This is a genomic window from Streptomyces spongiicola (assembly GCF_003122365.1).
GTDB lineage: Bacteria > Actinomycetota > Actinomycetes > Streptomycetales > Streptomycetaceae > Streptomyces > Streptomyces spongiicola.
Genome location: NZ_CP029254.1, coordinates 3,764,463 through 3,821,583 on the forward strand (window position 1 = coordinate 3,764,463; position 57,121 = coordinate 3,821,583).

General features: G+C 73.4%; 47 protein-coding genes, 1 pseudogene and 1 riboswitch. Of the genes and pseudogenes, 28 read left to right on the forward strand and 20 right to left on the reverse strand.

Annotated elements, in window-relative coordinates:
• Positions 1–99 precede the first annotated feature (99 nt).
• Positions 100–1,206, forward strand: a complete 1,107-nt coding sequence (locus tag DDQ41_RS16530; protein ID WP_109295183.1) for an AI-2E family transporter — start codon at positions 100–102, stop codon at positions 1,204–1,206.
• On the opposite strand, the gene DDQ41_RS16535 is transcribed toward DDQ41_RS16530, so the two are convergent.
• A complete protein-coding gene (locus DDQ41_RS16535; RefSeq protein WP_109295184.1) occupies positions 1,128–3,317 on the reverse strand; it encodes an ATP-binding SpoIIE family protein phosphatase in 2,190 nt (729 codons plus the stop codon). The two genes, DDQ41_RS16530 and DDQ41_RS16535, sit on opposite strands and share 79 nt — an antisense overlap.
• A gap of 458 nt (positions 3,318–3,775) precedes the next feature.
• Here DDQ41_RS16535 and aspS point away from each other — a divergent pair, with 458 nt between their 5' ends.
• Together aspS and DDQ41_RS16545 are read left to right on the forward strand one after the other, a co-directional pair.
• Positions 3,776–5,563 (forward strand): aspartate--tRNA ligase, encoded by a 1,788-nt coding sequence (gene aspS, locus DDQ41_RS16540; RefSeq protein ID WP_109295185.1) that lies wholly within the window; start codon positions 3,776–3,778, stop codon positions 5,561–5,563.
• Positions 5,564–5,890: 327 nt separating this feature from the next.
• Complete coding sequence (locus tag DDQ41_RS16545) at positions 5,891–6,688, forward strand: L,D-transpeptidase family protein (protein WP_109295186.1); 798 nt, start codon at positions 5,891–5,893, stop codon at positions 6,686–6,688.
• 479 nt (positions 6,689–7,167) lie between these two features.
• On the opposite strand, the gene metG is transcribed toward DDQ41_RS16545, so the two are convergent.
• Together metG and DDQ41_RS16555 are read right to left on the reverse strand one after the other, a co-directional pair.
• Positions 7,168–8,811 carry a methionine--tRNA ligase gene (metG, locus tag DDQ41_RS16550; RefSeq protein ID WP_109295187.1) on the reverse strand — a complete coding sequence of 548 codons (1,644 nt, stop codon included), beginning with the start codon at positions 8,809–8,811 and terminating at the stop codon, positions 7,168–7,170.
• Between the two features lie 253 nt (positions 8,812–9,064).
• Complete coding sequence (locus DDQ41_RS16555) at positions 9,065–11,065, reverse strand: VWA domain-containing protein (protein WP_109295188.1); 2,001 nt, start codon at positions 11,063–11,065, stop codon at positions 9,065–9,067.
• A gap of 336 nt (positions 11,066–11,401) precedes the next feature.
• Between DDQ41_RS16555 and DDQ41_RS16560 the strand changes: the two genes are divergently transcribed.
• Together DDQ41_RS16560 and DDQ41_RS16570 are read left to right on the forward strand one after the other, a co-directional pair.
• Entirely contained in the window at positions 11,402–13,462 is a 2,061-nt protein-coding gene (locus DDQ41_RS16560) for a PhoX family protein (protein WP_109295189.1), read from the forward strand.
• Between the two features lie 688 nt (positions 13,463–14,150).
• On the forward strand, positions 14,151–14,558 hold the full coding sequence (locus DDQ41_RS16570; RefSeq protein WP_109295190.1) for an RNA-binding S4 domain-containing protein: 408 nt from the start codon (positions 14,151–14,153) through the stop codon (positions 14,556–14,558).
• Positions 14,559–14,929: 371 nt separating this feature from the next.
• Here DDQ41_RS16570 and DDQ41_RS16575 read toward each other — a convergent pair whose 3' ends face one another.
• The 3 genes from DDQ41_RS16575 to DDQ41_RS16585 form a co-directional block, all read right to left on the reverse strand.
• Entirely contained in the window at positions 14,930–16,891 is a 1,962-nt protein-coding gene (locus DDQ41_RS16575) for an FUSC family protein (RefSeq protein ID WP_109295191.1), read from the reverse strand.
• Positions 16,892–17,106: 215 nt separating this feature from the next.
• Positions 17,107–17,565, reverse strand: coding sequence for a hypothetical protein (locus DDQ41_RS16580; protein ID WP_245991170.1), 459 nt, complete (start codon positions 17,563–17,565; stop codon positions 17,107–17,109).
• Positions 17,566–17,632: 67 nt separating this feature from the next.
• On the reverse strand, positions 17,633–18,319 hold the full coding sequence (locus DDQ41_RS16585; RefSeq protein WP_245991169.1) for a TetR/AcrR family transcriptional regulator C-terminal domain-containing protein: 687 nt from the start codon (positions 18,317–18,319) through the stop codon (positions 17,633–17,635).
• Positions 18,320–18,411: 92 nt separating this feature from the next.
• On the opposite strand from DDQ41_RS16585, the gene DDQ41_RS31340 reads away from it, so the two are divergent.
• A complete protein-coding gene (locus tag DDQ41_RS31340; protein ID WP_162602697.1) occupies positions 18,412–18,588 on the forward strand; it encodes a hypothetical protein in 177 nt (58 codons plus the stop codon).
• Between the two features lie 13 nt (positions 18,589–18,601).
• Positions 18,602–19,429 carry an MBL fold metallo-hydrolase gene (locus DDQ41_RS16590; RefSeq protein WP_109295193.1) on the forward strand — a complete coding sequence of 276 codons (828 nt, stop codon included), beginning with the start codon at positions 18,602–18,604 and terminating at the stop codon, positions 19,427–19,429.
• Between the two features lie 345 nt (positions 19,430–19,774).
• Here DDQ41_RS16590 and DDQ41_RS16595 read toward each other — a convergent pair whose 3' ends face one another.
• Complete coding sequence (locus tag DDQ41_RS16595; protein WP_109295194.1) at positions 19,775–20,197, reverse strand: DUF7144 family membrane protein; 423 nt, start codon at positions 20,195–20,197, stop codon at positions 19,775–19,777.
• A 235-nt stretch (positions 20,198–20,432) separates the two neighbouring features.
• On the opposite strand from DDQ41_RS16595, the gene DDQ41_RS16600 reads away from it, so the two are divergent.
• The 4 genes from DDQ41_RS16600 (at position 20,433) to cobM (ending at position 24,765) form a co-directional block, all read left to right on the forward strand.
• A complete protein-coding gene (locus DDQ41_RS16600; protein ID WP_109295195.1) occupies positions 20,433–20,810 on the forward strand; it encodes a hypothetical protein in 378 nt (125 codons plus the stop codon).
• 458 nt (positions 20,811–21,268) lie between these two features.
• Complete coding sequence (locus DDQ41_RS16605) at positions 21,269–22,345, forward strand: MerR family transcriptional regulator (RefSeq protein WP_109295196.1); 1,077 nt, start codon at positions 21,269–21,271, stop codon at positions 22,343–22,345.
• A gap of 411 nt (positions 22,346–22,756) precedes the next feature.
• The gene (cbiE, locus tag DDQ41_RS16610) at positions 22,757–24,019 is read left to right on the forward strand and encodes a precorrin-6y C5,15-methyltransferase (decarboxylating) subunit CbiE (protein WP_109295197.1); all 1,263 of its coding nucleotides are present in this window, start codon (positions 22,757–22,759) and stop codon (positions 24,017–24,019) included.
• Positions 24,016–24,765 (forward strand): precorrin-4 C(11)-methyltransferase, encoded by a 750-nt coding sequence (gene cobM, locus DDQ41_RS16615; protein ID WP_109295198.1) that lies wholly within the window; start codon positions 24,016–24,018, stop codon positions 24,763–24,765. The genes cbiE and cobM overlap by 4 nt, the downstream gene beginning before the upstream one ends.
• A gap of 346 nt (positions 24,766–25,111) precedes the next feature.
• Here the strand turns inward: cobM and DDQ41_RS16620 are convergent, their stop codons facing one another.
• The 4 genes from DDQ41_RS16620 to DDQ41_RS16635 all read right to left on the reverse strand — a co-directional run bounded on the left by DDQ41_RS16620 (position 25,112) and on the right by DDQ41_RS16635 (position 30,315).
• Positions 25,112–25,855, reverse strand: coding sequence for a cobalt-precorrin-6A reductase (locus tag DDQ41_RS16620; RefSeq protein WP_109295199.1), 744 nt, complete (start codon positions 25,853–25,855; stop codon positions 25,112–25,114).
• Between the two features lie 646 nt (positions 25,856–26,501).
• Positions 26,502–27,956, reverse strand: coding sequence for a precorrin-3B C(17)-methyltransferase (cobJ, locus tag DDQ41_RS16625; RefSeq protein ID WP_373995459.1), 1,455 nt, complete (start codon positions 27,954–27,956; stop codon positions 26,502–26,504).
• A gap of 59 nt (positions 27,957–28,015) precedes the next feature.
• A complete protein-coding gene (locus DDQ41_RS16630; RefSeq protein WP_109295201.1) occupies positions 28,016–28,657 on the reverse strand; it encodes a precorrin-8X methylmutase in 642 nt (213 codons plus the stop codon).
• Positions 28,654–30,315, reverse strand: a complete 1,662-nt coding sequence (locus DDQ41_RS16635; protein ID WP_394342145.1) for a hypothetical protein — start codon at positions 30,313–30,315, stop codon at positions 28,654–28,656. Before DDQ41_RS16635 ends, DDQ41_RS16630 begins: the two co-directional genes overlap by 4 nt.
• A gap of 92 nt (positions 30,316–30,407) precedes the next feature.
• A riboswitch (cobalamin riboswitch) is annotated at positions 30,408–30,486 on the forward strand.
• 55 nt (positions 30,487–30,541) lie between these two features.
• On the opposite strand from DDQ41_RS16635, the gene cobN reads away from it, so the two are divergent.
• The 3 genes from cobN to DDQ41_RS16655 all read left to right on the forward strand — a co-directional run bounded on the left by cobN (position 30,542) and on the right by DDQ41_RS16655 (position 36,445).
• On the forward strand, positions 30,542–34,150 hold the full coding sequence (gene cobN, locus DDQ41_RS16640) for a cobaltochelatase subunit CobN (protein WP_109295203.1): 3,609 nt from the start codon (positions 30,542–30,544) through the stop codon (positions 34,148–34,150).
• 546 nt (positions 34,151–34,696) lie between these two features.
• Complete coding sequence (locus DDQ41_RS16650) at positions 34,697–35,272, forward strand: DM13 domain-containing protein (protein WP_172607671.1); 576 nt, start codon at positions 34,697–34,699, stop codon at positions 35,270–35,272.
• 12 nt (positions 35,273–35,284) lie between these two features.
• Positions 35,285–36,445 carry a methyltransferase gene (locus DDQ41_RS16655; RefSeq protein ID WP_109295205.1) on the forward strand — a complete coding sequence of 387 codons (1,161 nt, stop codon included), beginning with the start codon at positions 35,285–35,287 and terminating at the stop codon, positions 36,443–36,445.
• 185 nt (positions 36,446–36,630) lie between these two features.
• On the opposite strand, the gene DDQ41_RS16660 is transcribed toward DDQ41_RS16655, so the two are convergent.
• Both DDQ41_RS16660 and DDQ41_RS16670 read right to left on the reverse strand, forming a co-directional pair.
• Positions 36,631–37,038, reverse strand: coding sequence for a rodlin (locus DDQ41_RS16660; RefSeq protein WP_109295206.1), 408 nt, complete (start codon positions 37,036–37,038; stop codon positions 36,631–36,633).
• Between the two features lie 590 nt (positions 37,039–37,628).
• Positions 37,629–38,039: a rodlin gene (locus DDQ41_RS16670; protein WP_172607670.1), complete on the reverse strand. Its 411-nt coding sequence runs from the start codon at positions 38,037–38,039 to the stop codon at positions 37,629–37,631.
• Between the two features lie 338 nt (positions 38,040–38,377).
• Here DDQ41_RS16670 and DDQ41_RS16675 point away from each other — a divergent pair, with 338 nt between their 5' ends.
• The 3 genes and pseudogenes from DDQ41_RS16675 (at position 38,378) to DDQ41_RS16685 (ending at position 40,170) form a co-directional block, all read left to right on the forward strand.
• Positions 38,378–38,788: a rodlin gene (locus DDQ41_RS16675; RefSeq protein ID WP_109295208.1), complete on the forward strand. Its 411-nt coding sequence runs from the start codon at positions 38,378–38,380 to the stop codon at positions 38,786–38,788.
• A 200-nt stretch (positions 38,789–38,988) separates the two neighbouring features.
• A pseudogene (locus DDQ41_RS16680) lies at positions 38,989–39,222 on the forward strand (chaplin).
• 111 nt (positions 39,223–39,333) lie between these two features.
• Positions 39,334–40,170 (forward strand): chaplin, encoded by an 837-nt coding sequence (locus DDQ41_RS16685; RefSeq protein WP_109295209.1) that lies wholly within the window; start codon positions 39,334–39,336, stop codon positions 40,168–40,170.
• 327 nt (positions 40,171–40,497) lie between these two features.
• Here DDQ41_RS16685 and DDQ41_RS16690 read toward each other — a convergent pair whose 3' ends face one another.
• On the reverse strand, positions 40,498–41,595 hold the full coding sequence (locus tag DDQ41_RS16690; protein ID WP_245991210.1) for a glycosyltransferase family 4 protein: 1,098 nt from the start codon (positions 41,593–41,595) through the stop codon (positions 40,498–40,500).
• Positions 41,596–42,026: 431 nt separating this feature from the next.
• Between DDQ41_RS16690 and DDQ41_RS16695 the strand changes: the two genes are divergently transcribed.
• The 5 genes from DDQ41_RS16695 to DDQ41_RS16715 all read left to right on the forward strand — a co-directional run bounded on the left by DDQ41_RS16695 (position 42,027) and on the right by DDQ41_RS16715 (position 45,336).
• Positions 42,027–42,266: a chaplin gene (locus tag DDQ41_RS16695; protein ID WP_109297772.1), complete on the forward strand. Its 240-nt coding sequence runs from the start codon at positions 42,027–42,029 to the stop codon at positions 42,264–42,266.
• Between the two features lie 169 nt (positions 42,267–42,435).
• A complete protein-coding gene (locus DDQ41_RS16700) occupies positions 42,436–42,675 on the forward strand; it encodes a chaplin (protein ID WP_109295211.1) in 240 nt (79 codons plus the stop codon).
• Positions 42,676–43,069: 394 nt separating this feature from the next.
• Complete coding sequence (locus DDQ41_RS16705; protein ID WP_109295212.1) at positions 43,070–43,357, forward strand: hypothetical protein; 288 nt, start codon at positions 43,070–43,072, stop codon at positions 43,355–43,357.
• 315 nt (positions 43,358–43,672) lie between these two features.
• On the forward strand, positions 43,673–44,176 hold the full coding sequence (locus DDQ41_RS16710) for a DUF5949 family protein (protein ID WP_394342146.1): 504 nt from the start codon (positions 43,673–43,675) through the stop codon (positions 44,174–44,176).
• Between the two features lie 518 nt (positions 44,177–44,694).
• Positions 44,695–45,336: a vitamin K epoxide reductase family protein gene (locus tag DDQ41_RS16715; RefSeq protein WP_109295214.1), complete on the forward strand. Its 642-nt coding sequence runs from the start codon at positions 44,695–44,697 to the stop codon at positions 45,334–45,336.
• A gap of 203 nt (positions 45,337–45,539) precedes the next feature.
• Here the strand turns inward: DDQ41_RS16715 and DDQ41_RS16720 are convergent, their stop codons facing one another.
• The 4 genes from DDQ41_RS16720 to DDQ41_RS16735 form a co-directional block, all read right to left on the reverse strand.
• Complete coding sequence (locus DDQ41_RS16720; RefSeq protein WP_109295215.1) at positions 45,540–46,823, reverse strand: phosphoribosyltransferase family protein; 1,284 nt, start codon at positions 46,821–46,823, stop codon at positions 45,540–45,542.
• Positions 46,824–46,901: 78 nt separating this feature from the next.
• Positions 46,902–48,023 carry a sulfite oxidase gene (locus DDQ41_RS16725; protein WP_109295216.1) on the reverse strand — a complete coding sequence of 374 codons (1,122 nt, stop codon included), beginning with the start codon at positions 48,021–48,023 and terminating at the stop codon, positions 46,902–46,904.
• A 124-nt stretch (positions 48,024–48,147) separates the two neighbouring features.
• On the reverse strand, positions 48,148–48,879 hold the full coding sequence (locus DDQ41_RS16730) for a hypothetical protein (RefSeq protein ID WP_262508480.1): 732 nt from the start codon (positions 48,877–48,879) through the stop codon (positions 48,148–48,150).
• A gap of 200 nt (positions 48,880–49,079) precedes the next feature.
• Entirely contained in the window at positions 49,080–49,373 is a 294-nt protein-coding gene (locus DDQ41_RS16735) for a hypothetical protein (RefSeq protein ID WP_262508481.1), read from the reverse strand.
• Positions 49,374–49,763: 390 nt separating this feature from the next.
• On the opposite strand from DDQ41_RS16735, the gene DDQ41_RS16740 reads away from it, so the two are divergent.
• The 6 genes from DDQ41_RS16740 (at position 49,764) to rfbD (ending at position 54,856) form a co-directional block, all read left to right on the forward strand.
• Positions 49,764–50,177, forward strand: a complete 414-nt coding sequence (locus DDQ41_RS16740; protein WP_109295218.1) for an STAS domain-containing protein — start codon at positions 49,764–49,766, stop codon at positions 50,175–50,177.
• A gap of 67 nt (positions 50,178–50,244) precedes the next feature.
• Positions 50,245–51,186 carry a glucose-1-phosphate thymidylyltransferase RfbA gene (gene rfbA / locus DDQ41_RS16745; protein ID WP_109295219.1) on the forward strand — a complete coding sequence of 314 codons (942 nt, stop codon included), beginning with the start codon at positions 50,245–50,247 and terminating at the stop codon, positions 51,184–51,186.
• Positions 51,187–51,238: 52 nt separating this feature from the next.
• Positions 51,239–51,880: a dTDP-4-dehydrorhamnose 3,5-epimerase gene (rfbC, locus tag DDQ41_RS16750; RefSeq protein ID WP_109295220.1), complete on the forward strand. Its 642-nt coding sequence runs from the start codon at positions 51,239–51,241 to the stop codon at positions 51,878–51,880.
• Between the two features lie 278 nt (positions 51,881–52,158).
• Positions 52,159–52,845 (forward strand): collagen-like domain-containing protein, encoded by a 687-nt coding sequence (locus DDQ41_RS32930; protein ID WP_109295221.1) that lies wholly within the window; start codon positions 52,159–52,161, stop codon positions 52,843–52,845.
• A 137-nt stretch (positions 52,846–52,982) separates the two neighbouring features.
• Positions 52,983–53,957 (forward strand): dTDP-glucose 4,6-dehydratase, encoded by a 975-nt coding sequence (rfbB, locus tag DDQ41_RS16760; RefSeq protein WP_109295222.1) that lies wholly within the window; start codon positions 52,983–52,985, stop codon positions 53,955–53,957.
• Positions 53,954–54,856: a dTDP-4-dehydrorhamnose reductase gene (gene rfbD / locus DDQ41_RS16765; protein WP_172607669.1), complete on the forward strand. Its 903-nt coding sequence runs from the start codon at positions 53,954–53,956 to the stop codon at positions 54,854–54,856. Before rfbB ends, rfbD begins: the two co-directional genes overlap by 4 nt.
• Positions 54,857–55,076: 220 nt before the next feature.
• Here rfbD and DDQ41_RS16770 read toward each other — a convergent pair whose 3' ends face one another.
• Complete coding sequence (locus tag DDQ41_RS16770) at positions 55,077–56,351, reverse strand: glycosyltransferase (RefSeq protein WP_109295223.1); 1,275 nt, start codon at positions 56,349–56,351, stop codon at positions 55,077–55,079.
• 7 nt (positions 56,352–56,358) lie between these two features.
• Positions 56,359–56,904 carry a tetratricopeptide repeat protein gene (locus tag DDQ41_RS16775; protein ID WP_162602698.1) on the reverse strand — a complete coding sequence of 182 codons (546 nt, stop codon included), beginning with the start codon at positions 56,902–56,904 and terminating at the stop codon, positions 56,359–56,361.
• Between the last annotated feature and the right edge of the window lie 217 nt (positions 56,905–57,121).

The window sequence follows — 57,121 nt, forward strand, 5'->3', positions numbered from 1 at the left end:
GCCCGTCGGCCCGTCCCGCCCGCGGCTTCCCCGGCGGCCCGCCACCCGTCCGGCCCCGGCGGACGGGACGGGCCGCGCCGGGCGTGGTCGGCTGGAACCGTGCCGCCGCCGCAGACCCTTCTCCCCCGGCCCGTGCAGCGCCTCGCCGCCTGGTGCGCCGTCGCGCTGCTCGTCGCGGGGGTCGGCGCCGTCGGCGTGTGGCTGATCACCGAGTTCAAGACCGCCGTCACCCCCCTGCTGCTCGCGCTGCTGGGTACCGCGCTGCTCGGTCCGCTGCACCGGCGCCTGATCAGGATGAAGGTGCAGCGCTCGCTCGCCGCGGGGATCACCTGTGCGGCGGTCGTGGCGGTCGTCGGCGGGGCGCTGTACATCGTGGTCAACGCGCTGATCGAGTCCGGGGACCAGATCATCGCCTCCCTCAAGCGGGCCGCGGCCGACCTGGCCAGGCACTTCGGAGCCGCCGGCACCTCGCTCGACGACCTGGCCACCAACTCCAGGGAACTGCTGAGCAGGTTCGGCGGGACCGCCGCGTCCGAGGTGATCTCCGGCATCAGCGTCGTGGGCGAGATGATCGCCATCGCCGTCCTGGCCCTGCTGCTGAGCTTCTTCTTCCTCCGCGACTCCGACCGCGCGGTCTCCACCCTGCGCTCCCTCGTCCCGCAGTCCACCGGGGACATGGCGGAGGCGATGGGGCGGCGGGCGTTCGAGGCGGTCGAGGGCTTCATGCGCGGCACCACGTTCATCGCCCTCATCGACGCCGTCTGCATCACCGTCGGCCTGCTGGTGCTGCGCGTGCCCGGGGCGGTCGGGCTGGGCGCGCTCGTCTTCGTCTTCGCGTACATCCCCTATCTGGGGGCGTTCATCTCCGGCTCGATGGCGGTGCTCGTCGCGCTCGCCGACCGGGGCTTCGTCATCGCGCTCTGGGCGCTCGGCGTCGTCCTCGCCGTGCAGGCCCTGGAGGGGCATGTGCTCCAGCCGGTGATCCAGAGCCGCACCGTCCAGATGCATCCGGCGGTCGTGATGCTGGCGATCACCGCGGGTGCGGGCATCGCCGGGATCCTCGGGATGCTGCTGGCCGTGCCGCTCACGGCCGCCGCGTTCGGCATCATCGGGGAACTGCGCAGCCGCTACGGGGCGGTCGGCGATCCCACGCAGGGACCCGGTGGCACCGGCTCCGGCGGGCCGTCCCCCGACCCCGGCTCGTAGAGCTCGAACCAGACCGACTTGCCCTCGCCCCGCGGGTCCACGCCCCAGACGTCGGCGAGCAGCTCCATCAGCAGCAGTCCCCGACCGGACGACGCCAGCTCGCCGGGCCGCCGCTGGTGCGGCAGCTCGTCGCTGGTGTCCGAGACCTCCACCCGCAGCCGCCTGCGCCCGGACCTCCCGGTCGCCTCCGCCACCAGCAGAGCGTCACCGTCGGTGTGCACCAGCACATTGGTGACCATCTCCGAGACCATCAGCACCGCTGAGTCGACCTGCTCCTCGTCGGCCCAGTCGTACAGCAGGTCGCGCATCTGCCGCCGCGCCGTCGAGATCCGCTCCGGCTCGGCCTGGCGGACGGTGAGCACCGTGCGGCGCGGGGCCCGGCGGGCGGGCCGGCCGTGCCGGGACAGCAGCACGACCGCGATGTCGTCCTCGCGCCGGTCCGAGAGCGGGCCGGTGGTGTGGTGGGAGGCCGGTCCGTGCACGGCCTGCACCAGCGCGTCCGCGAGCTTCTCCAGCGAACCCGCCTCGTCCCGGTGCTCCTCCAGCACGGCCCGGATCCGTTCCCACCCGCTGTCCAGGTCGTGGCCGCCGGTCTCCAGCAGTCCGTCCGTGCAGATCATGATGGTCTCGCCCGGCTCCAGCACGATCTGCGTCGTGGGGTAGTCGGAGTCCGGGTCGATCCCCAGCGGCAGACCGCCTGCGGTGGGTCGCAGGATCACCGTGCCGTCGGCCAGCCGGATCGCCGGATCGGGGTGCCCCGCCCGGGCGACCTCGATGGCGCCGGTCGCCGGGTCGCACTCCAGATAGAGGCAGGTCGCGAAGCGCGGGGCGCTGTGGCCGCCCACGGGGTCGCCGTCGTCGTACGCCTCGCTCTCGGTGTAGTCGTGCAGCCCCGCCAGGAAGCGGGAGGCCCGGGCCAGCACCGCGTCGGGACGGTGGCCCTCGGTGGCGTAGGCGCGCAGGGCGGTCCGCAACTGCCCCATCAGCCCGGCCGCCCGTACGTCATGGCCCTGGACGTCTCCGATGACCAGCGCGATCCTCCCGCCGCCCGGCTCTGCGGCGGGGGAGGCGCCGGGCAGCGGGATCAGGTCGTACCAGTCGCCGCCGACCTGGAGGCCGCCGCCGGTCGGAACGTACCGGGCCGCGACCGACATGCCCGGGATGCCCGGCCCCAGGGACGGCATCATCGAGCGCTGGAGCCCCCGCGACAGCTCCCGCTCGCTCTCGGCGACCCCGGCGCGGGTCAGCGCCTGCGCCAGCATCCGGGCCACGGTGGCGAGAACGGAGCGCTCGTCGGGCGTGAAGGCGACGGGATGGCTGAACGCGGCCATCCAGGTGCCCATCGTCCGGCCCGAGACGATCAGCGGCAGAAAGGCCCACGACTGTCTGCCGTAGCCCTCGATCAGCGGCCACATGGCGGGGTACCGGCGCCGGTACTCCAGCGGCGTCGGCACGTAGAGGGCCCGCCCCGTCCGGATGACCTCGGACACCGGGTACTCGGTCTCGATCGGCAGGTCCGCGAGGGGGCCCGCCACATGCTCGTCGTAGCCGTGGTAACCGACCACCGTGAGCCGGTCCGCCTCCACGCCGAAGACGGCCAGACCGTCGGGGGAGAAGCCCGGCATCGACAGCGAGGCCGCGACCCGCAGCACCTCGGCGGTGGACCGGGCCTCGGCCAGCGCCCGGCCCGCGTCCAGCAGGAACGCCTCGCGGGAGCGCCGCCAGTCGCCGATGACCGGGGTGTGGGCACTCGTGCCCGGCTGCGGCTCCGGGACCTCCTGGACGGTGCCGAACAGGCGGTAGCCGTCGCCCTCGGCCTCCGGCTTGGAGCGGCTGCGGATGGTGCGCAGCACCCGTCCCTCCGCGTCGACCACCCGCACCCGGGACTCGGCCAGCGTCCCCTCTGCCACGGCGAGCCCGATGGTGCCGCTGACCTCGTTCCAGTCGACGGGGTGCAGAAGGGAGCGCACGGCCGAGGCGGTGTATCCGCCGGCCCCGCCGGACAGCCCCAGCAGGCGGGCGGCCTCCGCGTCGAGGATCACGGTCCCGGACGCGTTGTCCCAGCGCCAAATGCCGGTCGCCGTCGCAGCCAGGACGTCCTCGGTGCGCATTGTCCCACTGTATTCGGGTTGCTCCGGTGCACACCCGCTGGGCCGGGCACCACTGGACGGGGGGCGGACAGGGAGCGGACAGGGAGCGGACGGGGACGGCGGGGGGATGGACAGGGGAGGGACAGGGAGCGGACGGGGACGGCGGGGGGATGGCGGGGGGATGGACAGGGGCCGGACGGGGGCGGACAGTGGACGGCCGGTGCCCGGCCGGGGCCGGCGGTGCCGGTACCGCCCGTGCCTGCGGTGTCGGCCAGGGGACGGCCAGAGGGCGGCCAGGGGACGGCCGGTGCCCGCGGTACCGGTGCAGGGCCGGTGCAGGGCCGGTGCCCGCGGCGCCCCTCCGCGGGCAGTCCCCGCGCCGCGCGGTACCGCGCGGTAGATCCGGACGGGCGGCCGTGGGCCGGGCGGTAACCTGGGTTGGTCCGCCCACACCCCCCATCGCGAAGACTGGATGAACGATGCACCGGTACAGGTCCCACACCTGCGGCGAGCTCCGCGCCTCTGACGTCGGCACCGACGTCCGGCTGAGCGGCTGGCTGCACAATCGCCGAGACCTGGGCGGCATCCTCTTCATCGACCTCCGCGACCACTACGGTCTGGTCCAGCTCGTCGCCCGCCCCGGCACCCCGGCCAACGAGGCACTGAGCCACCTCACCAAGGAGTCCGTCGTCCGCGTGGACGGCAAGGTCTCCGCCCGCGGCGCGGACAACGTCAACCCGGACCTGCCGACCGGTGAGATCGAGATCGAGGTCACCGGCGTCGAGGTGCTCGGCTCCTCGGCCCAGCCGCCCTTCACGATCAACACGGACGACGGGGTCAACGAGGAGCGGCGACTGGAGTACCGCTTCCTCGACCTGCGCCGCGAGCGCATGCACCGCAACATCATGCTGCGCACCGCCGTGATCGCCGCCATCCGGCAGAAGATGACCGCGCTCGGCTTCAACGAGATGGCCACCCCCATCCTCACCGCGGCCTCCCCCGAGGGGGCCCGCGACTTCCTGGTGCCGTCCCGGCTGAACCCCGGCAAGTTCTACGCGCTGCCGCAGGCCCCGCAGCAGTTCAAGCAGCTGCTGATGATCGCGGGCTTCGACCGCTACTTCCAGATCGCGCCCTGCTTCCGCGACGAGGACGCCCGGGCCGACCGCTCGCCCGGCGAGTTCTACCAGCTCGACGTCGAGATGAGCTTCGTCGAGCAGGAGGACGTCTTCCGGCCGGTCGAGAGGCTGATGACCGAGCTGTTCGAGGAGTTCGGCGGCGGCCGCCACGTCACCTCGCCGTTCCCGCGGATCCCGTTCCGCGAGGCGATGCTGAAGTACGGCTCCGACAAGCCCGACCTGCGGGCGCGGCTGGAGCTCGTCGACATCACCGACGTCTTCGAGGGCTCGGAGTTCAAGGCGTTCGCGGGCAGGCACGTCCGGGCCCTGCCGGTGCCGGCCGTCCAGGACCAGCCGCGGAGGTTCTTCGACCAGCTCGGCGAGTACGCGGTGGAGCAGGGCGCCAAGGGCCTGGCCTGGGTGCGCGTCGGCGACGACGGAGCGCTGTCCGGCCCGATCGCCAAGTTCCTCACGGGGGAGAACGTCGAGGCCCTCACCGAGCGCCTGGGCCTCAAGCCCGGTCACGCGGTGTTCTTCGGCGCCGGTGAGTTCGACGAGGTGTCCAAGATCATGGGTGCGGTGCGGGTCGAGGCAGCCCGCCGCTCCGGTCACTTCGAGGAGGACGTCTTCCGGTTCTGCTGGATCGTCGACTTCCCGATGTACGAGAAGGACCCCGAGACCGGGCGGATCGACTTCTCGCACAACCCCTTCTCCATGCCGCAGGGCGGTCTGGAGGCCCTGGGCACCCAGGACCCGCTGGACGTCCTCGGCTGGCAGTACGACATCGTCTGCAACGGTGTCGAGCTGTCCTCCGGCGCCATCCGGAACCACCGGCCCGACATCATGTTCAAGGCCTTCGAGATCGCGGGTTACGACCGCGAGACCGTCGAGCGGGAGTTCTCCGGCATGCTCCGCGCCTTCCAGTACGGTGCCCCGCCGCACGGCGGCATCGCACCCGGCGTCGACCGCATCGTGATGCTGCTGGCCGACGAGCCGAACATCCGCGAGACGATCGCGTTCCCGCTCAACCAGAACGCGCAGGACCTGCTGATGGGCGCCCCGGCGGAGGTCGAGGAGGCCCGGCTGAAGGAGCTGCACATCGGCCTCTACCAGGGGCCGGCGAAGCCGACGCCCTACAAGCCCACCAAGTAGGGCCGAACCCGCCGAGCCGGGCTGTCCGACAGCGGTCCGCGACGCGATGAGCCCGGAAGGGCCCGGAACCAACCTGATCCTGGCGATCCCGGCCGGTTCCGGGCCCTTCCGCGTTGTTTTCGTGCTCCTTCCGAGTCGTTCACGGCGCCGAGCCGGCGACCGGCGACACCGCGGCGGGAAGGCACGGGGGGAGCCGTCGACGGCCCGCCGTGACCCGGCCGGGCCCGTGCGCGCCGCCGCGGCCGCCCGGACCGCATGTGCCGTGTGGACCCGCCGGGACCGTCCGGCCGCCCGCACCGCACGAGGATCACGAGAGGACATCGCGGAGTGCTCAGCACCGTACTGACCAGAGCAGCGCTGCCCCTGCTGGCCGCCGGACTGCTGCTCGGGGGCTGCGCGAAGCCCTCGGCGCCGTCCCCGGCCGCCGGCCCCGTTCCCCCCGCGCCGGACGCCGCGGCGCCGCACGCCGGCCCGCCCGCCGGTTCGAACGCGGTGCCGCACGGCGGCCCGCCCGCGGCGGACCGGGCGAATCCAGCCGGGCTGCCCGGTCTCGGGCCCCGAACGGGTGAACTCGTCCCCGCCGGCACCGGCCAGGCCCTCCTGGTGAGGGGGAGGTCCGCCGACTCCAGCGAGTCCACGGCGACGCTCTACGAGCGCGACGCGGAGCAGCGCTGGAGGGCCGTCGCCGGGCCGTGGCCGGCACACAACGCCCTCAAGGGCTGGACCGACGAGCACTGGGCCGGGGACCACCGCACGCCGATCGGCGTCTTCGGTCTCACCGACGCGGGCGGCCGGTTGCCCGATCCGGGCACCAGACTGCCGTACCACCAGTCCGAGGAGTTCGTGGCCGTCGGCACCGGCTTCCGGGGCGAGAGCCTGCGGGGATCCTTCGACCACGTGGTGGCGATCAACTACAACAGGGAGTCGGGACTGACCCCGCTCGACGAGCGGCGGCCCATGGGCTGGGACCGGGGCGGCGGTGTCTGGATCCACGTCGACCATGACGGCCCCACCCAGGGGTGCGTCTCGCTCGGACTGGACCGGATGGCGGAGCTGCTGCGCAGACTGGATCCGGGCAAGCGGCCGGTGGTGGTGATGGGGGACGGCGAATCGCTGGCACGCTGACCGCCGCGGGGTCGCGGGGTCGCGGGGTCGCGGGGTCGCGGGGTCGCGGGGTCGCGGGGTCGTGAGGCCGTGAGGCCGTGACACGGGGTGGGGGTCGGACCGGACGGCCGGAGGCTCTGCGGTGCGACCGCGGGGCGCCCGGGACAGCACCCGGGCCAGCACCCGGGGCATGCAGAGCATGCGGTCTGTGGAGACGCGGGACACGCGGACATGCGTACGCGACTACTTGAGTACGCAGGTATGTGCGTATGTGCCGAGGGGCCCGGGGGTGCCGTGACCTGTCCGCTGCTTCGACAGCAGGCCGACGACGCGCCCGGACCCGCACCGCGCTCCGCCGTTCGGCGGTCCGACGCGCGGCGGAGAGCGGTGCGGGGGGACGGACCGAGCGGACCGAACGCTTCAGACGGGGTGTGCGGGCGGAACGGACCAGACGGGCTGTGCGGACCGAATGGACCAGACGGGCTGTGCGGGCGGAATGCTCAGCCCTTGCCGGGCTCCTCAAGGCGCGGGAAGAGCACGGCGCCCTTCGTCACCGTCGAGCCGGCCGGCAGCGCCCCCCATTCCGCCGCGTCCTGGACCCGCTGGTCCGCCAGGGCGCCGAGCGACGCCTCGGCGCCCAGGGAGTCCCACAGCTTCCGCGAGGTTTCCGGCATGACCGGGTTCAACAGCACGGCGACGGCCCTCAGCGACTCCGCGGCCGTGTACAGGATGGTCGCGAGACGGGCCCGGCCCCCCTCGGCTTCCGCCGGGTCGGCGGCCTGGTCGAACGCGGTCCTGGCGACCTTCCACGGCTCCTGCTCCGTGATGTAGCCGTTGACCTGCTTCACGAAGTCGAAGACCGCCAGGATCCCGCCCTGGAAGTCCAGTTCCTCCCCGATCCTGCGGTCCGCCTCGGCCACGGCCTTCGCCAGGCCGTCCCGGACCGCCTTCTCGGCCTCGCCGTTCGCGCCGGCCTCCGGCAGCGACCCGCCGAAGTACTTGCCCACCATCGCGGCGACCCGGGACGCCAGGTTGCCGTAGTCGTTGGCGAGTTCGCTGGTGTAGCGGGCGGAGAAGTCCTCCCACGAGAAGGAGCCGTCCTGGCCGAAAGCGATCGCGCGCAGGAAGTACCAGCGGTACGCGTCCACGCCGAAGTGCGAGGTGAGGTCCTGCGGCTTGATGCCGGTCAGGTTCGACTTCGACATCTTCTCGCCGCCGACCATCAGCCAGCCGTTGGCCGCGATCCTGCCGGGCACCGGGAGCCCCTGGGCCATCAGCATCGCGGGCCAGATGATCGCGTGGAAGCGGAGGATGTCCTTGCCGACGAGGTGGACGTCCGCGGGGAACGTGTCCTCGAACTTCGCCGGGTTCTCGTTGTAGCCGACCGCCGTCGCGTAGTTCAGCAGGGCGTCGACCCACACGTAGATGACGTGCTTCTCGTCCCACGGGATCGGGATGCCCCAGTCGAACGTCGACCGGGAGATCGACAGGTCCTGAAGACCCTGCTTCACGAAGTTCACGACCTCGTTGCGGGCGGACTCGGGCTGGATGAAGCCGGGGTTGGCCGCGTAGAACTCCAGCAGCTTCGGGCCGTACTCGCTGAGCTTGAAGAAGTAGTTCTCCTCCTTGAGGATCTCCACCGGCTTCTTGTGCACGGGGCACAGCTTCTCTCCGGCGTACGCCCCCTCGCCGTCCAGCAGCTCGCCGGGGAGCTTGTACTCCTCGCAGCCCACGCAGTACGGGCCCTCGTACCCGCCCTTGTAGATCTCGCCCTTGTCGAAGAGGTCCTGTACGAACTCCTGGACCCGGTCGGTGTGCCGGCGCTCGGTCGTGCGGATGAAGTCGTCGTTCGCGATCTCCAGATGCTCCCAGAGAGGCTTCCACGCCTCCTCCACGAGCTTGTCGCACCACTCCTGCGGGCTGACGCCGTTCGCCTCCGCGGTGCGCATGATCTTCTGACCGTGCTCGTCCGTGCCGGTGAGGTACCACACCTTCTCGCCGCGCTGGCGGTGCCAGCGGGTGAGCACGTCGCCTGCGACGGTCGTGTAGGCGTGGCCCAGGTGAGGAGCGTCGTTGACGTAGTAGATGGGGGTCGAGACGTAGTACGCCTTCGCCCCGTGCTTCTCGGATCCAGTGGCCGCCATGGTCGAAATCCTAACGGCCGCGTGAAGATCGACTCACCCGTGTAAGCCGCGCACACGGTGCCGGACCGCCGGCCGGGTCATCCCCTGCCCGAAGCCCTTCAGCCGCCGCCCGCCGGCCGCGAGCCGCCACAGCCAGCCTCGCGGCCTCCGGCCCACGGCCTCCGGTCGCCGGCCCGCGGTCGCCGTCGGGTCGCGGCGATCTTCGTCCCCGGCCGGTGCGGCGCTCTCGGCGCACCGGCCGGGGACGCCGTCCTCAGCCCCCGCGGCGGTCCAGCCACTTCGGGAAGGCGCCCAGCAGCCCCTCGTAGAGCTCCTCGTCGGTGAGCTCGCGGGGATCCGGGCCGGCGTGGAAGAACGCGGCGTTCTCCACGGAGGCGTCGGCGTCGAGCTTCCGCAGGAAGTCGAAGCCCTTGGCCTCGTGCTCACCGAAGGCCACGAACTGCCAGAAGAACGGCTTGTCGGCCACGTCCGCCAGCGCCTGCCTGGCCGGCTGCTTGGCGTCGGGCGGGCCGTCGGTCTGGAAGACGACGAGGGCGGGGCCGTCGGCGCCCGACTTCTCGTGGTGGGCGACGACCTCCTCTACGGCCCGGTGGTAGCTGGTCCGCCCCATGCGCCCGAGACCCGCGTGGAGTTCGTCGACGCGGCCCTCGTGCTCGGCGAGTGTCAGCTCGCCGCTGCCGTCGATGTCCGTCGAGAAGAACACGACATGCACGGACGCGTCCTCGTCGAGGTGCGCCGCGAGCGCCAGGGTCTGCTCGCCGAGCTGCTGTGCGCTGCCGTCCTTGTAATAGGGCCGCATCGACCCGGACCGGTCCAGCACGAGATACACCTTCGCCCGAGCCCCGGCGGCTCCCGCGGTGCTCAGCGCCGTGCCGGCCGCCTGATACGCGCCGACGAGCGCCGCCGCCCGCGCCTTGACATGAGCCAGGGGGAGGGCGGACTCGCCGCCGGTGTCGGTGGCGTGGGAGGCGATCGGCTCGGTGGCGGGCTGGGGCTCGGCGGCCGGGGTGTCGGTCTCGGAGGTGGCGGAGTCCGTGGCGGGCGAAGGAGCCGGCTGGGTGGGCGGCGGTCCGTCGACGGCCTCGGGCGCGGTGCCGTCCGGAGCAGCGGCGGCGGGCTTGGTGGCCTCGGCGGGCTTGGTGGGCTCGGTGGTGGTGGCCTCGGTGGGCTCGGGCGCCATGGGAGCGGGGCCAGCCGTTGCGCTGGTGTCCGCCTCGGCGGTGGTCTGCGCGGTCGGCTCGGGCTGCGCCGGGCCGCTCCCGGTGCGCGCGTCGGCGGCTGGAACCGCGTCGGCGGGGGGCGCCTGGGCGGGGACGCTCCCGGTCGCTTCCGGCTCCGCCGCTCTCGTTTTCTCGGTAGCGGTAGCGGTAGCGGTAGCGGTAGCGGTAGCGGTGCGGGTGTCGGTGTGTGTGTCCGGGGCCGACGTGGTGTCCGCCTCGGCGGTCGCCTCCGTCGCCCGTGTCGCCTCCGTCCCGGCTCCTGCGGCGTCGGCCTCTACCGCGTCCGGGTGCTCGTCGGCGGTGGAGGCCCCGTCGGCCGCTTCCGGCCGGGCGGGCTTCGTGTCCTCGGCATCGCCTGAAACGGCTGAACCGCCCGAAGCTGCTGAACCGGCCGGGGCGGTCTCGGACGTGGCGCCGGCCGCGGGTTGGGTGGCGGGCTCGGCGGCGGGTTGGGTGGCGGGCTCGGTCTCCGTGCCGGCCGTGGGCGCTTCGGCCGCGGCCGCCGTCGCCTCGGCGTCCGGAGCGCCGGTCTCGGCCGTCTCGGTGACCGAGGACGCACCCTCCTGAGAGGGCTTCTCGTCCCCGGCGACACCCGCCTCCACGGCCTGGGGGGCATCCGTGGTCGCCGCCCTGGCGCCCGCCTCCGTCGCCTCCGCGGTGTCTGCCGCCTTCGTGTCCGGGGCCTTGGCGTCCGGGGCCTTCGCGGTGTCCGTGCCCGCAGCCTTGCCGTTCGTCGCCTCCGCGGCCTCCGTCGCCTCCGCGGTGTCTGCCGCCTTCGTCGCCTCCGCGGCCTCGGCGGTGTCCGCGTTCGCCGCCTTCCCGTCAGCCGCGTCAGCCCCGTCAGCCGGGCCAGTCGCGTCCGGCCTGGACGGTGTCCGGGCCGGCGGGATCGTCGGGCGGGTGCCCGGGGGAGCGTCGAACGCCGCCGCCACCAGATCCGCCGCGCGGTCCTGCGGGGTGGGGGCCTCGGCCTGGGGCGGGACGGAGGCGGGGGCGGTAGGGGTCGTCGTGGAGGCCGGTGAGGACGACTCCATGCGCTCGCGTCCAAACACCTTTCGCAGCAAGCTCCGAATGCCCATGTGCGAGGCCTTTCGCGTGAATTGGGTGCGATCAATATCCGCATTTTCCGGCAATACCCGGTCTGACTGTGGCAACGCCGCAGTTCCGGCCACCGCGGAAACGTAAGGTTAGCGGCCGCTCTGCCCTACAGCAGCAAGCCCCTCCCGCGTCAAGAGCGCCCCGGTCCCTCCCGATTCATCCCGCGTTCACCTCTCGTCCGCCGCCCTGCACACATGTACCCCTACCGTCACGGCCGGAGACATTCCGACACGATGTCGGCGCAGAGTGCGCCGAGGGGACAGGGAGAAGACGTGCGCAGAATCCTGCCGCTTCTGAGCTCGAACCACGCCGGCGGTCGTTCCGCTCTGACCTGCCGGTACCGCTGCGGTGACGCCTGCTTCCACGAGGTGCCGAACACCAGCGGCAACGAGTACGCCGGTGACATCATCGCCGGGACGCTGTCGCGGCGTTCGATGATGCGGACCGCCGCCGTCGTGACCGTTGCCTCCGCCGCTGGCGGTGCCGCGCTCACGCAGCACGCGCCCTCCGCGCAGGCCGCCGCGGTGCCCGCCGCCGGTGACGCCCGCCATGGCGGGCACGGGGGCGGCAAGGGTGCCCGCGGCCTGCGCTTCACCCCGGTCGCGCCCAACACGGCCGACGCGGTGACCGTCCCCGAGGGCTACACCCGGAACGTGGTGATCCGCTGGGGCGAACCGATCCTGCGCGGCGCGCCCGCCTTCGACGCCGACCGGCAGTCGGCCGAGGCGCAGGCCGGGCAGTTCGGCTACAACAACGACTTCCTCAGCCTGCTGCCGCTGCGCGAGCACGGCCGTCAGGTGCTCGTGGCCAACCACGAGTACACCGACGAGCAGCTGATGTTCAAGGGCTACGACGCCGCCGACCCGACCCGCGAGCAGGTCGAGATCGGCTGGGCCGCGCACGGCCTCTCCGTGGTCGTCGTCCAGGAGGAGCGCAGGAGCGGCAAGCTCACCCCGGTCGGCCGCCACTGGCTCAACCGTCGTCTGACGGCCACGAGCGAGTTCCGCCTCACGGGCCCCGCCGCCGGGAGCGACCTGCTGAAGACGTCCGCCGACCCGTCCGGCACCAAGGTCCTCGGCACCCTCAACAACTGCGCCGGAGGCACGACCCCGTGGGGCACCACGCTCCACGGCGAGGAGAACTTCAACCAGTACTTCGCCAACGGCTCCAGTGCCACGGACAAGCGCTACGGCCTGAGCGCCGGTGCCACCGAGCGCAAGTGGGAGCGTTTCGACAGGCGCTTCGACGCCGCCCTGGAGCCCAACGAGTCGCACCGCTTCGGCTGGGTCGTCGAGCTCGACCCGTACGACCCGGACTCGACGCCCCGCAAGCGCACGGCGCTCGGCCGCTTCAAGCACGAGGCCGCGCAGCCCCGGCTGACCCGCGACGGCCGCCCGGTGGTGTACATGGGCGACGACGAGCGCTTCGACTACTTCTACAAGTTCGTCTCGTCGAGGCGGATGAAGAAGGGCGACGGCCGTGCCGCCCGCGAGCACAACCTGACGCTGCTGGACGAGGGCACGCTGTACGTCGCCAAGCTCACCGGCGACTCACCCCAGGACATCGACGGCAGCGGCAGGCTCCCGAACGACGGAGAGTTCGACGGCAGCGGCGTGTGGATCCCGCTGGCCACCGGCGACGTCTCACACGTCCCGGGCATGACCGCCGAGGAGGTGTACGTCTTCACCCGCCTCGCCGGCGACAGGGTCGGCGCGACGAAGATGGACCGTCCCGAGGACGTCGAGCCGAGCCCGCGCACGGGCCGGGTGTACGTCGCGCTGACGAACAACACCGACCGCGGCAAGGCCGGCAAGCCCGGCGCGGACGAGGCCAACCCGCGCAACCTCAACAAGCACGGCCAGATCCTGGAACTCGCCGAGCACTGGGACGACCCGTCCTCCGACGGCTTCGCCTGGCGGCTGTTCCTGGTCGCGGGCGACCCGGAGGACCCGGCCACGTACTTCGCCGGCTACCCGAAGGACGGGGTCAGCCCGATCTCCTGCCCGGACAATGTGGCCTTCGACCCGTACGGCAACCTGTGGATCTCCACCGACGGCTCCCAGCTCGGCTCGCACGACGGTCTGTTCGGCGTCGCGACGGCCGGTGAGCGCCGGGGCGAGCTGAAGCAGTTCCTCACGGTCCCGAAGGGCGCCGAGACCTGCGGCCCGATCATCCAGGACCGGCGGGTGGTCGTCGCGGTCCAGCATCCGGGCGAGGTCGACGGGGCGACCGTCGAGAAGCCGGCCTCGGCGTGGCCGGACGGACCGGGTCGGCTGGTCCGCCCGTCGGTCGTCGCCGTCTACCGCAAGGACGGCCGCGACATCGGCGTCTGACCCCGGTGAGCCCCGCGGGCACGGCCGCTCCCGCCGGGCCCGCGGGGGAGGCCGGGCCCGGCCGCGGCGGCGCCGAAGCAGGCCGTCAGCGCCACGTCGATCCGGTCCCGCTCCCGCTTCCGGTCCCGCTTCCGGTCCCGCTCCTGCTCCCGCTTCCGGTCCCGCTCCTGCTCCCGCTTCCGGTCCCGGTCCCGCTTCCGGTCCCGCTCCTGCTCCCGCTTCCGGTCCCGGTCCCGCTTCCGGTCCCGCTTCCGGTCCCGGTCCCGGTTCCGCTCCCGCTCGCGGTTCCGCTCTCGCTCTCGCTCCCGGTTCCGGTCCACGGTCCCGGTTCCGCTCCCGCTCCCGCTCCCGGTCCCGGTCCCGGTCCACGGTCGTGCCCCGGCCCGGCGCGCCTGGCGTCCTCGAAGCCCCCGACCGGGCCGAGCGCGGTCGCGGCGAAGGGCATCACCACCGCCGCGGTGCCCTCCGCGGTGCCCCCGTGGTGCCCGCCGAGATGCCCGCCGAGATGCCCGCCGAGGTGATCCCCACTCAGGGGGGTGTTCCAGCGCCGGCCGGTGCTGCCGCTCATCGGATGTCCCCGGGTGCCGGGGCATACGGCGATGGATCGGGGAGGGCGGCCTCGCTGGAGGGGAGGTGCCGCGACGGGGGACGGAGCGCATCGAAGTCGCTCCCCCGTACCCTCGGTGGTATGGCGGATGGCACGGGGGCCCCTGGGGCCGCTGAAGGGACGGCGCGGGTCGACGTCTGGATCTGGTCGGTGCGGCTGACCAAGACCCGTTCACAGGCGGCGGCGGCCTGCCGTGGAGGTCATGTTCGGGTCAATGACGAGCGGGTGAAGCCCGCGCACGCGCTCAAGGCCGGGGACGAGGTGCGGCTCTTCCATGCGGGCCGGGAGCGGATCGTGGTGGTCTCCCGCGTCATCCGCAAGCGCGTCGGCGCGCCCGCGGCCGTGCAGTGCTATGTGGACAACAGTCCGCCGCCCCCGCCGCGTGAACTCACCGCACCGACGGGGCTACGGGACCGGGGCGCGGGCCGGCCGACGAAGCGCGACCGCAGGGAGATGGAGCGCCTGCACGGCCGTACGCCCTCCCGCTGACGGGGGACGGCGCCGGCGGGGGTGCGGCGTCGGCGACCTGCCTGTGGTGCCGACGGCCCGGCCGGGCTCAACGACTCCGTTCGGTGCGTCAGTTCGGTGCGTCAGTTCGGCGACTCGGTTCGGCGACTCGGTTCGGTTACCCGCTGGGTGACCCCCGTCGGTGGGCCCGCCGGCTGACCCCGTTCGGTGACCCCGCCGGGTGATGGGGATGCGGAGCCGTCCGCCGTCCGGGGTTTCCGGGCGGGGTGTGGTGCCGTCCCCCGCCCGGGGCCCGTCCGTGGCGTCCGGGCGGGTCGTACCCGTACGTGCGGTCATGACCCGGGCGGTCACGGCCTGTGCGGTCACGGCCTGTGCGGTCACGACCCGGGCGGTCACGACCCGGGCGGCGTGCCGGACGCGGCGGACGGGGAAGCGATCATTCGGGCGGCCGCCACCTCCTGGCGGACCGGTTCGAGGACGCTCCGCTCGTCGCCCCCCGGTTCCGCCCGCAACCCGGCGGGTTCCTCCCGGGAGCGGATGTCCCCGGCGAGTTCGCGCAGATGCCGTACGACCTCGTCGACTTCGCCCCGCGCGGGCGGGGCGGCACCGTGGTCGACGCGGACCCCGGCCGCGGTCGTGGCGTCCGCGATGCGCTCGACGGCGACGACGAGCGGCCACCATGCGGCCGCGCGCGTGCCGGCGGGCGGCGGCTCGGTGAGCGCCCGCTGGAACTCCGAGCGCACGGCCGAGAGATCCCGGTAGAGCCGGCGCCTGGACCGTGCTCTCTCCGCGTGGTCGGCTTCGGTGCTGAAGGCCAGTGCCACATGGCGCGCGGCATGGTCGACGGAGTCCGCGAGCCGGTCCCCGATGCGGCTGTGCCAGCTCTCCGGCCAGAGCAGGTATCCGGCGACGAGCACGATCGCGCAGCCGATCAGGCTGTCGACCAGGCGTGCTCCGACCAGCCCGATCCCCTCACGGCTGAGCAGGTCGGACAGCAGCAGGATCACCGGGGTGATCGCCGCGGTCTGGAAGGCGTACCCCTTCGCGGAGAACGCGGGGATGAGTCCGCCGAGGACGAACATGACGGGCACGTCCCACCAGCCGCGCGGCACCTCGGCGAGTACGGCCGCCGCGACCACCAGACCCGCCACCGTGCCCAGTCCGCGTCCCACCGCGCGGGAGAAGACCGAGCCGAAGTCCGGCTTCAGGACGAAGGTGACGGTGAGGGGGACCCAGTAGGACCGGTCCAGCTCCACGACCGAGACCAGCGTCTGGGCAAGGCCGACGCACAGGGCCAGGCGCAGTCCGTAGCGCCAGGACGCCTCGGAGAACAGCACCTCGCGTGCGGTGCCGCGCACCCGGACGCCCAGCGCGGCGGGCCGGCCGAGGCGGTCGTCCACGTTGTGGGGGTCGGGGTCCTTCCCGAGGACGACGCCGGCCGCGTGCCGCAGGGCGTGGTCGACCGCGCGTTCGGTGGGTGTGGCGGGCGGTGCCAGAGCCGGCCGGTACCGGCCCGGGGGGCCGTGCTCGACCGCGTCGGCGAGCATCCGGACCTGGGTGACGACGTCCGGGGGGAGCGGACGGCCGCGCTGGTCGGCGGCGAGCGCGGCCTCGACGACCGGGATCAGGGCGTTGAGCTGGGCCAGCAGTCTGACCAGCGAGGGGTTGCGGACGTGGTCGGTGGCGCGGCGGGCGAGGATCAGGTCGTAGGAGTCGTTGAGCGACTGGGTGACGGCCCGGCGGCGCTCTCCGAACCCGCCGCAGCCGGCCGCGTCCAGCAGGTCGGCGACCGCCCGGTAGGCGCGGGCCACCGCCGACCGCTCGGGCGCGCCGCCACGCAGCGGCCAGCCCAGAAGCGCGAGGGCGAGGACGAAAAGGCCGCCGAGACCGAGCAGCAGTGGGGGCGCCCACCAGGGCCGGGGCAGCGGCAGCCCCGACCCGATGACCGCGTTGAGCAGCAGCAGCAGTCCCGAGGCCGAGGCCACGGCGCCGATCGAGGAGATCATTCCGGATACCAGGGCCACCAGTGTGAGGACGGCGACGGTGAGCCATCCCCGGCCGTACGCGACCGTGCCGAGTGTGACGCCGACGGCTCCGAAGACCTGGGGGACGGCGATGTTGAGAAGCCGCATCCGGTAGGCGTCGGCGGTGTCGCCGATGACTCCGGAGAGGGCACCGATCGACACCAGCGCCCCGAACACCGGACGGTCCAGCGCGAAGCCCACGGCGAGCGGTGCCGACAGCGCCACGGACGCACGGGCGACCGCCGCCCGGTTCACCGGCGTGCGCTGCGGGCGCAGTCCGGAGACCAGCCATGCCGGCGGGGCCAGCCGTACTCGCTCCTTCAATGTCACCCCTGGTGCGGTCCGGTCCGGTCCGGTCCGGTCCGGTCCGGGCCGGGCCGGCGATCAGCGGGCGCGGCCCGTCCGCCGGAGGCCGGGGGAACGGGGCACCGCCTGGGCCGCCATCATGGCTCACCGGCACATGGCGGACCGACGCCGGTCCCGCACACGGTCGCCGGCGGGACCGTGTGCGGGACCGGCGGCGACCGAGCCGCCGTGACGGGCGCTCAGTGCCGGATCGCCTGCCCGATCTCGGCCGGCGGCGTGCCGGAGAGGTCCCGGTGGGTCTGCGCCTTCGCGGACTTCGTACCGCCGGGGGGCACCGCGTCGATCGACACGACCGTGGCGTCCAGCAGATTGCCGCTGCTGTCCTTCCAGTTGACCAGGACCGTGTAGTCGGCGGTCTGGTCCGTGGGGTTCGTCGCGGTGATCTCGTTGGAGAGGCGGTTGTTCTCGGCCTCCGTCGGGCCGGCCTTCACATCGGACTTGGCGTTCAGACCGCCCTTGATCTTCGCCAACTCGGAGGCCGCCGCCGCGGTGGCCGACTGGACGGCCTCACCCGCCTCGGAGGCCACCGATCTCGGGGTCTCGCCACTGTCGTTCGTACAGCCGGTCATCCCGGCCGCGAGCGCGGCGGCGGTCGCGGCGGCCATGACGGCGTTCCGTATCCCATGGCTCGAACTCATACGCACCAGGGTGCGCCCCCGGGGCGGGTTCGGCCACTCGGCCCGGCGGCGCACCGGCGGGGCCGCGTCAGTCCGGTGCCACCGGAGCCAGGTCGCGCAGTGCCGAGATGAGCAGCTCGACTCCGAAGGCGAACTCGGCCTCGTGGTCGTTCACGGCCAGGATCGGTGCGACCTTGGCGACGGCGGGGAAGCCGGAGCCGGCGAAGTACGCGGCGCGTGCCGCCAGTCTCTCCTCCGGAGCCCGGGTCTCGCGGCCGGATCCGGGTCCGCTGCGGACCTCCTGCAGGAGGGTGCCGACCTGGAAGGAGACGAACAGGCGCAGCACGCGCACCGCGATCTCCTCGTCGAAGCCGTGGTCGAGCATCATCGCGATCATCGTGTCCACCGGTGCGAGGGCGGTGCGGGTCGACAACTGCCTCATCAACACCATCTCGCAGGCCCGCGGGTGGCGCAGGGACGCTCTGCGAAAGCCGTAGGAGAGGTCGCGGATGCCCTCCTCCCAGCCGCCCGCCATCCGGCGCGGCATCCGCATGTCGCCGGTGATGAACTCGGTCACCCCGTCAAGGATGTCGTCCTTGCCCCGCACGTGGTTGTAGAGCGACATGGCCTGGACACCGAGGCGGGCCGCGATGCGGCGCATCGACAGCGCCTCCACGCCCTCCTCGTCGATGATCAGCAGTGCCGCCCGGATGATCCGGTCCCGGCTCAGGGGCCGGCGAGGGCCGGGTACGCCAGGTCGTGCTCCTCGGGCCATGAGCGACGGCTCCTCTTTCGGGTGGCGATATGCGTTAGCGCTTGACGGCTTACAGCGTAAGTGCTTCCCTCCTTCTCGTACTTACGGTGTAAGTGGCGCAACTGCTGTGGAGGCAGGGCGAGATGAAGCACGGATCGACCGCCCACGACGCGGCCGCCCGTGCGAGCGCCTTCCAGGACCGAGCCACGAGCGGACGGTCCGCCGAGCACAACAGCACGGCCACCATCCTCTCCCAGCCCGGCCGCCCCGCGCCGGGTGTCCCCCTGTGAGCAGGAGGCACAGATGCCTGTGCGTACGCCCCCGACCCGTCAGCGGCGCTCGGCGGCCACCATCCACCACCTCGACTGCGCACCGCTGCGCCCCGTGGGCGGTACGCCGCTCGTGGCGCACTGCCTGCTCATCGCGACCGGGAGCGGGCTCGTGCTCGTCGACACCGGTCTGGGCGCCGCCGAAGTCTCCGACCCGCGGCGGCTCGGCACCCTCTTCCGCCGCACCATGCGGCCGGAACTGGACCTGTCGCGTACGGCCGTCCACCAGGTACGGGCACTGGGCTACGACCCCTACGACGTCCGGGACATCGTTATCACCCATCTCGACCAGGACCGGGCCGGAGGCCTCGCGGACTTCCCCCGCGCCCGCGTCCACGTGATGGCCGACGAGTACCGCGCGGCGATGCGGCGCGACACCCGCCTCGAGGGCAACCGCTACCGGCCCGCCCAGTGGGCGCACGGCGTCGACTGGGTCGTCCACGACCACGCGGACTCGGACTGGATGGGCTTCCCCGCATCCCGGGTGCTGCGCGCCCCCGACATCCTGCTGGTGCCGCTGCCCGGACACACCCGCGGACACAGCGCGGTCGCCGTCCAGGAGCCGGACCGCTGGCTGCTCCACGCGGGCGACGCCTACTTCTTCCACGGCGAGATCGATCTGCGCCGCCCTCGCTGCCCCCGGCCGCTCGCACTCCACCAGCGGCTCGTCGCCGACGACCACGACATGAGACTGGGTCAGCTGGAGCGGCTGAGGAGCCTGCGCCGGGCCCACCCCCGGCTTGTGCGGATCTTCTCCTCGCACGACCCGGTCGAGTTCGAGCTGATGGCGAACGGCGGCTGAGGGACGGCCCCCGGGACCCTTCCGCGACGCGGCGGCCCGGTTCTGCCACCGGTGGTGCGGTGGGGCACCCTGCCGCACCACCGTCGGCAGAACCGGCAGAACCGGCAGAACCGGCAGAACCGGCAGAACCGGCAGAACCGGCAGAACCGGCAGAACCGGGCTGAGGCAGGCCGAGGCAGGGCCGTGGCGGGACCAGACCGAGGCGGAACCGGGCGTGGCGGGACCAGACGGGACCCCCCGCCGGAACCGGGCCGGGCCAGATGGGATCGGACGGGACCGGACGGGACCGGGCCGGGGCAGTGGGACAGCGCCGAATCGGGCCCGATCAGGCTGAATCAGGCCCGATCAGGCGATTCGGCGCGATTCCGTGGACACCAGCGCCCAGATGACGAACACCGAGACGGCCATCGAGAAGAGCGTCCAGATCGGCTGGTAGGGCAGGAACAGGAACTGGACGATGATGTTCAGCGACGCCAGGGCGACACCCAGATAGCGCGACCATTCCATGCCCCGGAGGATTCCCAAACCGGTGACCGCCACCAGGATCCCGAGGACCAGATGGACCCAGCCCCAGGCCGTGAGGTTCCAGGAGAAGACATAGCCGCCGACCCGGAGGTAGACCTCGTCCTCGACGATGCCGGCGATCCCCTCCAGGATGCTGATGACACCGATGACCAGCATCAGGACGCCGGCGAAGAGGGTGCCCCCCGCCGCCCATCCGTTGTCCGGACCGGCCCCCGACGCGCTCCGTGCAGTGTGTTGGCTCATGGCGCAATCCTGGGGCGATGGGCCCGCCCCGGCATTTCAGCGGATCCGTTCGGGTGACGGCCCGCCAGGCGGTCGCGGTCGACCCCGGGGGCGACCGCCCCGCCCGGTGGTCGAGGGCCGGGCCGGCCGCCCGGGGCGGAGCACGGCTCCCCGTCCTGATCCACTTGCCGCACCGGCTGCCCGGGTGTCCGCTGGGGGGAGGGAAGCCGGGGGACGGAGCGGAAGGAGTTCTGCCATGGCCCACACGGCGGTGCCCCAGCGGCGCCAGGGCAGCACCCTGGGCATTGCGCTGCCGGCCGTGCTCGGTGTGATCTACGGCCTCTACACGTCCTTCCTCGCCCGGATGTCCGGTGAGTCCGGGGCCGTCCAGTTCGCGATCGGGCTCGTCTCCTGCGTGGTGCTCGCCGGGCTCTGCTACGCCCTGGGCCGCTACCAGCACAGCCTTCCGCGGGAACTGCGTGCCGTGGCCTACGCGGTGCTGGTCGGCAGCTCGTTCGGCTATCTGCACAGCCTGTCCGGCGACAGCATCCTCATGTCGGTCGTGCTGTCCGTGATCATCGCGGCGGCGACGTTCTGCGTGATGTTCTACACCTTCTACGTCCACGAGGAGTGACGTCTCCGCCCACGAGGCACCCCGTGAGGCGCGGCCGCCGGATCCGATCCGGCGGCCGCGCCTCGCGTTCCCGCGCCTGTGGTGTCGGACCGGGGAGGGAGCGGAGGGCGCCGGTCTCCCGGGAAGGACGGGAGGAGGTGCCTCGTGTACGGCCGGCATCGGTGCATCGGTGCATCGGTGCAGCGGTGCATCGGTGCAGCGAGCAGCGGCCGGGTCGGTGCCCCGCAGCGGGAAGCCCGGGAGACCGGGGTCCGGGAGGTCCCAGCGGTCCGGGAGGGCATGTCGTCCCAGAGCCCCCAGACCCCCAGAGCCCCGGGAGAAGCCAGCCCCCCAGAGCCCCGGGAGGAGCCGGAGCCCCGGGAGGACCGGGGCGCTGTTGACCTTCCCGGCGGGGGAAGCCCCACCATCGGCCGTGCCGGGCACGGTGCCCGGCACGAGGAGGAAGCGGGTGAGCGGACATGGCGCTGCTGACCATAGGTGCGTTCGCGCGGGCCGCGCGGCTCTCGGCCAAGACGCTGCGGCGATACGACGAGCAGGGCCTGCTGTGCCCGGTCCAGGTCGATCCGTTCACCGGCTACCGCTACTACGACCCCCGACAGTTGGAGCATGCCCGGCTGGTGGCCTGGCTGCGCCGCATCGGTATGCCGCTCGTCCGTATCCGTTCCGTCTGCGGGCTCTTCGCGACGGACCCGGACGCGGCGGCCCGGGACATCCGTGACTTCTGGGCGCGGGTGGAGGCCGAGACGGCTGCGCGGCGCGATCTCGCGGACTTCCTCGTCGACCGGCTGTCCGACACGGCAGCGGGAAGGGACCGTCCGATGCGACGACTCGGCGCACCTCTGGGACTGCGTTACGCCGCCCTCACGGATCGCGGCCTCGTCCGCGACACCAACCAGGACTCCGTTTACGCGGGTCCGCGACTGCTCGCCGTCGCCGACGGTTACGGCGGTGGAGGGGCGCGGGCGGGCGGAGCCGCGATCGACGCACTGCGTCCGCTGGAGAGCGCGACCGCCGAATCCGGTGAACTGCTCAACCTGCTGGCCGACGCCGTGCGACGCGCCCACCATGCGGTCCGCGACCTCCCGGAATCCGGCACCACTCTCACGGCACTGCTGTGGACCGGCTCCCGGCTCGGTCTGGTCCACATCGGCGACACCCGCGCCTATCTGCTGCGCGGTGGCAGGATCTTCCGCATCACCCATGACCACACGGTTGTCCAGGCGATGATCGACGACGGCGCCCTCACCGAGGACGAGGCCCGCTCCCACCCCCGGCGGGCCATGCTGCTCAGGGCCCTCGACGGAGCGGACGCACCCGCGGAACCCGATCTGCGCCTCCACGACCCCGAGGGCGGTGACCGCTATCTGCTGTGCTCCGACGGGTTGTTCACCGTGGTCCCGGAGGCGGAACTGCATCGGGTGGCGGCCACTGTCGCCGATCCGGAGGACGCGGCTGGGGAGTTGATCGCCCTCGCCCAGGAGGCGGGCGGGCCGGACAACGTGGCGTGCGTGGTAGCCGACATGCTGGAGCTGTGAGCTGCTGTGAGCTGCTGTGAGCTGCTGTGAGCTGCTGTGAGCTGCTGTGAGCTGCTGTGAGTTGTGAGCTGAGGCCGCACCTCTGAGCGACCCGTCAGGCCCTGCCCGGCCCCCGCGCCCAAGAGGCCGGGCCGGGCCTGGTGAGGCCGGGAAGGGTTTGACGGGGCCGGGCCCGTGCGTTCGGAGTTCGGACACACGGCACCACCCGTGTGTTTGCGCGCGGGCGGAGTCACCCACCGACCGGTCTCGCCCGCGGCGAGGACGGGCTGCCGACGCTCAGCGCCGGTGAGGGCTTCGTCGTCGCCGGCGCAGGTATCGGGGTGATCAGATCTCGTACGGCCCACCCGTCGCCGGCCCTGGCCGACACCCCCGCGACCAGGCGTTCCACCGCTCGTCAGTAGAGTCCGGTCCGTGAATTCCGACCCACGTCCCGCCGTCTCCGTCATCGGGATCGGCGCCGACGGCTGGGACGGACTGCCCGAGACCTCACGTGCCGCGCTGCGCACCGCCGAGGTGCTCGTCGGCGGCCCGCGCCAGCTCGCGCTGCTGCCCGCCGGCGTATGCGCGGGTGAGCGCGTGCCGTGGCCGTCGCCGCTGCGTCCCGCCGTGCCTGTGCTGCTCGCCCGGCACGCCGGCCGGCGTCTGGTCGTCCTCGCGAGCGGTGATCCGATGTTCTACGGCATCGGCCGCACCCTCACCGAGATCGCCGGTTCCGGGGCGGTGCGTGTGCTGCCGCACCCGTCGTCCGTCTCGTACGCCTGTGCGCGCCTCGGCTGGCCGGTCGAGGAGACCGAGGTCGTGACGCTGGTCGGCAGGCCGGCCGCCGGGCTCCGCGCGGCGCTCCACCACGGGCGCCGGCTGCTGGTGCTCAGCGCGGGCGCGGCGACCCCTGCGGAGGTGGCGGAGCTGCTGACCGCCAGGGGCTTCGGCCCCAGCCGGATGCGGGTGCTGGAGCAGCTCGGCTCCGGACGGGAGCGGCAGGTCTCCGGTACCGCGGAGAGCTGGAGCCATCCGCCGGGCGATCCGCTCAACATCGTCGCCGTCACCTGCGCACGCGCTCCGGGGGCGCTGCGGCTCGGCGCCGGCCCGGGGCTCCCCGACGAGGCGTACGAGAACGACGGTCAGCTGACCAAGCGCCATGTGCGTGCCGCGACGCTCGCCGCGCTCGCGCCGGCCCCCGGTGAACTGCTGTGGGACGTCGGTTCCGGCTCCGGTTCCATCGCGATCGAGTGGATGCGTACGCACCGGTCGTGCCGGGCGGTCGCGGTCGAGCGGGACGCGGAGCGGGCCCGGCGCATCGAGCGCAACGCGGAGTCGCTCGGCGTGCCCGGGCTGCGGGTGGTCACCGCCGCGGCGCCGGACGGGCTGGCCGGGGTGGCCGGGGTGGCCGGACTGGAGGCGCCGGACGCGGTGTTCATCGGCGGCGGGCTCACCGCGCCGGGGCTGCTCGACGTCTGCTGGGACGCGCTGCCGGAGGGCGGTCGGCTCGTCGCCAACACGGTGACGCTGGAGTCGGAGGCGCTGCTCGCCGAGCGCTACCGGCGGCACGGCGGGGAGCTGGTGCGGCTCGCGGTGGCGCACGCGGTGCCGGTGGGCGGGTTCACCGGCTGGCGGCAGGCGATGCCCGTCACTCAGTGGTCCGTCACCAAACCACGCGCAGGAGGATCCTCATGACCGTCTACTTCGTCGGTGCGGGCCCCGGTGCCGCCGATCTGATCACCCTGCGGGGCGCGCGGACGCTCGCCTCGTGCCGGGTGTGCCTCTACGCGGGCTCACTCGTCCCCGCCGACCTTCTCGCCGAGTGCCCGCCGGGCGCGCGGCTGGTGGACACCGCGGAACTCGATCTGGACGCGATCACCGCGGAGTTCGTCCGCGCCCACGAGGAGGGCCACGACGTCGCCCGGCTGCACTCGGGCGATCCGTCGGTCTTCAGCGCGGTGGCGGAGCAGATGCGGCGGCTGGACGCGGCGGGGATCGCCTACGAGGTCGTCCCGGGCGTTCCGGCGTTCGCCGCCGCAGCGGCGGCGCTGAAGCGGGAACTGACCGTGCCGACGGTCGGTCAGACCGTCATCCTGACCCGAGTCGCCCAGCAGGCCACTCCCATGCCCGAGGGCGAGGACCTGGCCACCCTCGGTCGCAGCGGGGCACTGCTCGTCCTGCACCTCGCCGCCCGCCATGTCGACCGCGTGGTCGCGGAACTCCTGCCGCACTACGGCCCCGACTGCCCCGCCGCGGTGGTGGCCATGGCCAGCCGCCCGGACGAGCTGGTCCTCCGGGGCACACTCGACGAGATCGCCGGGCTGACGAAGGAGGCGGGTGTCGTCAGGACGGCGGTCATCCTGGTGGGCCGCACCCTGGGGGCCTCGCAGTTCCGCGACAGCCACCTGTACGACCCGGCGCGGGACCGGCACGTCTGCTGACGGCGGGGCGTGCGCGGGCAGCTGCCGGGCGGTCGGTTCCGACCCGGCTGTCCGGCTGTCCGTACGGGCCCGGCTGTCGGTACGGGTCGGCTGTCCGTACGGGTCCGGCTGCCGGGCCGCACGGTCCGCCGGGTGTCCGGTTTCAGTCGTCCGGTGTCGGTCGTCCGGTGCCGAGTGTCTGTCGAGTGTCCGGTTACGGGACGCGGATCCGTCAACGGCCATCCGCCGAGCGGCCCGCGGAGCGTCAAGCCGCTCGTCCCCCGGCCCCGTCCCCCCGGCCCCGGCCCCGTCCCCCCGTCCCCGTCCCCGGCACCCAGAGTCCCCGCCCCGTGGGCACCGGTCCCGCCTACCGGCCGGACGCCTGCCCCGTCAACCAGTCGAGTGCCTCCCGGGCCGTCGACGCCGTCGGGACGCCCTCGGGCACGGGCGGGCGGCGGACCACGACGACCGGAAGGCCCGCCTCGCGGGCCGCGGTGAGCTTGGGGGAGGTCGCGGCGCCGCCGCTGTCCTTGGTCACCAGGACGTCGACGGCGTGGCCGGCGAGGAGGGCTCGTTCGCCGTCGAGGGTGAAGGGGCCGCGGTCCAGCAGCACCCTCATGCGCGGGGGGTACGGCGGCTGCGGCGGGTCGACGGAACGGACCAGGAACCAGAGCCGGTCGAGGTGCGCGAAGGACGACAGGCCCATGCGGCCCGTCGTCAGGAAGACCCGGCGGCCCAGTGAGGGCAGTACCCCGGCCGCCTGCGCCAGGGAGCCCACCGGGTGCCAGTCGTCGCCCGCCACCGGTGCCCAGCCCGGCCGGCGCAGCGCGAGCAGGGGGACGCCCGCCAGGTCCGCGGCGCGCGCCGCGTTGAAACTGATCGTCCCGGCGAACGGATGGGTGGCGTCGACCAGCGCATCCACCCGGTGCTCGGACAGCCAGGCCGCGAGGCCCTCGGGCCCGCCGAAGCCGCCGATCCGTACTTCGCCCCCCGGGAGTCTCGGTGCCGCGACGCGTCCGGCGAGCGAGGTGGTCACCCGCTTCCCGCTCCCGTGCAGTGACTCGGCGAGGGTGCGGGCCTCCGTCGTACCGCCGAGAACGAGGACGTGCACGGGACCTCCACGAGTGAACCGGCGCCGGTGGGAGGGCGCGGCGACCCACTCAAGCACATCGGCCGCCGCACTCTGCAGTACGGGCGGACCGGGCAGTACGGGCGGCAGTACGGTCGGGCCGGCGGGACACCCGGGACCCCTGGGCGGGGCGGACCGGGCCGGACTCCCAGGTCCACCTGGCCCTGCTGTAACGCCAGGCTGTACCGCCGGGCTGTACCGCCGGGATCGCCGGGATCGCCGGGATCGCCGAGGCCGGAGGGGCCGGAGGGGGCGGCTGGACCGCCACGACCGGTTGACCTGGCTGGACCGGAGAGGGCGGCCGGATCGGTGGGACGCCCGACGCCCGGGACGCCCGACGCCCAGGACAGGACGGCCCAGTACGCCCAGTACGCCCAGGAGCGGACGGCCCGGTTGGGTGCGTAGCCGAGGGCCCGGCTCACCCGTACCCGCCCCCGGGTCCGCCAGGACCGCCATGGCGGGTGGATCCGCCCCGACCCCCGCCCCCCGACCCCCGGGCCGTGTGCGGCACGACGCCCCCGCCCCCCGACCCCCGGGCCGTGTGCGGCGCGACGCCCCGCCCCCGGCCGCGCGCAGCGCGATCGCGCCGGGTCCCGCGGACCGGGCACCCCCGCCGGGAGACGAGGGCTCACTCCGGGGCCGGATCCCCCGCCGGATAGCTGCGGGGCGTCCAGACGACCTCCTCGCCCGTGCCGCGGCGTACCGTCCGGGTCTGCGACGAGCCGACCAGCAGCAGCGTCCTCATGTCCACCTCCGCCGGGTCGAGTTCGCCCAGGCGCACGATCCGCACGCTCTCCTCCGGGCCGCCCACGTCCCGCGCGACGACGACCGGGGTGTCCGGGGCGCGATGGCCGAGGAGCAGCTCGCGGGCCTTGGCGACCTGCCAGGTGCGACTGCGCGAACCGGGGTTGTAGAGGGCCAGGACGAGGTCGGCGCCGGCCGCCGCCGTCAGCCGCTCCTCGATGACCTCCCACGGCTTCAGCCGGTCGGAGAGGGAGATGGCGGCGTAGTCGTGCCCCAGCGGCGCACCCGCGCGGGCCGCGGCGGCGTTCGCGGCGGTGAGGCCCGGCAGTACGCGTACGGGCACGTCCGTGTACGGTTCCCGAGCCGCGACCTCCAGTACGGCCGTGGCCATGGCGAAGACCCCCGGATCGCCGCCCGACACCACGGCCACCCGGCGGCCGCGCCGGGCGAGGTCGAGGGCGAACTCCGCCCGTTCGGACTCCACCTTGTTGTCCGAGCCGTGGCGGCGCTGTCCGGCCCGCTCGGGCACCCGGTCCAGATAGGTCGTGTAGCCGACCAGGTCGTCGGCGGCGGCGAGGGCGCCCCGGGTCTCGGGCGTCAGCCACAGCGGCCCGGCAGGCCCGGTGCCCACGACGACGACCTCGCCGCGGGGGCGCGCGTCGGGCCGTACCTCGTCGATCCGGCTCGGCAGCACCGCCATCGAGAAGTACGGCACGGACTCCGGGTCGACGTCCGCGAACCGCCCCGTGCGCTCCCCGGCCATCGTGGCCCGCTCCACGTAGCGGGCGTCCTCCAGCCGGCCCGCCCGCTCCAGCGCCCGCCGCACGTCGGGGAAGGTCCGGCCGAGCTTCATCACCACCGCCGAGTCGGCGGCGGCGAGGCGGGCGGCCAGTTCCTCCTCGGGCAGCGTGCCGGGGACGATGGTCAGCACCTCCTCCGCCTCGCAGAGCGGCTCCCCGAGTCGCGCGGCAGCGGCGCTCACCGAGGTCACGCCGGGGATCACCTCGGTGTGGTAGCGGTGCGCGAGCCGCTTGTGCATGTGCTGGTAGGAGCCGTAGAAGAGCGGGTCGCCCTCGGCGAGCACGGCCACCGTCCGCCCGGCGTCGAGATGCGCGGCGAGCCGGGCCGCGGCCTCCTCGTAGAAGTCGTCGAGCGCACCCCGATAGCCGCCCGGATGGTCGGTGGTCTCCACCGTGACCGGGTACATCAGGCGCTCCTCGATGTGGTCGGGGCGCAGCTGCGCCGCCACGATGGAGCGGGCGATGGAACGGCCGTGCCGGGCGCAGTGGTACGCCACGACGTCCGCCTCCGCGACGACCCGGGCCGCCCGGAGCGTCATCAGCGAGGGGTCCCCCGGGCCGAGTCCGACGCCGTACAACCTGCCTGCCTGCCGTGTGCTCACTCCGCCTCACTCGCCATCGCGTTGATCGCGGCCGCGGCCATCGCGCTGCCGCCGCGCCGGCCGCGCACCACCAGGTACTCCAGGCCGCCGCCGTGCGCGGCGAGGGCGTCCTTGGACTCGGCCGCGCCGATGAAGCCCACCGGTACGCCGATCACGGCGGCGGGGTGGGGCGCGCCCTCGTCGATCATCTCCAGCAGTCTGAAGAGCGCCGTGGGGGCGTTGCCGACGGCGACCACCGCACCGTCGAGGCGGTCCCGCCACAGTTCGAGCGCGGCGGCGCTGCGCGTGGTGCCGAGTTCCGCGGCCAGCTCCGGCACGGACGGCTCGGACAGCGTGCACAGCACCTCGTTGCCGGCGGGCAGCCGCTTGCGGGTGACGCCGCTGGCGACCATCTGGGCGTCGCACAGGATCGGCGCCCCGGCGCGCAGCGCCTCCCGGGCGCGGGCCGCGACGCCGGGCGAGTACGCCAGGTCGCCGGCGAGGTCGACCATGCCGCAGGCGTGGATCATCCGCACCGCGACCCGGCCGATGTCGGCGGGCAGCGCGTCGAGCCGGGCCTCGGCGCGGATCGTGGCAAAGGACCGGCGGTAGATCTCCGCTCCGTCCTTCTCGTAGTCGAACACGGTCTGGTCGCTCATTTCGTCGCACTGGTCCGGGCTGTGGCGATGGTGTCGCCGAGTTCTGCGCGGGACGGTACGGGCACGGCCGTGCCCCGCGCGGTCACGCGGTATGCGCCGTCCCCGGTGGCCACGACGTCCACGTGGTCATGCTGCGGGCGGCCGCAGCGCCGCTCGCAGCCGGACCAGTACACGGGCAGCCCGCCCGGGCCGGGCGCGGTGCCGGCCCGGGCACCGGCCCGCAGGTATTCCCCTATGTCGGCCCGTACGTCGGCCCTGACGTCGGCGAGCGAGCGGGCGCATCCGGGCCGGCCGGTACACGCGCCGACCCCGTACCAGGGCGAGCCGGTGCCGGTGACGAACCCCGCCCGCCGCAGTGCGTCGAGCCGCGCCCGGGCCGCTCCGCGGTCGGCGAAGCCGGGCACGACGGCCCCGCGCCACGGGGTCAGCCGCACCTCGTCCGCCGGGGCCGGAAGCAGCTCCCGCGACTGTGCGACGGTGAGCCTTCCCAGGGGGGCGAGTACGGACACGGCCCAGCCGTCCGGTCCCTCGACGATCCCGGGAAGCGGTCCGGCGCCCGGCCCCGCGGGGCCGGGCGGTGCCGGTCCTGATCCCGGCTCTGGGGCGGAAGGATCTGTGCCGGGGGTGGAAGGGCCTGTGCCGGGGGCGGGAGCATCTGCGCAGGGGGCGGGGTGACGCGGCGTGGCCGCCACCCCCGCGCGTTCCAGCTCCGCGCCCACGGCGATGTCCTGTCCCTCCGGAAGCTCCCGCACACGCCACGCGCCGGTGCCCGCCTCGTCGGCCGCGGCGAGGAACGCCTCGGCGGCGGCCAGTGCCGCCCGTGCGGCGTCGGCGGCACGCACGCGGAAGGCATGGCGGCCGATGCGCAGCTCCACCCGCTCGTCCCCCCGTCCGTGGCCCGGCTCGTCCCCCCGTTCGTCTCCCGGTCCGTGGCCCGGCTCGTCCCCCCGTTCGTCTCCCGGTCCGTGGCCCGGCTCGTCCCCCGGTCCGTCGCCCGACCGGCCGCGGGCGGCGAGTAGCGTCACATCCGCGCCGAGTCCGGCGACGTCGCACCGCCCGTCGTCCAGGGCGAACAGGAACCGTCCCGAGAGCCCCGCGGCCCGCTCGCTTCCGCACAGCAGCGCGTCCAGCTCCCGTGCCCAGGACCGGACGTCCGCGCCGCCCTGCCCGCCGTACCCGTCCCGTTCGCCGTACCCGCCCTGCCCGCCCCGTCCGCCGCCTTCGCGACGTCCGTCCCGTCCGTCGTACCCGTCCCGTCCGTCGTACCCGTCCCGCCCGCCGTACCCGTCGGGCCCGCCGTACCCGTCGAGCCCGGCCAGTGGCGAGGCCACGATGTTGCGCACCCGCTCATGGGTGTCGGAGGGCAGCAGTCCGGCCTCGCGGAGCAGTTCCGCCAGCGCCGGCCCGCAGCCGTCCGCCAGGCCGCGCAGCTCCACGTTCCCCCGGGAGGTGATGCTCAGCGAACCGTCGCCCAGCCGTTCCGCGGCGACGGACAGCGCCCGTAGTTGACGTCCCGTCAGCAAGCCGGCGGGAAGCCGGAGCCGGGCCAGCCCGCCGTCGGCCGCCGGGTGCAGCCGCAGTGCACCGGGGCAGGCGTCACCCCGGGCCCGTATACGGCTTTCGCCCTGGTCCGGGGGTGTTGTCGGTGGGGGCGGCATGGCGGCGAGCATACCCAGGGCCGTCCCGGTGGCCCCCCGCCGGGGCGGCGGCCTCTACTATGCGAGACGGCACAGGGTCCCAGGGCCCGAGGGAGGAAGCCCGGTGAGAATCCGGCGCGGTCCCGCCACTGTGAGCCGGATCCCCGACGGGGCCCGGTGAGTCAGGAACTCCCGCCGACCACGACCACCCGGGGCGCGGAAACCCCGAGGAAGGCCTGCGCGCGCGATGACGTACGCGACGATCCTCCTGCTGTCGACCTCCGACACAGACCTGCTCAGCGCCCGTGCCGCCGAAGGGCCGGTGCGGTACCGCTTCGCGAACCCCTCCCGTCTGCCGCTGGACCGGCTGCCCGGCCTGCTCGACGGCACCGACCTGGTCGTCGTGCGCCTGCTCGGCGGCCTCCGCGCCTGGCAGGAGGGCCTCGACGCGCTGCTCGCACAGGGCCGCCCGGTGGTCGTCCTGACCGGCGAACAGGCCCCGGACGCCCAGCTGATGGAGGCGTCCACCGTCCCCGTCGGCATCGCTGCCGAGGCCCACGCCTATCTCGCCCACGGCGGCCCGGACAACCTGGAGCAGCTCGCCCGGTTCCTGTCCGACACCGTCCTGCTCACCGGCCACGGCTTCGCGCCGCCCGCGCCCGCCCCCACCTGGGGGGAACTGGAGCGCACCGCGCGGGACGGCACCGGCCCCCTGGTCGCCGTGCTCTACTACCGCGCGCACCACATGAGCGGCAACACCGCCTTCGTCGGCGCCCTGTGCGACGCCGTCGAGGAGGCCGGCGGCCGGGCGCTGCCGCTGTACGTCGCCTCGCTGCGCACCCCCGAACCCGAGCTGCTGGAACGGCTCCGCGGCGCCGACGCCGTCGTCACCACCGTCCTCGCCGCGGGCGGCACCGCCCCGGCCGGCGCCCAGGCGGGCGGCGACGACGAGGCATGGGACGCGGGCGCCCTCGCCTCGCTCGACGTCCCCGTCCTGCAGGCGCTGTGCCTGACCGGCTCGCGCAGCGCCTGGGAGGACAACGACGAGGGCCTGTCCCCGCTGGACGCCGCCAGCCAGGTCGCGGTACCCGAGTTCGACGGCCGCCTCATCACGGTCCCCTTCTCGTTCAAGGAGATCGACGAGGACGGCCTCCCCGCGTACGTCGCCGACCCCGAGCGGGCCGCCCGCGTCGCCGGAATCGCCGTGCGCCACGCCCGGCTGCGCCACATCCCCAACGCCCGGAAGCGGCTCGCCCTGGTGCTGTCCGCGTACCCGACGAAGCACTCCCGCATCGGCAACGCCGTCGGCCTCGACACCCCCGCCTCCGCCGTCGCCCTGCTGCGCCGGCTCCGGGCGGAGGGCTACGACTTCGGCACCGAGGAGATCCCCGGCCTGGCGTCCGGCGACGGCGACGAACTGATCCGCGCCCTCATCGAGGCCGGCGGACACGACCAGGACTGGCTCACCGAGGAGCAGCTCGCCCGCAACCCGGTCCGCATCCCGGCCGCCGACTACGAGCGCTGGTACGCGACCCTGCCGCGGGAACTGCGCGAGCACGTCGAGGAGCACTGGGGCCCGGCGCCCGGCGAGATGTTCCTGGACCGCTCCCGCAACCCGGAGGGCGACATCGTCCTCGCCGCCCTGCGCCGCGGCAACCTGCTGATCGTCATCCAGCCGCCGCGCGGCTTCGGCGAGAACCCGATCGCCGTCTACCACGACCCCGACCTGCCGCCCTCGCACCACTACCTCGCCGCCTACCGCTGGATCGCCGCCCGCCAGGACGACGCCGGCTTCGGCGCCGACGCCATGATCCACCTCGGCAAGCACGGCAACCTGGAATGGCTGCCCGGCAAGAACGCGGGGCTTTCCGCGGCCTGCGCGCCCGACGCCGCGCTCGGCGACCTGCCGCTCGTCTACCCCTTCCTGGTCAACGACCCCGGCGAGGGCACCCAGGCCAAGCGCCGGGTGCACGCCACCCTCGTCGACCACCTGGTGCCGCCGATGGCGCGCGCCGACTCCTACGGCGACATCGCCCGCCTGGAGCAGCTCCTCGACGAGTACGCGCAGATCTCCGCCATGGACCCGGCGAAGCTGCCGGCGATCCGCGCCCAGATCTGGACCCTGATCCAGGCGGCGAAGCTCGACCACGACCTCGGCATGGCGGAACGCCCCGCCGACGACGGCTTCGACGACTTCCTGCTGCACGTCGACGGCTGGCTCTGCGAGGTCAAGGACGCCCAGATCCGCGACGGGCTGCACGTCCTCGGCGGCGCGCCCACCGGCCCGGAGCGGGTCAACCTCGTCCTGTCGATCCTGCGCGCCCGGCAGATCTGGGGAGGCACCACCGCCCTGCCCGGACTGCGCGAGGCGCTCGGCCTCGACGAGTCCGCCGCGACCCGCACCGGCGCCGACGAGGCCGAGGCCCGCGCCCGCGCCCTGGTCGAGGCGATGGAGGAGGCGGGCTGGGACCCGGCCGCCGTCGCCCGGGCGGCCGAGGGCCACGGGCAGGCCGTCGCGGACATCCTGGACTTCGCCGCCCGGGAGGTCGTGCCGCGCCTCGCCGCCACCACCGACGAACTCGACCACGCCGTCCACGCGCTGAACGGCGGCTTCGTCCCGGCCGGACCGTCCGGCTCACCGCTGCGCGGCCTGGTCAACGTGCTCCCGACGGGCCGCAACTTCTACTCGGTCGACCCCAAGGCCGTGCCCTCCCGCCTCGCCTGGGAGACCGGGCAGGCGCTCGCCGACTCCCTCCTGGAGCGCTACCGCGAGGACAACGGCCGCTGGCCGACGTCCGTCGGGCTGTCCCTCTGGGGCACCAGCGCGATGCGCACCGCGGGGGACGACGTCGCCGAGGCCCTGGCGCTGCTCGGCGTCCGCCCCGTCTGGGACGAGGCGTCCCGCCGCGTCAACGGCCTCGAACCGATCCCGCCCGCCGAACTCGGCCGCCCCCGCGTCGACGTCACCCTGCGCATCTCCGGCTTCTTCCGCGACGCGTTCCCGCACGTCATCGGCCTCCTCGACGACGCGGTCCGGCTGGCCGCCGCGCTCGACGAGCCCGCCGAAGCCAACTACGTACGGGCCCACGCCCAGGCCGACCTCGCCGAGCACGGCGACGAACGGCGGGCCACCACCCGGATCTTCGGCTCCCGCCCGGGCACGTACGGCGCCGGGCTGCTCCAGCTCATCGACTCCCGGGACTGGCGCACCGACGCCGACCTCGCCGAGGTCTACACGGTGTGGGGCGGTTACGCGTACGGCCGGGGCCTGGAGGGACGCGCGGCGCGGGAGGAGATGGAGACGGCGTACCGGCGGATCGCGGTCGCGGCGAAGAACACCGACACCCGCGAGCACGACATCGCCGACTCCGACGACTACTTCCAGTACCACGGCGGCATGGTCGCCACCGTGCGCGCGCTGCGCGGCAGCGCGCCCGAGGCGTACATCGGCGACTCCACCCGCCCGGAGACGGTCCGCACCCGCACCCTGGTCGAGGAGACCTCCCGCGTCTTCCGCGCGCGCGTCGTCAACCCCCGGTGGATTGAGGCGATGCGCCGCCACGGCTACAAGGGGGCCTTCGAACTCGCCGCCACCGTCGACTACCTGTTCGGCTACGACGCGACGACCGGTGTGGTCGCCGACTGGATGTACGACAAGCTCGCCGAGGCGTACGTCCTGGACCCCGAGAACCGCGCGTTCCTCCAGCAGGCCAACCCCTGGGCCCTCCACGGCATCGCCGAAAGGCTGCTGGAGGCGGAGTCCCGGGGCATGTGGGAGAAGCCCGACCCGGCGGTCGTCGACGCCCTGCGCCAGGTCTTCCTCGAGACGGAGGGCGACCTGGAGGGCGACGGCTGACGCCCGGCCCCGGCGGGCGGCCCGCGTCACCGCGCCGCCCGCGCCCGCGCTGGTGCTGGTGCTGGTGCTGGTGCTGGTGCTGGTGCCGGTGCCGGTGCCGGTGCCGGTGCCGGTGTCGGTGTCGGGGCCGGGCTGTTGTCCGGAGCGCCGGGGTGTGCGCGGTCCGGTCCGGCGTGGCGCGGGCCTTGGCGGTCGTCGGGCCGGGGTCGTCAGGCCCCCGGCAGCGGCCGAGCGGTGCCCCGAGCCCCGGTGGCGACACCCGTGCGGCCGCGGCCGCCGTGGTCGTGGTCGTGGAGGACTCCAGCGGTGTCGCACCGGTGTCCCGGCGGCGGCGGGACGCGGGGACCGGACCGGGAGCCCGCAGCGCCTGCCCCGGGACCGGGACCGGGACCGGGAAGGGAAGGGGCCCGCGAAGGGAAAGGGAAGCGCACGGCGTACGGGCACGGCGTACGGCGTACGGGCACGGCGTACGGCGTACGGCGGACGTAAGACTTCCGTCACCACCGGAACGATCACAATGCCGCCCCACGCGACTTAAATGGAGCCATGAGGACATCGCTCGTACGCAGACCCGTGGTGATCGTCGGTCTGGCGGTGGTCGCGATCGTGGCGGCCGCCGGGCTGTACTGGTTCCAGCCCTGGAAGCTCTGGGTGGACGAGACCGTGCGCGAGGAGCTGCCCGCGGCCTCGCCGGCCGCACCGGCTTCCCCGGCCGCACCGGACGGATCGCCGGCCCCGGCCGACACGGCCGCGCCGGCCGCGCCGGAGGTGCTGGCCACGGGAACCTTCATCAGCCATGAGCACGCCACGACCGGCAGCGTGAAGATCCTCCGGCTCGAGGACGGCTCCCGCACCCTCCGGATCGAGAACCTGGACACCAGCAGCGGCCCCGACCTGCGCGTCTGGCTCACCGACGCGCCGGTGAAGGAGGGCCGGGACGGCTGGCACGTCTTCGACGACGGGGAGTACGTCAGCCTCGGCAAGCTCAAGGGCAACAAGGGCGACCAGAACTACGCGCTGCCCGCCGACGCCGATCTGAACCGCCTGACCAGTGTCAGCATCTGGTGCGACCGGTTCGACGTCTCCTTCGGCGCCGCCGAGCTCGAGAAGGCGGCCGCGTAGCCTGAGAGCACGATGAACATCTTCACCACGTCATGGGGCGACCTCGGGCTCACCCGCTTCCCCGAGGACCCCCGTGAGCGGCTCCGTGCCTGGGACGCCTCGGACGAGTACCTGCTGCGCCATCTGGAGGGCGAGACGCTCACCGGCACGGTGGCCGTCGTGGGGGACCGCTGGGGAGCACTCGCCACCGCGCTCGCGGCGCACCGGCCCGTGCAGATCAGCGACTCCTATCTGACCCAGCGGGCGACCCGCGCCAACCTCGACCGCAACCGCACCGCCGCCGAGGCCGAGGGCGTACGGCTGCTGTCGACCCGGGACACCCCGCCGGACCGGATCGACGTCCTGCTGGTCCGCGTCCCCAAGAGCCTCGCCCTGCTGGAGGACCAGCTCCAGCGGCTCGCCCCCCGGCTGACCCGCGACACACTCGTCGTCGGCACCGGCATGGTGACGGAGATCCACACCTCCACGCTGCGGCTCTTCGAACGGATCGTCGGCCCCACCCGCACCTCGCCGGCGGTGAAGAAGGCCCGGCTCATCCACTGCACCCCCGATCCCGACCGCACCGGACCGGCGGCCGCCGGTGAGGGCTCCTGGCCGCGCACCTACGCGCTGCCGGACGGCATCGGCGTGATGTCGGGGCGCCCGGTGACCAACCACGCGGGCGTCTTCTGCGCCGACCGCCTGGACATCGGCACCCGCTTCCTCCTCCAGCACCTCCCCGACCGCCGGGGCCCCCTCCGCGTCGTGGACCTGGGCTGCGGAAACGGGGTGGTGGGTACGGCGATGGCGGTCGCCGAGCCGGCGGCCGAGGTGGTGTTCACGGACGAGTCGTACCAGGCCGTCGCCTCCGCCGAGGCCACCTTCCGGGCCAACACCGGCCCGTCGGCCGAGGCCGCGTTCGTGGTCGGCGACGCACTGTCCGGTACCGAGCGCGAGTCCGTCGACCTCGTACTGAACAACCCGCCCTTCCACACCCACCGCGCGCTGACCGACGGCGCCGCGTGGCGCATGTTCACCGGCGCCCGCAGCGCCCTGCGCCCCGGCGGCGAGCTGTGGGTGGTCGGCAACCGGCATCTCGGCTACCACGTCAAGCTGCGCCGGATCTTCGGCGGCTGCGAGACCGTCGCGGGCAGTCCGAAGTTCGTGGTGCTGCGCGCCGTCAAGCGCGGCTGACGAACGGGCGCAGCGGGCCGGGAGCACGCGGCGGGCCCACACGCCGGGGCCCGGCCGGGCGGTCCGCGCGAAGCGGCCGGCCGGGCCGGGCCCCGGACCCCGAGCCGTGCTGTGGACGGGGCGGTGGCGCTGATCAGAGCCGTGGATCAGAGCCGTGGATCAGCGGCGTGGATCAGAGCCGTGGATCAGTGGTTGTTGACGCCGTTGCCCGAGAGCACCGGGATGTCGTCGAGGATGTGCGACAGCGGCTCGTCGCCCTTGGCCTGGGTCGAGTTCTCGGCGCACTGCTGGTTCTGCGGGTTCGACAGGACGTTGACGTCCTGCACGGCGACCGGCACGAGACCGACGAGCGACCCGGCGTTGGCCTTGGCGGGCAGACCGATGCACAGCTTGTTCAGCGAGCCCTGGACTGCGCTGAGCTGCGGGCTCATGTCGCCGTAGGTGGCCGAGTTGCCGAAGGCCTGCACGGCGTCGTTGCCGCTCAGCGACGTGGTGCCGCTGTCGTCGCCGATCGCCAGAGCCTGCGGGGCGGCGGTCAGTGAGACTCCGGCCACGGACGCGGTCACGGCCGCAGCTGCCCACAGCTTCTTCATGGTGGTTCCCTTCGGGGAGGTTCGCGATGTACAGGGCGTCGGTATGCGCACTCCACCGGTGAGTGACGCAGTGACCAACCCCGGCCCCCGTGCCCCGGTTGCGGTCTGTAGCCCGATCAGCCGAGCGCAGAGGGCGCTGTTCGGGACGTTCGGTTCTTTCGCCCCGATCAGCACGGGTGGTACGGGATATTGGGGGCATGGTGGAGCACAAGGGTCGTTGGGAACGGCAGGGGCTGATTCCGGCGAGCCGTAGGGAATCGGATGGCCCGGGGGAGCCGGCGGACCGGTCGGGGCCGGCCGCCAGACAGGTCGCGGACCGTTCGGCGGAGCCCATCTACGCTTCTCTCACGGCCAGTTGGTATGCCCAGGGGAGAACCGTCCCCGGCATCCCGGACCGTGAGTGGTCGGACCTCGTCGCCTGGTCCTGGCCGCGCTGGTGAGCCCGTCCCGGGGCCCCGCCGGGTCCGCGGGCGGCCCGCACGGGGGTGTGCGGGCGCCGCGGCCGGACCGGCCCCGGCGGCGCCCAGGAGAACGGGTCGGGCCGCCGCGGCGTCCGCGGCGGCCCGACCCGGCCGGGTGGCGTGGCAGGGTCAGCCGTTGCCCTGACCGTTGCCCGAGAGCACCGGGATGTCGCTGAGGATGTGCGACAGCGGCTCGTCGCCCTTGGCCTGGGTCGAGTTCTCGACACACTGCTGGTTCTGCGGGTTGGACAGCACGTTGACGTCCTGCACGGCCACCGGCACGAGGCCGACGAGCGACCCCGCGTTCAGCTTGGCGGGCAGACCGATGCAGGGCTTGTTCAGCGAGCCCTGGACGAGCGCCATCTGCGGGCTCATGTTGCCGTAGGTGGCCGAGTTGCCGAAGACCTGGGAGGCACCGACACCACTGGCGGACGTGGTGCCCGTGTCGTTGCCGATGGCCAGGGCCTGCGGCGCCGCCGCGGCGGAGACGCCGACGACGGACGCGGTGACGGCGGCGGCCGCCATAGCCTTCTTGAACACGAGAGTCCCTTTCCTGGGTACGTGGTTCTGGGGTTCTGGGGCCCCGGGGTCCGGGGTCTATGAGCGGGGACCGAAGTGCCCGTTCCCCGGAGCCTCCTGACCAACTCGGAGCAGCGGAGTTGGTTCTTCCGCTTCACTCCAAAGTGGGGTGCGGGCGGCGTATCGCGTATCGCATCCGGCCGGGCTCCTCCGCCCCTGCCCACGGCCCTCCGGGGCGGGTCGCCGCGGCCTCGGGCGTGAGGGCCGTTCGGGTGACCTGCCGCAACCAAACGCCCGCCGGCCAGTTTGAGTCGGTGCGCAGACGAGCTGGAGTGTTCCTGCAGAAAGGCAGGCAAGTGATGATCAAGAAGGTTATGGCTGCGGCTGCGGTCACGGCCTCCGTAATCGGTGCCTCGGCCGCCGCCGCCCCCCAGGCCCTGGCCATCGGCGACGACACCGGTACGACGTCCGCCAGTGGTGTCGGTGCCTCCCAGGTCTTCGGCAACTCGGCCACCTACGGCAACCAGAGCCCGCAGCTCGCCCTGGTCCAGGGCTCGCTGAACAAGCCCTGTATCGGTCTGCCCGCCAAGGCCAACGCGGGGTCGCTCGTCGGTCTCGTGCCGGTGGCCGTGCAGGACGTCAACGTGCTGTCGAACCCGCAGAACCAGCAGTGTGTCGAGAACTCGACCCAGGCCAAGGGCGACGAGCCGCTGTCGCACATCCTCGACGACATCCCGGTGCTCTCGGGCAACGGCGAGGGCAACGGCTGACGCCCACTCCGGCCCGGTTCTCGGGGCCGGCGTGCATCCGAGTGAACTGCCCGGACTCCCGGGCGGCACAGGGGTTTCCTCGGTCGGTGCGGCTCGTTGGCAGGGCGCCGGGGTACTGCCGGGACTTCCCGTGGATTTCCACGGAATTCCGCGGAGTTCCACGGCACTCCTCGGGCCGCCGATCGGTAGGGGAATCCGATATGAAGTCCAGAAAGACCACGATGGTGCTGGCGGGACTGGTGATGGCCATGGGGATTGCCTCGCCGGTGTTCGCGGACTCCGGCGCGACCGGTGTCGCGTCCGGCTCGCCGGGAGTGTTCTCCGGGAACGTCGTCCGGATTCCCGTGCATGTTCCGGTGAATGCCTGAGGCAACTCCGTCAATCTCATCGCCGTGCTGAACCCTGCGTTCGGCAACCTCTGTGTGAACGACTGAAACCCAGTCCTCGCATACAGTCCTGAAGGGTCGTTCTCCGTCGGTCCGGGGCGTGTCCTGCGGCACCGCTCCGGGATCGGCTCGCGAAGCGAAAGCGGGAAGAACAACAACATGCGACAGGTCATCAGCAAGGGAATCCTGACGGCCGCTGCGGCCACCGGAATTCTGTCCTTGACCAGTGTGTACGCCAGCGCCGACTCCCAGGCCGACGCCGAGGCCGCGAACTCGCCCGGCGTGCTGTCCGGGAACAACGTCCAGGCGCCCGTGCACGTGCCGGTCAACGTCTGCGGCAACTCGCTGAACGTCGTCGGGGTGCTCAACCCTGCGTTCGGCAACGCCTGCGCCAACACCTCCGACGGGGGCGCGGCGGGATCCGGTGGCGCGTCGGCGGACGGTTCCGCGGTCGGCTCCCCGGGCGTCGCCTCCGGCAACAACGTCCAGGTTCCGGCGGACATCCCGGTCAACGCCTGCGGGAACACCATCGACGTCATCGCCGCCCTGAACCCGGCCGGCGGCAACGCCTGCGCCAACGGCCCGGGCCGGACGCCGCTGACGCCGGAGGTTCCCGAGACCCCGGTCATCCCCGAGAACCCGGAGACGCCGGAGATCCCCGAGGTTCCCGAGACCCCGGAGGTCCCCGAGACGGAGGTTCCCCAGACCCCGGTCATCCCCGAGAACCCGGAGACGCCGGAGATCCCCGAGGTTCCCGAGACCCCGGAGGTCCCCGAGACGGAGATTCCCCAGACCCCGGTCACCCCCGAGGTTCCCGAGGCCCCGGAGGTCCTGGTCCCGGGCGTGGACACCCCGGTCGGCGACTCCTCGACCACGGACCAGCTGGCCCAGACCGGCGGCAACGCCGGCACCCTGGCGGCCGGTGCCGCCGCGGTCGGACTGCTGGCCGGCGGCGCTCTGCTGTACCGCCGCGGGACGGCTGCCGCGCGTCGCTGAGTGACCGCGCCGCCCGTGTGAACCCCGGCCGGGGGAGTTCTCTCATCGGACTCTCCCGGCCGGGGGCGTTTTCCGTCCGGTCCGGGTCCGGGTCCGGGGCCGGGACCGGACGCCGGGGCCCCGGTGCTTCCGGGGCCGTGGTGCGTCCAGGGCCCGGCCGGCGGATCCGTGAGCTGCGGTGCGGATCCGTGAGCTGCGGTGACGGCCGGTGCGCCTTCGGGGACGCGGAGCGCGCCGTGCCGGGTCCGGGAGGGCGCGCCGCGGAGGAGGGGTCCTGCACCCGTTCGCCGGTCCCGCCCGGGCAGCCCTCGCGCGGGCGGGTGGTCGTCAGCGTGCCGCCGGGCCGCCGACTGCGGCCCGGGTGGCCGGCAGCTCGCGGTAGACGTCCGCGATCGCGGACGCGCTGTGGCGTACGTCGTGGGCGGCGAGGACGTGCTGCCGGCCCTGGCGGCCGAGCGTCCCGCGCAGCGGGCCGTTGAGCAGCAGGTCTCCCACGGCAGTGGCCAGGGCGTGCGGATCCTGCACCGGCGTGGTGCAGAACAGCGCGTGTCCCGGGGGCAGGCTCTCCCGCGTCCCGGCGACATCCGTGACCACGACCGGCCGGCCGCAGGCCATCGCCTCCAGCGGAGTCAGTGCCATGCTCTCCCGGCGGGACGGGACGACGACCAGGTCGGCGGCCCGGTACCAGGGTGCGGCGTCCGCCTGGTCGCCCGCGAACCGGACGGACACCGGAGCGGCCGCCCGTAGCGCGTCGGCGCCCGGTCCGTCGCCGACCAGGACCAGGCGGGCGTTCGGCACCCTGCGCAGGACCTGCTCCCACGACGCGAGCAGCACGTCCTGACCCTTCCGGTGGCACAGCCGCCCCACGCACACCACCAGCGGCGCGGACCCGGGCAGATCTGCCACCAGCGGGGGGAGGTCCGGTCGGACGTCCTCGGCCGGCGGCCGGAACCGTTCCGTGTCCACGCCGTTCGGGACGACGGCCCACAGCGCCTCGACGCCGGCCGCCACACCCTTGAGCCGCTCCGTCTCGCTGACGCAGACGATCCGGGCCGCCCAGCGGGCTCCGTACCGCTCCCAGCGGCGGGCCGGGCCGGCCAGGAAACCGCCGGCCACCTCGAAGGACCAGACGTGCGGCTGGAAGACGGTGGGGAGCCGGCCGCGCACGGCGAGCCGGGCGGCCAGCCCGGCCCTGGGACCGTGAGCGTGCACCAGAAGCGGGCTCGACGCCGCCACGATCCTGGCGAGCCGGCCCACCTCCCAGGCCAGCAGCGGGCCGACCCTCTTCCCCGCCCGCCACCGGTGGACTCCGCCGCCGAGCCCCCGGACGGCCTCCGCGAGCATGCCGCCGCCCGGGCACGCCACCGCCACCGGGACACCGCCGCGGATCTGATGGGCCACCAGGTCCAGGACGACCCGGGCCATTCCGCCGTCGGTCTGCTGGACGACATGGAGCACGGCAGGCCGGCCCGGCCCGGACGGTGGGCGCGCGGAGGGACCGCCGCCCCGGTCGGCGGTCCCTCCGGCCGTAAGACGGGGTGGGAATTCCGGTGCACGGGGCGTCGGAAAGTGATCCGGCTGCTGCCGGAACTCAGCACGCCGCACGGATCGTCGATTCCGGTTCATATCCAAGGCTATTCACATGAGCGGTCCGGTGGGGGGCAGCTTCGTGCGCTCTCTGCGGAGCCGGCGCGAGAGGTGACTCTAGCCCCATTCCGGTGCCGGACCGGTCCTTCCGCGTCCGGGCACTTGGCCAGGGCGCGGATTAGCCCTTTTGGCATCCCGGCGTGTCCGGACTCCGGGTTCCCTCGTTGATGGTTACGCCGCATCGGTAACCCCCCGGAAGGAAATCAATGATGAAGCGAATCGCGAAGTCGGTGGCGTTTGCGGGCACGGGCGTCGCCCTGGTCATGGGCGGTGCGGGCGCGGCCGTCGCGGACAGCGGCGCTACGGGTGCCGCCGTTGGCTCGCCCGGTGTCGCCTCCGGCAATGTGGTCCAGGTGCCGGTCCACGTTCCGGTGAACGTCTGCGGCAACACCGTCAACGTCGTCGGTCTGCTGAACCCGGCCTTCGGCAACACCTGCGCCAACCTCTGACACACCGGGGCGTCCGGCGGCACACGCCGCCGGACGCCCGCACCCCCGCGGGCCGAGCGGTTGTTCACTCCTTCGGCCGCACAACCCGGCAGACCTCGCTGCCGTTGAACCATCGGACCGGGCAGTAACGCACGGCCACTGAAACACCTTGACCAAGGAGTGCTTCTCCATGTCGCGTACCGCGAAGGCTTTCGTCCTGTCCACCCTCGCCGCCGCCGCTGTTGCGGGTTCCACCGGCATCGCCGCCGCCGACAGCGGTGCGGAGGCCGCAGCGGCGAACTCGCCGGGAGTGCTCTCCGGCAACGTGGCCCAGGTCCCGGTTCACGTCCCGGTGAACGTCTGCGGCAACACCGTCAACGTCGTCGCCCTGCTGAACCCGACCTTCGGCAACGCCTGCGTCAACGACTGACCGCCCGTACAGGCGTCTCGGGCCGTCCTTCCCGCCGCGGCAGGGAGGGGCGGCCCTCTTGCGTGGCCATCCGCGCCGCCCCTCCGCGGTGCGCCCCCGGCCGGTTCCGGGACCGGGCCGACCGCACGGTGACCGCACGGTGACCGCAGGACCGGGAGCGATCCGGAAGCGGAATCCGAACGGGGGCTTCATTCGGGTGGGGCCGGAGGAATCCCCGGCCTTCGGAGTTTCCGGCCGGATGACGGGTCGTTACAGAACACGTAGCAGCACAGAACAGCAGGGCGGGGCAGGGCATGCCGGACGGTACGAGAGGGCACACCGGGCATCCGCAATGCCTCTGAACAATTCCGTCACTTGTGTACGCGATACGCGTCGCCGAAGGAGAGATTCACTGATGAAGCCCATGAAGGTCGCCGCCGTCGTCGCCGGCTCGCTGGTCGCCGCGGGCGCCTCGGCCCCGGCTTTCGCCGCTTCCGAGCTCGCTCCGACCAGCCTGAACGGCGCGCTGGGCATCGTGGCGAGCGAGACCACGGGCGCCGTGGAGCCCCTCGCGAACAGGACGCTGGACACGGAGCAGGACGGCTCGCTGCTGCACACGGTCCAGCGCACCACCGACGAACTGAACAAGAACAAGGCGGGTGCCCCCCAGCAGCTCCTCGGCGGCCTCCCGCTGGGTTCCTGACCGCGTACCCGCACGACCCCGCAGGCCCGGTGGTGGATCCGCCGGGCCTGCGGACCGTCCGGCCCCGTTCCGGCTGCCCCGGCACTTGAGGCCGTCCCGCCTGCCCGGCCTGCCCGGCCTGCCCTGGCAGTCTCAGCGGTCCCAGTGGTCCCAATGGTCCCAGTGGGCTCAGCAGGCCCGGCGGTCCACCGGGGTGCGGCGGGCCTGCGCACGGATGAGCGAGTGCGACCCCTTCGGGCTAATCGGGCGCCGGGCTCCCCCGCGCGTGTGACAAGGGCGCCCGAATGGTTCCGCCGAGTCGCTATGGTCCCGGATGTGACCTCCACCCCCAGCGCGCTACGCGCCATCAGCCCGGCCCGACTGGGCACCCTCGTCGTCATCGCCTGGAGCGGTGAGCACCCCGACGACGAGCGCGACATGCCCTTCCTGCTGGCCTATTCGCTCGGGGACGGCGCCGGCGGACCGGAGGGGACCGGGACCGCCGCCCGGGAGCTGCTGGACGCCGTGGGTCTGCCGGTCGGGGGGGAATACGTGGATGCCGCCGATTCCACCGGACTTCCCGTCACACTGCTGGTGGAGGCGGGCCAGGCCGTGCTGACGATGCCTCATCTGACCGCGCAGTGCGCGGTGCCGCCGGAGTGGCTGGCCGCGGTCGGGGATCGGGGCCATGTGTACTTCATCTTCGCCACGCGGCCATGGCCGGACGCCGCGCCCGGGGTCCCGGTCACGGAGGACCGGCTGCGGGAGTTCGTCGGGGACGAGGCGGTGCTGTCGTCGTCGGCGCACTGCCTGCTGCCGGTCCGTCAGCTCCGGGGCTGAGCGCCCGTCGGGCGGCAAGAGGCCCGGCTGACGGCGGTACGACCGCCGGCCGGGCCCGGTTCACGCCTTGCTGGTCAGAGCTGCCGGAAAGCGCTCGCCGGGCGGGAGGGCGCGTGGTGCGCGTCCCCCCGGGCAGTCCCGGCGAGCCTGCGTCGTATTCCGGCACCCACGGCGTCGGCCGCCGCCGGGTGAGGAAGCGTCAGCTTCACGGTGGCCTCCTTTGCAGGGGGTTGAGGACACCGGTGACGTTAGTCCGGATCTGACGATCCGTCGTGCCGAGCGGGGTCGCGGTTACTGCGTGTGCGCATCGGCCCAGGTGGCGGCGGGCAGGCGAATCGGCCGGACGGAACGCGGCCGGACGGAACCCCGTCGGACGGAACCCCGACGGACGGAAGCCGGGCGCACTGCACCGGGCGCACTGCAAGGGCGGAGTCCGACGAGACCGGATCGATCCGATCCGGCCGGGCGGAATCCGGTGGGAGCCGACCGGGACCACCGGAGAGGAAGTCAGGAGAGACATGGGAACCCGAGCCAGGACGCGCGCCCCGCGCTCCGTGACGGCGTCGCACGCCGCTCCCGCGGCCGAGGTGGGCGCGAGCCGCGGCTTCGCCCTGATGCTCGTGCTCACGGGTGCGGCCGGACTGCTCGCCTCCTGGGCCATCACGCTCGACAAGTTCCGGCTGCTGGAGGATCCGGGCTTCACCCCCGGGTGCAGCCTCAATCCCGTGGTGTCGTGCGGGAGCATCATGGAGAGCGAACAGGCGGCCGTCTTCGGCTTCCCGAACCCGATGCTCGGGCTCGTCTCGTACGCCGTGGTGACCGCGGTCGGCGCCGGGCTGCTGGCGGGTGCCCGGTACCGGCGCTGGTTCTGGCTCGCGCTCAACGGGGGTGCCCTCCTCGGCGCCGTCTTCTGCACCTGGCTGCAGTTCCAGTCGCTCTACCGGATCGGTGCCCTCTGCCTGTGGTGCTGCCTCGCCTGGGTCGCCACGATCGTCCTGTTCTGCCGGGTGACCGGGCACACCGTCGGGCACCGGATGCTGCCGGCCCCGGCCCGTCTGCGGGCCGGCCTGCGGGAGTTCGGCTGGCTGCCGCCGATCGCGTGGACCGGGGCCGTCGGCATGCTGGTGCTCACCCGCTGGTGGGACTTCTGGACCAGCTGAGTTCCCGAGGTGCCGGTCCCGCGACCGTCAGGGCAGGCCGGGGAACGGGAGCGGGAGCGGCCGTTCGGCCGGGGGTGCCGGCTCTCCCGGTCCGGCCGGGCCGCTCCTCGGGCTGCTCGTCGGGCTACGGCACGGCGGGCCGGGACGGCGGGCCGGACCGCTGAACCCCCGCCGCCGGGACGCTCCCGGGCGCCACGCGGTCCCTACCCCTTCCGCGGCGCCAGGTGCACCGTGAACCAGTCGCGGGCCAGGGCCGAGACCTCTTCGAGGGCTCCCGGCTCCTCGAAGAGATGTGTCGCCCCCGGGACCACGGCCAGTCGGCACTCGCAGCGCAACGCGGACTCCGCCTGGCGGTTGAGGTCGAGAACGGTCGTGTCACGACCTCCGACTATCAGCAGCGTCGGGGCGTGCACGCCGGGCAGCCGGGAGCCTGCCAGGTCGGGTCGGCCTCCCCGCGAGACGACGGCGGCGACCTCCGGACCGGCGCTCGACGCCGCCCAGAGCGCCGCGGCGGCGCCGGTGGACGCCCCGAAGTAGCCGATGGGCCAGGGGGTGCGGGTCCGCAGCCAGCGGGTGGCCCCCGAGAGCCGGTCGGCCAGCACCGCGATGTCGAACACGTTCCGGCGGTCGGCGGCCTCCGGCTCGGTGAGCAGATCGAACAGCAGGGTGCCGAGACCGGCCGCGTTGAGGGCCTTCGCCACCGCCCGGTTCCGCGGGCTGTGCCGGCTGCTCCCGGAACCGTGGGCGAACATCACCACCGGGGCGGTGTCCTGCGGCAGGGCCAGCTCCCCTGAGAGCCGCACCCGGCCCGCCTCCGCCTCGACGTCCACGGACCTGACGGCTTCCGGGGGGTCGGCGGCCGACCGGGCCAGCAGCGCGACGACCTCCTCGTCCGGGGTCTGCGAGAAGTCCCGGTACCACTCCCCGACCGCCGAGAACGACCGCGGTGTCGACAGGCACACCACCTCGTCCGCCCGGGTACGCAGCCAGGACACCGCGTCCGGCGGTGCGACGGGCACGGCGAGCACCACCCTGGCCGCCCCCTGCGCACGGACGACCTCGCAGGCCGCCGCGGCCGTGGCCCCGGTGGCGATCCCGTCGTCCACGACGATCGCGGTCCGGCCCTCGATGCCGACGCGCGGCCGGTCCGCCCGGAACCGCCTCGCCTGCCTGCTGAGTTCGGCGGCCTCCGCGCGCTCCACGGAGGCGACGTCCTTCTCGGAGACTCGGCCCCGGTGGACGATGTCGTCGCTGATGATCCGTACGCCGCCCTCGCCGATGGCTCCGAACCCCAGCTCCCGGTGGTACGGCACGCCCAGCTTGCGCACGACGATCACGTCCAGCGGCGCGCCCAGGGCCCGCGCCACCTGGAAGGCCACCGGAACCCCGCCTCTGGGCAGCCCCAGCACCACGGGACGGGCCTCCCGCAGATGCCCGAGGGCCCCGGCGAGGCGCTGCCCCGCGTCGACGCGATCGGTGAACAGCACTGGCTCACCCCCAACAGGGGTTCTCCTTCGAACCAACCCCATGGCGGCCCCCTCCGCAAGTCGGGGCCCGGGCGGGCGTCATCCGCCCCCGGGCAGGCACTCGACCGGGATCCGCTGCACCAGGTTGTTCCCGAATCCGCCCCGGTTCCACGGCTGGTCGAGGGGCTGGGTGCGGCCGTCGCCGTCGGTGGCCCGGACGGCGAGGACATGGCTGCCGGGGGTGGCCGTCCACGCCGTGTGCCAGTGGCGCCAGGCCCAGACGCCGCCCTCCGCCGCGTCGAGCGCCGCGTCGTGCCAGGTGCGTCCGTCGTCGGTGCTGACCTCCACCCGTGTGACGGGGGCGCGGCCGGACCAGGCGCGGCCCTCCAGCCCGGTCCGGCCCGGGCGCAGCACCCGGGTGCGGGACATGAAGTCGGGGAAGCCCGGCGGGATCATCAGGGCGCGGGGCGCGATGCGGGTGACCGGCTCGCCGGGGTCGTCCGCCGCGTTCCGGTAGCGGTATGCGACCGCCTGCTGGAACCCGGTGAAGGGTGTGCCGGTCAGGCTGATGTCGCACAGCCACTTCACCTGGGCCATGCCGTACCAGCCCGGTACGACCAGCCGCACGGGATGTCCGTGCTGGGGCGGCAGCGGCTCCCCGTTCATCGCGTAGGCGACCAGCACCTCCGGGTCGCCGCCCAGGGCCACGCCCAGCGGCAGGCTGCGGCGGTAGTCCTGCTCGACGCCGCGCTCGACCCCGTGGTCGGCGCCGGTGAACACCGCCTCGACGGCGCCCGGCTCCACTCCCGCCTCCCGCAGCAGCACCCTGAGCGGGACGCCGGTCCACTCCGCGGTGCCCACCGCCTCCACCAGCCACGGCTGGCTCACCGGCCGGGGAGTGAGCCGGGCCCGCCCGTTCCCGGCGCACTCCATCGTGACGCGGAGCGTGACGGGCGGGAACGCCCTGAGGTCCGCCGGGTCCAGCCGCAGTGCCGTCCGCACCAGTCCGCCCACGGTGATCCGCCAGTCGGCGGCCACGGCTGCGGGGATGTCGTAGTGGACGAGGACGTAGTGCAGCCCGGGGGGCGTCAGCGGGTACCGGAGTGCCTCCAGCGGCATTCCGTGGTTGCGGGCGGCGAGGGCCAGCTCCTCGAGGCTGATCCCCTCGCCCGGTCCGGCGAGGCGCCCGGGAAGGCTGACGGCCGTGAGGTCCCGGTCCATGCCTCCATCCTGCGCCGAGCGCCGGCCGGCGGCAGCATCTGCGAGGGGCCCCCGCGGGCAGGCGGCGCCGTCCCGGGACGGCTGCCTCCGCCGGGCCGCGGCACCCGCGGGCGGCGGTAGGCGCTCAGGACCAGGAAGCGCTGGAGAACAGTCCGCCCAGACCGAACGATCCGGTGTCGGAGAACTCCATCGGTTCCCGGTGCCTGCGATGCCGGCCCGAATACTCCCTCGAACCGGTCGAGTAGTCCCGCGATCCGGTCGAGTAGTCCCTCGAAGGCGCCGAATGGTCCCGTGAGCCGTTCATGTAGTCCCGCGGCACGACCTGGTCGGCTTTTACGAGCTGGCCCTCCGCGGCGAGGGTCTGTACGCGCTGGAGAACCGTGCGCAGTTCCAGACCCAGTTCGTTCGCGACGACCTGGAGATCCAGCCCCGAGTGCCAGCTCCACACCAGAACGGAATCCATCGAAGGGGACCAGACGGGACCCGCCGGCTGGGCGGGCGGAACGGGCTGGACCGGTTCGGCCCAGGTCTGCTCCTCGGCCGCCGGAATCGAATAGCCGCCGGTCTGCTGGAGCGGTTGGGCGGTGGTGCAGGGGGACGCGGGCGGAGCCGGGGCCGGTGCCGCGGCCGACTCCGCCCGGGGAAAAGACGCCGGGGTCTCCGAGGTCGCCTGCGCGGGTTCCCCGCCCGTATCGGAGGACTGATCCGACATTCGTGTCAGCAGATTTGCCGCGACGGTGCGAGCGCCCTCCCGGCCGACTGTCCTGCGGGCAACCCTGACCTCGCGTTCCGGCAGGCCCATCATGCCGGCGACGGTCCCGTCGTCGCCGACGACCACCGCGAATGCGGCCAGCATCCTCGTACGATCGGCCTGGGCCTCGTCGAGTGCGCTCTGTGCGAGCCGCACCCGGTCGTCACTGGTGCAGAAGGCATTCGCAAGGACTGTGTTTCTTTCCCACAACTCACGCGGTTCCACATACGCACAAACGCTTGGCCCGGGTCCGGGACTCGCGGTTGACGAAGAATTCACACGATGAGCTCCAATGGCTCAAGTTTTCACGATTCACGGTCGTAGCCGCGAGGACGGGGATTCCCGGGCGTGTCCCGGCGCGGCCCCGGCAGGTGCGCGGCGGCGCCGTACACGGCCGGGTGGTGCCCGGTGTTGCCGGTGTTCCCGGCGGGCACCCGGGCTCCGGCCTCGGGCGGTGCCGGCAGGGGGTCGCGCTCGAGCCGGAGCATGCGGAGCGTCCGCCGGGTGTCCTCCTCGAACGCGTGGAGCGAGGTGAGCCGGTCCCACTGCGGATCGCGGGCGCCCGGCAGCATCGCGCCGCGCGCCCGCCACTCGGACACCAGTTGCCCGTACAGCGGTGTCGGGGAGGACCCGCCCGGAGCGTGACGGCGCGGCAGGGACCGCTCGGGGCCGGGACGGCGCGCCCACGCCAGGACCCCGGCGTGGGGGACCGGGGCGGCTGCCGGACCCGGGGGCCGGGGCCGGGGTGCCGGTGCGGCATCGGAAGAATTCATCGACGGCAAAACGACGTTCCGCGCCGATGGACACGTCTCCCGGCGGCGACCGCGCCGGCGGCGGTGACGGTAAATACGGAAAGCAGATCTCCGCCGCAGCCGAACGGGGCCGGTCGCAGTCACCTGTAGGGATCGTAGCCCGGGTGTATTTCCCGCTACTTTTGCGGTAGTTGTAGAGCGGCATTCGGGCGGCACACCGCGAAGGGGTACAGAGGCATGGGCGTCGCAGAGTCGGTCGCGGTGCATTCGGACAGCCGCGACCACGGCCCGTGCGGCGGTCCCGGGCGGTGGAACGACCCGCCGGCCATCTCGTACTGCCGGACCATCGACCGCACCCTGGTCATCGCGCTCAGAGGAGCGGTCGACCGGGAGAACCTCTATCCCCTGCGGTTGATGCTGACCGTCGCCGTGAAGTCGGGATACTCGCGACTCGTGGTCGACTGCGACGAAATCACCGAATGCGACCACGAGTTGCTCGAACTCTTCCTCTCCTGGAAACGCCATGACCGGAACATCGTTCTCGTCCATCCCTCCGGTGCGGTGCGCGATCTGATCGCCGCCGAGATCTCCCGGCGGCTCTTCCTCTGCGCCCTGTCGGTCCGGCACGCACTGGATCTGATGGGGAATTGACGGTGCCCGAACCGGTCTCCGTGTGGCAGGCGCGGGTGCGGCTACCGATTCGCCCTATGGTGAGGTCATGCGTGGGATTCTCCTGGCCGGCGGCACCGGCTCGCGGCTCTGGCCGCTGACCCTTTCGGTTTCCAAGCAGCTCCTGCCGGTGTTCGACAAGCCGATGATCTACTATCCGCTTTCCACTCTGGTCATGGCCGGGGTCAGCGAGATCCTCGTCATCACGGCCCCCGGGGATCGGGAGCAGTTCCGCCGGCTGCTCGGCGACGGGAGCCCACTGGGCCTCCGGATCGACTACGCCACCCAGGACGCGCCGGAAGGCATCGCCCAGGCCTTCCTGCTGGGCGCCGAATTCATCGAGGGCGAACCGGTGGCCCTGATCCTGGGCGACAACATCTTCCACGGCAGTGGTCTCGGCACCCGGCTCGCGCACGGCGGGGCGCCGAGGGGCGGCCGGGTGTTCGCCTACCAGGTCGCCAACCCCTCGGCCTACGGCGTGGTGGAGTTCGACGAACACGGCCGGGCGCTGTCGATCGAGGAGAAGCCGGCCAGGCCCAGGTCGCGGTACGCCGTGCCCGGCCTGTACTTCTACGACAACCGGGTCGTCGACATCGCGCGCGGTCTGCGCCCCAGCTCCCGTGGCGAGCTGGAGATCACCGACGTCAACCGGGAGTACCTCGAAGCCGGTGAACTGCGCGTCACCGAACTCGACCGGGGCACGGCATGGCTGGACACCGGCACCTTCGCCTCCATGGTCCAGGCATCCGAGTTCGTACGGGTGATCGAGGAGCGCCAGGGTCTCAAGGTCGGCTGCGTCGAGGAGGCGGTCTGGCGGGCCGGCCTGATCGACGACGACCAGCTCCGCGCCCTGGCGCGGCCACTGCTCAGGAGTGGCTACGGCCGGTATCTGCTGGAACTGCTCGACGGCACCCGGTGCTCCGTCGTCAACCAGCCCGGCGGCGGGCCGCGCGGGCGGGAGCCGCTGCTGCCGGAGCCCGCCGCCGTGTGACCGCGCACGGGGAGCCGTCCCCTGCGCGCCGTGTCCGAAAGGAAGGCAGGACATGAGACCGCTGGGCATCGAAGGGGCCTGGGTGGACACCCCCCGGGTGTTCGAGGACCGTAGGGGCCGCTTCCACGAGTGGTTCAGGGAGGACCGGTTCCGTGCGGTGACCGGCCACACGATGCCGCTCGGACAGGCGAACTGCTCCCGCTCGGTGCGCGGCACCCTCCGGGGCGTCCACTACGCGGCGGTCCCGCCGGGGCAGGCGAAGTACGTCACCTGTGTCAGCGGCGCCGTGCTCGACGTGGTGGTCGACCTCCGCACCGGTTCGCCGACGTTCGGCACCTGGGAAGCCGTTCGGCTCGATGACCGCGAGCACCGTGCCGTCTACCTCTCGGAGGGGCTGGGCCACGCGTTCATGGCGCTGGACGAGGACTCCACCGTGGTTTACCTCTGTTCCGAACCGTACGCGCCGGAGCGGGAGTTCGGGATCCATCCACTCGACCCCGAGCTGGCCGTCGACTGGCCCCGGGGCCTCACCCCGCGACTGTCGGACAAGGACGCGGCCGCTCCCACGCTGGCGGAGGCCGAACGGCTGGGGCTGCTGCCCTGCCACGGGGCGTGCGCCGAGTACCGCCGGCGCCTGCGGGAGGCGGAGCCCGGCAGCCGCGGGGCGGCGCCCGCGGGCGCGCCGGCCCGCTGAGTCCTTCGCCGGAGAACTGTGTGCGCGGACCCGCGGACCCGTGGACCCGCGGCCTGGCGGATCCGGCTTCGCCGCTGCTCGGGTGATCTTCGGGAGCGTCGCGAACTGCTTCGTGATCATAGGATCCCGGCGTGTGAAGGATGGTCCGTGGCGACGGGCGAAGTGACTCGTACGCGAATCGACCCGCCCCTCGAGTCCGTGCGCTTGCCGTTCGTTCACTCCCAACACTCCGTGAGGAAGGTTCTCTGGTGAGCCGTAAAACCATCCGAAGCTCCCGCATGAAGACCGTCACGATGGTCTCCGCGGGCACCCTGGCCGTGGTGCTCAACTTCGTCCCCAGCACCGCGGCCGTGGCCGACGCGATCGAGCGGTCGGGTACCGAGCACAGCCTGGGCCTGCCGGGGCCGAACGGTACCGTCACGGCCGAGGCCGACCGTGACCGGGGTCCGAGGGGCAAGCAGGGCAAGCGCGGTCCGCAGGGTCCCCAGGGCCCGCAGGGTGAGCAGGGGGACACGGGCCCGCAGGGTCCCCAGGGTGAGCAGGGCGAGCAGGGGGACACGGGCCCGCAGGGTCCCCAGGGCGAGCAGGGCGACCAGGGGGACACGGGCCCGCAGGGTCCCCAGGGCGAGCAGGGCGACCAGGGCGAGACCGGCCCGCAGGGTCCCCAGGGCGACCAGGGCGACCAGGGCGAGACCGGCCCGCAGGGCCCCCAGGGCGATTCCGGGATCTTCGGAGCCTACGTCAGGGTCGGCGAGCCGGCCCCGATCTCGGTGGTGGAGTGCGACCCCGGGGACATCGCCACGGGAGGCGGTTTCGAGGTTCCCGAGGGAGTGCCCGACGTCGTGGACGCGCAGTCGAGCGTTCCGATCGGCGACCCGCCCTTCGGCTGGCAGGTAGTGGCACAGGACCCCGTGGGGGGCAACGTCATCACCGCCTACGTGGTGTGCGCCGACACCACGCCGTGAGGGATCCGCAAAGTCCGGTCGGGCGGTGCCCCGGAGCCTCGGCTCCGGGGCACCGCCCCGCCGATCCCGCACACCGTCCCTAGGAAGCGTCTTCCAGCCAGGCCGGGAGCCCCGGCCGCGGAGAGCGGCGGAGAACCATGCGCACCCTCGTCACCGGCGGCGCCGGCTTCATCGGTTCGGAGTACGTCCGGCGGCTGCTGGACGCCGACCCGACGGCGCGCATCACGGTCCTCGACAGCCTCGCGTACTCCGGAGTCGAGGCGAACCTGGCACAGGTGGCCCGGCACCCCGGGTACCGGTTCGTCCGCGGCGACATCTGCGACCCCGACACCGTCGACCAGGTGACGGCGGGCCATGACGCCGTCGTGCACTTCGCGGCCGAGTCGCACGTGGACCGGTCGATCGAGGGGGCGGGCCCGTTCGTCCGCACCAACGTCGTCGGTACCCAGGTCCTGCTGGACGCGGCGCTCCGCCACCGCGTGGGACGGTTCCTGCACGTGTCGACGGACGAGGTGTACGGCTCCATCAGCGAGGGCTCGTGGACGGAGACGTCCCCGCTGGCGCCCAACTCGCCGTACTCCGCCTCCAAGAGCGCCGCCGACCTGCTCGTGCTCGCCTACCACCGCACGCACGGCCTGGACGCGGTCGTCACCCGGTGCACCAACAACTACGGGCCCCACCAGTTCCCCGAGAAGGTCGTCCCGCTCTTCATCACCCGCCTGATCGAGGGGCGTTCGATCCCCCTCTACGGGGACGGCCGCAACATCCGGGACTGGCTGCACGTCTCCGACCACTGCCGGGGCATCGAACTCGCCCTGCGCGGGGGGAAGGCCGGAGAGGTCTACCACATCGGCGGCGGGACCGAGGTCAGCAACCACAAGCTCACCGGACTACTGCTGGACGCCGTCGGCGCGGACTGGGACCGCGTCGAGTACGTGGCCGACCGCAAGGGCCACGACCTGCGCTACTCGCTCGACGACTCCAAGATCCGGGAGCAGCTCGGCTACGCGCCGCTGGTCCCCTTCGCCGAAGGGCTGGCCGCCACCGTCGCCTGGTACCGCGGCAACCGGTCCTGGTGGGAGCCGCTCAGGGCCCGGGCGGAGCTGCGGTGACCACCCGCTGGCTGGTCACCGGGGCGGGCGGGATGCTCGGCCGGGACATGCTGGCCGAACTCGCCGCCGACCCCGAAGCGAAGGCGACCGGGCTGACCCGAGGCGAGCTGGACATCGCCGACCGGGTGGCCGTGCACGCGGCCGCCGCCGGCCACCATGTGGTCGTCAACTGCGCCGCGTGGACGGACGTCGACGCGGCCGAGCACGCCGAGGAGGCCGCGACCGCGGTCAACGGCACCGGCGTGCGCCATCTGGCACGCGCCTGCGCGGGCAGCGGCTCCGTCCTGCTGCACGTCTCCACCGACTACGTCTTCTCCGGCGACGCCGGGCACCCGTACCCCGAGGGCGCGCCGACCGCCCCGGTCAACGCCTACGGCCGGAGCAAGCTGGCCGGGGAGCGCGCGGTGGCCGAGCTTCTGCCCGGTACCGGCTACACCGTGCGCACGGCCTGGCTGTACGGCGCCCACGGGCGCAACTTCGTCCGGACGATGCTCGAACTCGCCTGCCGGCGCCAGACGCTGGACGTGGTCGCGGACCAGCACGGCCAGCCGACATGGTCCCGCGCGCTCGCGCGGCAGCTGGCGGCGCTGGGCCGTGCCGCCCTCACCGGCCGGGCCCCGGCGGGCGTCTACCACGGCACGGCGGCCGGCCGAACCACCTGGTACGGGCTGGCCCACGAGACCTTCCGGCTGAGCGGTCTCGACCCGGAGCGGATCCGCCCGGTGGGTGCGGCGGCCTTCCCCCGGCCCGCGCCGCGGCCGGCGTTCGGGGTGCTGGGGCACGACGGCTGGTCCCGTGCCGGTGTCCCGTCCCAGCTGCGGTGGGACGACCAGCTGTCCACGGCACTGGGAACACCCGGGTTCGCGGAGCTGGCCGCGGCGGCCCGGGCGGTCGGCTGACCGCCGCGGTCCGGCGGCGTCGAGGGCACGGGACGCCCCGCCCCGCCTGGGCGGCGCCGCCGGGCGGGCACGGCGAGGGCTCCCGGCCTGAACCGCCGGGAGCCCCGGGAGCCCCGGGCGCTCCGCGCGTTCTCTGGTGGCCGGCCGCCACCGGTGGCCGGCCGTCGCCGCACCCCGCGCCCGGTCGGGGCGCGGGGAACGCCGTCCTCGGGCCGGGCGCTCAGACCTTCAGCGGCCCGCCGCAGCGGGCCGCGCCGTCCTTCATGGCGATGAGGTTGGCCACGACGTAGGAGATGCGGTTCTTGGAGTGCCAGTCGGTCGGGAAGTACGTGACCAGGCGGGAGTTCTGGAACCGTGCCTCGATCTCGGGGACGAAGGCGCGGTACTGGTTGTCGGTGTAGTACCAGAACGAGTTCTCGTTGTAGAACGCGACGTGGGTCGGGTCCTGGTAGGCGCCGCGGCCGTCGGAGCTGGGCGTCATGGTCAGGAGCATGCCGCCCGGCGCGAGCAGCCGGTACAGCTCGTTGATCAGCGGAACCTTGGCGGGCACGTGCTCCAGGAAGTCGACGGCGCGCATCAGGCCGACGGAGTCGTCCGGCAGGTCCAGCCGATCGGGCAGGGTCGCGACGATGTCCACGGCCTCCCCCGGGTACTGGTCCACGCCCAGGTAGCCGGGCGGCTTGCGGTGGGCGGCGCCGAGGTCCAGGGCGAGCAGTCCGCGGCGCTGCGTCCAGGCGAGGGCGTTGGCCTCGATGTACTTGTCGTACAGCGCCACCGTCTCGCGCTGGATGCGTGCGTTGATCTCGGGGTCGCGCTGGGTGTTCGTGGAGTGGATGCGCTGGAGGTACAGGCAGCGGTCGATGTGGTGGAAGTCCCCGGCCTGGAACAGACGGCACATCAGATCCTGGTCGTCCAGGACCGTGCGGGTGGCGTCGTATCCGCCGGCCTTGTCGTAGGCGTCCCTGCGGAAGGCGCGCACGTGGTTGGGCGCGTACCAGATGTAGGAGACGTTGTGCGGCGTCGGCGCCATCGACGTGGCGGCCAGCAGCCGGCGGCCGTCCACGTCCACGTCCTGGTACTGCCAGCCGTAGACCTCGTTGAACCGGGAGTCGTCGCGTCCGCCGTCCTCGGTGATCTGGGCCGTGTTGCTGTAGGCCAGCACGGCCTCGGGGTGCTCGTCGAACGCCTTCCCCAGCTCCGCCAGGCAGTCCCGCGCCAGGAGGTCGTCGTGGTCGAGTTCCACGAGGATCTCGCCGCGGGCGAGTTCGCACGCCCTGCGCTTGGCCGCGCCCACCCCCCTGACCTCGTCCGCGATCTCCACCCGCACTCGGTCGTCCGGTCGCTCCGGCCGCCACCGGGCGCCGTTGTTGAGCAGGACGATCCACTCCCAGTCGGAGCTGGACTGCCCTTGCAGGGTCGCCAGGCACTCGTCCAGGAAGCGGGGCCGGTGGCTGGGGGTGAAGACGGAGAACCTCGGTGTCGTGTTCGGCTTCATCTGGGGGCTACCTGCCTGGGCTCGTGGTGGGTGAGGGGCTCGGCCTCGCGGCGTCCCTGAACTTCGCGGGTACCTTGGCGTGCAGCGAGGCGTCGGCGGCGACGGCACGGCGGTAGGCTTCCTGCGCCTCGCCGTCCCGGCCCTTCCCCGCCAGCGCCTCGCCGAGCTGGAAATGGGCCGTGGAGGCTTGCGGATCGACGCTGACGGTCCGTTCCAGCAGCGTGATGGCCCGGTCGGGGTCGCTCGCCTTGACCAGCACGGCCTGGTTGAACAGGGCCGAGGTGAAGGAGGGGTCGGCCTTCAGCGCGGCGTCGTAGGCCCTGAGCGCCTCGGCGGGCCTGCCGCTCTGATGTGCGACGACGCCCACGTTGTACCAGGCGAGCTTGTTGTCCGGGTCCATCTCCAGGACCCGGCGGAAGGTGGCTTCGGCCCCGCCGAGGTCCTGGTGCCGCGCCTGCAGCAGGCCGGCCTGGAGCAGCGCTTCGGCGGTGAGTGCCGTGCGGGCGGCCGTCTCGGACGTGCCGTCCGCGGCGGTGGTTTCCGACGGGGTCATGACGGCCCACGTGGCCGTTCCGGCGGCGGCCACGGCCGCCGCGCCGACCCCCGTCCACAGTCGCCTACGTTTCACTTGGTCACATCTCATGGAGTCGGGGTGGTGATCCGGCGGGACATGCCGCTGAACCATTGCGATCGCCGCCAAAGTTACGAGGCAACCGGTATGTCGTCATTCGTGGTGGTGGCCCGGTCCGGGCACATCACCCGAACGGCAC

Coding starts and splice junctions, on each gene's coding strand:
- DDQ41_RS16535 (WP_109295184.1), bottom strand. CDS start 3,317: ATGCGCACCGAGGACGTCCTGGCTGCGACGGCGACCGGCATTTGGCGC.
- aspS (WP_109295185.1), top strand. CDS start 3,776: ATGCACCGGTACAGGTCCCACACCTGCGGCGAGCTCCGCGCCTCTGAC.
- metG (WP_109295187.1), bottom strand. CDS start 8,811: ATGGCGGCCACTGGATCCGAGAAGCACGGGGCGAAGGCGTACTACGTC.
- DDQ41_RS16555 (WP_109295188.1), bottom strand. CDS start 11,065: ATGGAGTCGTCCTCACCGGCCTCCACGACGACCCCTACCGCCCCCGCC.
- DDQ41_RS16570 (WP_109295190.1), top strand. CDS start 14,151: ATGGCGGATGGCACGGGGGCCCCTGGGGCCGCTGAAGGGACGGCGCGG.
- DDQ41_RS16580 (WP_245991170.1), bottom strand. CDS start 17,565: ATGAGTTCGAGCCATGGGATACGGAACGCCGTCATGGCCGCCGCGACC.
- DDQ41_RS16585 (WP_245991169.1), bottom strand. CDS start 18,319: ATGGCCCGAGGAGCACGACCTGGCGTACCCGGCCCTCGCCGGCCCCTG.
- DDQ41_RS16590 (WP_109295193.1), top strand. CDS start 18,602: ATGCCTGTGCGTACGCCCCCGACCCGTCAGCGGCGCTCGGCGGCCACC.
- DDQ41_RS16595 (WP_109295194.1), bottom strand. CDS start 20,197: ATGAGCCAACACACTGCACGGAGCGCGTCGGGGGCCGGTCCGGACAAC.
- DDQ41_RS16600 (WP_109295195.1), top strand. CDS start 20,433: ATGGCCCACACGGCGGTGCCCCAGCGGCGCCAGGGCAGCACCCTGGGC.
- DDQ41_RS16605 (WP_109295196.1), top strand. CDS start 21,269: ATGGCGCTGCTGACCATAGGTGCGTTCGCGCGGGCCGCGCGGCTCTCG.
- cobM (WP_109295198.1), top strand. CDS start 24,016: ATGACCGTCTACTTCGTCGGTGCGGGCCCCGGTGCCGCCGATCTGATC.
- cobJ (WP_373995459.1), bottom strand. CDS start 27,956: ATGACGCTCCGGGCGGCCCGGGTCGTCGCGGAGGCGGACGTCGTGGCG.
- DDQ41_RS16630 (WP_109295201.1), bottom strand. CDS start 28,657: ATGAGCGACCAGACCGTGTTCGACTACGAGAAGGACGGAGCGGAGATC.
- DDQ41_RS16635 (WP_394342145.1), bottom strand. CDS start 30,315: ATGCCGCCCCCACCGACAACACCCCCGGACCAGGGCGAAAGCCGTATA.
- cobN (WP_109295203.1), top strand. CDS start 30,542: ATGACGTACGCGACGATCCTCCTGCTGTCGACCTCCGACACAGACCTG.
- DDQ41_RS16650 (WP_172607671.1), top strand. CDS start 34,697: ATGAGGACATCGCTCGTACGCAGACCCGTGGTGATCGTCGGTCTGGCG.
- DDQ41_RS16655 (WP_109295205.1), top strand. CDS start 35,285: ATGAACATCTTCACCACGTCATGGGGCGACCTCGGGCTCACCCGCTTC.
- DDQ41_RS16660 (WP_109295206.1), bottom strand. CDS start 37,038: ATGAAGAAGCTGTGGGCAGCTGCGGCCGTGACCGCGTCCGTGGCCGGA.
- DDQ41_RS16675 (WP_109295208.1), top strand. CDS start 38,378: ATGATCAAGAAGGTTATGGCTGCGGCTGCGGTCACGGCCTCCGTAATC.
- DDQ41_RS16685 (WP_109295209.1), top strand. CDS start 39,334: ATGCGACAGGTCATCAGCAAGGGAATCCTGACGGCCGCTGCGGCCACC.
- DDQ41_RS16690 (WP_245991210.1), bottom strand. CDS start 41,595: ATGGCCCGGGTCGTCCTGGACCTGGTGGCCCATCAGATCCGCGGCGGT.
- DDQ41_RS16695 (WP_109297772.1), top strand. CDS start 42,027: ATGAAGCGAATCGCGAAGTCGGTGGCGTTTGCGGGCACGGGCGTCGCC.
- DDQ41_RS16700 (WP_109295211.1), top strand. CDS start 42,436: ATGTCGCGTACCGCGAAGGCTTTCGTCCTGTCCACCCTCGCCGCCGCC.
- DDQ41_RS16705 (WP_109295212.1), top strand. CDS start 43,070: ATGAAGCCCATGAAGGTCGCCGCCGTCGTCGCCGGCTCGCTGGTCGCC.
- DDQ41_RS16715 (WP_109295214.1), top strand. CDS start 44,695: ATGGGAACCCGAGCCAGGACGCGCGCCCCGCGCTCCGTGACGGCGTCG.
- DDQ41_RS16725 (WP_109295216.1), bottom strand. CDS start 48,023: ATGGACCGGGACCTCACGGCCGTCAGCCTTCCCGGGCGCCTCGCCGGA.
- DDQ41_RS16730 (WP_262508480.1), bottom strand. CDS start 48,879: ATGCTGGCCGCATTCGCGGTGGTCGTCGGCGACGACGGGACCGTCGCC.
- DDQ41_RS16740 (WP_109295218.1), top strand. CDS start 49,764: ATGGGCGTCGCAGAGTCGGTCGCGGTGCATTCGGACAGCCGCGACCAC.
- rfbA (WP_109295219.1), top strand. CDS start 50,245: ATGCGTGGGATTCTCCTGGCCGGCGGCACCGGCTCGCGGCTCTGGCCG.
- rfbC (WP_109295220.1), top strand. CDS start 51,239: ATGAGACCGCTGGGCATCGAAGGGGCCTGGGTGGACACCCCCCGGGTG.
- DDQ41_RS32930 (WP_109295221.1), top strand. CDS start 52,159: ATGAAGACCGTCACGATGGTCTCCGCGGGCACCCTGGCCGTGGTGCTC.
- rfbB (WP_109295222.1), top strand. CDS start 52,983: ATGCGCACCCTCGTCACCGGCGGCGCCGGCTTCATCGGTTCGGAGTAC.
- DDQ41_RS16770 (WP_109295223.1), bottom strand. CDS start 56,351: ATGAAGCCGAACACGACACCGAGGTTCTCCGTCTTCACCCCCAGCCAC.
- DDQ41_RS16775 (WP_162602698.1), bottom strand. CDS start 56,904: ATGACCCCGTCGGAAACCACCGCCGCGGACGGCACGTCCGAGACGGCC.